Below are 55,680 nucleotides of genomic sequence, written 5' to 3'. Positions count from 1 at the left end.
AGATGGCCCCCTTCATTTTCGGTCATCGCAACAAGATTCACATCATCAACCTCGAAAAGACGCTGCCGATGTACAACGACGCACTGAAGTATGTGCGTCAGCTGGCAGCCAATCGCGGCACGATCCTGTTCGTCGGCACGAAGCGTCAATCGCGTGACACGATCGCCGAAGAGGCACAACGCGCTGGCATGCCGTTCGTCAACGCACGCTGGCTCGGCGGCATGCTGACCAACTTCAAGACGCTGAAGGTTTCGATCAAGCGCCTGAAAGACATGGAAGCAGCGCTGGAAGCCGGTGAAACGGAACGCATGAGCAAGAAGGAAGCGCTTCTGTTCGAACGTGAAATCGCCAAGCTGCAAAAGTCGATTGGCGGCGTGAAGGACATGGGCGGCATTCCGGACGCAATTTTCGTGGTCGACGTCGGTTACCACAAGATTGCTGTCACCGAAGCCAACAAGCTCGGCGTGCCGGTCATCGCCGTGGTCGACACGAACCACTCGCCGGAAGGCATCGACTACGTGATCCCGGGTAACGACGACGCCAGCAAGGCGGTCGCCCTGTACACGCAAGGCGTGGCCGACGCGATCCTCGAAGGCCGTGCGAACGCGGTCAACGAAGTGGTGCAGGCTGCACGTGGCGGTGAAGGCGACGAGTTCGTCGAGGTCAACGCGGAAGCGTAAAGCTGCCCCGTGTCCGGCAAAAAAGGGGGCTTTCTACAGGCCCCCTTTTTTTAAGTCGTGACACCCGGCGCGGGCGCGAGAAAAATTCGCGCGGCGCGGAAACGAATTCTTGCCGCCGGCATCGAAGTGCGGGCGGTGTGTGAAAGACAGACTTTAGGAGCGAATGATGGCGGCAATTACCGCAAGCATGGTTGCAGAACTGCGCGCAAAGACCGATGCGCCGATGATGGAATGCAAGAAGGCGCTGACGGAAGCCGACGGCGACATGGAGCGCGCTGAAGAACTGCTGCGCGTGAAGCTCGGCAACAAGGCCAGCAAGGCTGCGTCGCGCGTTACGGCTGAAGGCGTGATCTCGTCGTTCATCGGCGGCAACGTCGGCGCAATCGTCGAACTGAACTGCGAAACCGACTTCGTCTCGAAGAACGACGACTTCCTGGCTTTCTCCAAGCAGATCGCCGAACTGGTCGCCCAGCAAAACCCGGCTGACGTCGCCGCGCTGGCCGCACTGCCGCTGGACGGCTCGACGGTCGACGCAGTGCGTCTGGCACTGGTCGGCAAGATCGGCGAAAACCTGTCGATCCGCCGTTTCGTGCGTTTCGACACCGCCAACAAGCTGGCGGCGTACCTGCACGGCACGCGCATCGGCGTGCTGGTCGAATACACCGGCGCGGACGAGCAGGTCGGCAAGGACGTGGCCATGCACATCGCGGCCATGAAGCCGGTTTCGCTGTCGTCGGACGACGTCCCGGCAGACCTGATCGCCAAGGAACGCAGCATTGCCGAACAGAAGGCCGCCGAATCGGGCAAGCCGGCTGAAATCGTCGCCAAGATGGTCGAAGGCAGCGTGCAGAAGTATCTGAAGGAAGTCTCGCTGCTGAACCAGACGTTCGTTAAGAACGACAAGCAGACCATCGAGCAGATGCTGAAGGCAGCAGGCTCGAGCGTGCAGAAGTTCGCGCTGTTCGTGGTCGGCGAAGGCATCGAGAAGAAGCAGGACGACTTCGCAGCAGAAGTGGCCGCGCAAGTGGCTGCTGCAAAGCAGCAATAAGCATTGCCTTGCTTTACCGCAATACCGTTGGACCCGCGGCGGGGCAAGATCCTGCCGCGGTCGGCGGCGCCGCAAGGCTGCCTGCGGGTTGACCCTCGCCGCGCAGCCGCCTCTGGCGAACCTTGGGGTTCGTCAATTTGGCGACGCTTGCCCGAATCAGCATTTCACCCCTACAGTTAGCTCCTTGTTGTTGCCCTGTTCTGCGCGATCTGGATATCCCTATGCCCACAGCCTATAAACGCGTCCTCCTCAAACTCTCCGGTGAAGCTCTGATGGGCGATGATGCCTTTGGCATTAATCGCGCGACGATCGAAAGAATGGTGGCGGACGTGGCCGAGGTCGTGCGCCTCGGCACGCAACTGGCCGTTGTGATCGGTGGCGGCAATATTTTCCGTGGCGTGGCGGGCGGTGCGGCGGGCATGGACCGCGCCACAGCCGATTACATGGGGATGCTCGCCACCATGATGAACGCGCTGGCGCTGCAGGACGCGATGCGCCACGCCGGCATCGAGGCGCGCGTGCAGTCGGCGCTGCGCATGGACCAGGTGGTCGAGCCGTATATCCGCCCCCGCGCGATCCGCCAGCTCGAAGAAGGCAAGGTCGTGATTTTCGCGGCGGGCACCGGCAATCCGTTCTTCACGACGGATACGGCGGCCGCGCTGCGCGGTTCGGAAGTCGGCGCGGAAGTCGTGCTGAAGGCCACCAAGGTGGACGGCGTGTATTCCGCCGACCCCAAGAAAGACCCCACGGCCACCCGTTACACGACCATTAGCTTCGACGAAGCCATCGGCCGCAATCTGCAGGTCATGGACGCGACGGCGTTCGCGCTGTGCCGCGACCAGAAACTGCCGATCCGCGTGTTCTCGATTGTCAAACCGGGTGCGCTAAAGCGCATTGTGCAAGGCGAGGACGAGGGTACGCTCGTCCACGTGTAAACTCTCGTTCACATAACGTGGGCTTTAACGCGGGCCCGGGCCGCCGCTGAACGCGCGCAGGCCGGCTCGCACCGTTTTGAAGGTTCGGAGGTTTAAAAATGTCTGTGGCTGATATCAGGAAGGGCGTCGAGCAGAAGATGCAGCGCTCCATCGACGCGTTCAAGAACGATCTGTCGAAGATCCGCACGGGCCGTGCGCACACGGGCCTGCTCGATCACATCCAGGTCGATTATTACGGCTCGCCGGTGCCGATCTCGCAGGTTGCGAACCTGACGCTGATCGATGCCCGTACCATCGGCGTGCAGCCGTGGGAAAAGAAGATGGTGCCGGTCGTCGAAAAGGCGATTCGCGACTCCGATCTCGGCCTGAACCCGGCCACCCAGGGCGACGTGATCCGCGTGCCGATGCCCGCGCTGACCGAAGAGCGCCGCCGCGAGCTGACCAAGGTTGCCCGCAGCGAAGCCGAAACGGCCAAGATCGCGGTGCGCAATCTGCGTCGCGATGCGAACGAGCAACTGAAGAAGCTCGTGAAAGACAAAGAAATCTCCGAAGACGACGAGCGTCGTGCCGGCGACGACGTCCAGAAGCTGACGGACAAGTTCGTGTCGGAAATCGACAAGCTCGTGACGACCAAAGAAGCCGAGATCATGACGGTCTGAGGCCGCCAGGCTCAGCATCTTCAGGTCTTTACTTCTTTTTTTGCAGTCACTGTCCCAACGGCCATGACCTATACCAGCTCAACCGTTCGCGTACCTGATGTCGCGGCGGTGCCGCGACATATCGCGATCATCATGGACGGCAACGGCCGTTGGGCAACGCAGCGCCGCCTGCCGCGCGTGGCAGGCCATACACGCGGCGTCGACGCGGTGCGTGCCGCCGTCGAAGCGTGCGCGCGTTCCGGCGTCGAATATCTGACGCTGTTTGCCTTCAGCTCCGAAAACTGGCGCCGTCCGAACGACGAAGTGTCGTTCCTCATGCGCCTGTTCGTGACGGCGCTTGAGCGTGAAGTCGGCAAGCTGCACGCCAATGGCATTCGCCTGCGCGTGGTCGGCGACCTGGCGATGTTCGACAAGCGCATCCAGGACCTGATCCGCCGCGCCGAGACCAAAACCGCCCGCAATACCCGTCTCACCCTGACCATCGCCGCCAACTACGGCGGCCGCTGGGACATCATGCAGGCGACCCGCAAGCTGGCCGAGCAGTCGGCGCTGGCGGGCGAAGCCGTCGAGATCAGCGAGGAATCGTTCGCCGAGCATCTCGCCATGGCCTACGCGCCGGAACCCGATCTGTTCATCCGTACCGGCGGCGAGCAGCGCATCAGCAATTTCCTGCTCTGGCAACTCGCCTACACCGAGTTCTACTTCACCGACACCTTCTGGCCGGATTTCGACGCCGAGGCGCTGCGCCACGCGATCGATTCCTATGCGGAGCGCGAACGCCGCTTCGGCCGCACCAGCGCTCAACTCGAGCCGCAATCGCAAAACGTCGATTCGCTTCCATGCTAAAAACCCGTGTTATCACGGCGATCGTCCTGCTGGCGGTGTTTTTGCCGGTCACGCTGTTCGCGCCGGTGGGCGCGTTCGGCGCGCTGATCGCGTTCGTGCTCGTGTTCGCCGCCTGGGAATGGGCGCGTTTGCTGAAGGCGGGCGGCGTCGGTCCGGTGATCTACGCGCTGGTCGCGGCGGCGGCGCTGGTGGCAAGCACCCGGCTTGGCACGGAAGTCAATCCGCCGCGTTCGCTGCTGCAGGCCGCGGCGGTGTTCTGGGTGCTGGCTGGCCCCTATGTGCTGTTGCGCAAGCCGACACTCGCGCAGGGCGCCTGGCGCCCGTTCCTGTTTCTGGCCGGGATTGTGGTGTTCGTCGCCTGCTGGCATGCACTTGTCGCCGCGCGTGCGAAGGGCGTGCCATTTGTTCTGTCCCTGATGCTGGTGGTCTGGCTGGCCGATATCGGCGCATACTTTGCCGGGAAAGCGTTCGGCAAACACAAGCTGGCGCCGTCCATCAGCCCCGGTAAGACGTGGGAAGGCGCGGTGGGCGGCTGGCTGGCTGTCCTGATCGTGGCTTCAGCGGCTATAGTGCTGCATGCGTTCGAGCCGACACTGTTTTCCGCGTTGCTGGAGCGCCTTGGCGCGGTCCGCACGCTGGTCGTCCTGACGATTCTGGTGGTGTTCAGCGTCGTCGGCGATCTGTTCGAATCGATGTTAAAACGACAGGCCGGCGTGAAGGATTCGAGCGGCCTGCTACCAGGGCATGGTGGCGTCCTCGATCGCATCGATGCATTATTGCCGGTGCTGCCGCTCGCCATGCTGCTGCTCGGCTAGAGAAAGAGATATGCAAAAACGTCTGACACTGCTCGGTTCCACGGGCTCGATTGGAGACAGCACGCTCGACGTCGTCGCGCGTCATCCCGAGCGTTTTGCGGTCTACGCGCTGAGCGCGCATCGCAACGGCGACAAGCTCGTCGAACAATGCCTGCGCTTTCAACCCGAAGTGGCCGTGGTCGGCGACGCCGCAACCGCGGCGCAGGTCGCCGCGAAGCTGCGCGAAGCCGGCTGCAGGACCGAGGTGACCTACGGTCCGCAGGCGCTCGTCGATATTTCGAAGAGCGACGGTTGCGATACGGTGGTGGCGGCCATCGTCGGCGCCGCGGGTCTTGCTCCGAGTCTGGCGGCAGCGCGTGCCGGCAAGCGCATCCTGCTCGCCAACAAGGAAGCGCTGGTGATGTCCGGCGCGATCTTCATGGACGCGGTGCGCGATCACGGCGCCGTACTGCTGCCGGTCGACAGCGAACACAACGCGATTTTCCAGTGTCTGCCGCGCGAAGCGGCGCTGCATGGCGGCGTGTCGAAGATCATCCTGACCGCCTCGGGCGGCCCGTTCCGCACGCGCGAACCGGCGAGTCTCGTCAATGTGACGCCGGACGAAGCCTGCAAGCATCCGAACTGGGTGATGGGCCGCAAAATCTCGGTAGATTCCGCCACGATGATGAACAAGGGCCTCGAAGTCATCGAGGCGCACTGGCTGTTCGCGCTGCCGGGCGAGCGCATTGAGGTGCTGATCCATCCGCAGAGCGTGATCCACTCGATGGTGTCGTATGCCGACGGCTCGGTGCTCGCGCAGCTCGGCAATCCCGACATGCGCACGCCGATCGCGCATGCACTCGCATTTCCTGATCGCGTCGATTCCGGCGTGGCGCAGCTCGACCTCGTGCAGGTCGCATCGCTGTCGTTCGAGAAGCCGGACTATGCGCGCTTTCCGTGTCTCGCGCTGGCCATGAAGGCGCTCGCCGAGGGCGGCATCGCCAGCGCGGCGCTGAACGCCGCCAACGAGATCGCCGTCGACGCCTTCCTCGCCCGCAAGATCGGCTTCATGGCGATTGCCCAGGTGGTCGACGCCGTGCTGAACGCGTTGCCCAACCGCAGCGCGCATGCCCTCGAAGACGTCATCGAAGCCGACGCGGCCGCACGCCGCGCGGCTGCCGACTTTATCCAGCGTCTGCCGCAAGACGCCGTTCGCGCGGAAGGTGCCGTGCAGTGAGGCGAATATGAACCTGCTGATCGAAGTGCTCGCCTTCGCCGTTGCAATCGGCGTGCTCGTGGTGGTCCACGAGTATGGCCACTACAGTGTCGCGCGCTGGTGCGGCGTGAAAGTGCTGCGCTTTTCGATCGGGTTCGGTAAGCCGCTGGTGCAGTGGGTCAGTCCGAAGACCGGCACCGAATGGACGATTGCCGCGTTGCCGCTGGGCGGCTACGTGAAGATGCTCGACGAGCGTGAAGCGGACGTGCAGATTCCTGCCGGGCAGTTGCCGCACGCGTTCAACCGCCAGCATGTCGCCAAGCGTTTTGCGATTGTCGCAGCGGGGCCGGTGGCCAATTTCATCCTGGCCATCGTGCTGTTCGCCGCCGTGTTTGCCACCGGCGTGAGCGAACCCGCTGCGATCGTCGCCGCGCCCGCGGCGAATACGCCGGCGGCGCTGGCCGGTTTCGACGGCGGCGAGACGGTGGTCGCCGTGCGTAATTCGGACGGCGGTCGCGGCGAGCCGGTCCGTTCATGGTCCGACTTGCGCTGGAAACTGCTCGGCGCCGCGTTCGATCATCACCGCGTGATCCTGAGCGCCAAAGACAGCCACGGCACCTCCGATTTCCCGCTGGATCTGCGCGACGTCGCCGAGAAGGACGTCGACGACGATTTCATGTCGCATCTGGGCTTCGAGCCGGGCGGCGGCAAGCTGATCGTCGCGGGCGTGCAGGCCGGCAGCGCGGCGCAACACGCGGGCCTCGCAGCGGGCGACCGGCTGGTGTCGATCGACGGCAAGCCGGCCGATAACGCCACCGCGTTCATCGCCTACGTGAAGACGCACGCAGGCAAGCCCATGACGCTGCAGGTCGAGCGTGGCGGCGACGCCCAGCAGGCCGGCAAGAGCGAAGAGATTCATGTGGTCCCGCTCGCGCAGCGCGACGACGCGACCGGCGAGTCGATTGGCCGGATCGGCGCGGAACTGGCCACCCAGGTGCCGTCCATCCAGGTTCGCTATGGGCCGATCGAGAGCCTGCAACTGGGCGCGCACCGCACGTGGGATCTGGCGGCGTACTCGGTACGCATGTTTGGCCGCATGCTGACCGGCGAGGCGTCGCTGAAAAATCTGTCAGGCCCGGTGACGATTGCCGACTACGCGGGTAAGAGCGCCAGACTTGGCCCTTCGGCGTTTCTGTCATTCCTGGCCTTGGTGAGTATCAGCCTGGGGGTACTTAACCTACTGCCTATTCCGGTATTGGACGGAGGGCATCTGTTATATTATTTGGTTGAAGCTGCAACCGGCAAAGCGGTTTCAGACCGCCTGCAGCTCGTTCTCCAGAGAGCCGGGCTCGCCTGTATCGTCGCCTTGTCGGCGATCGCGCTGTTCAACGATCTGGCTCGTCTGATCCATTTTTAAAATGTCTGGCGGCGCTCACGGAAGGGGCCGTCCGGCAGGTTTGGCCTGAGATTGAGGACGGTCCTGGTTGATCAATTGCTCCGGTCGGCACCCGGTCGATAACGGCAATCTGACCGTCGCCGCCGGCGCTGACCTGAAATTCGGCGTTCCATTCCCGGAAGTCGATACGGTATATTTCGGCGCGGGTCTCGTGCGGCGCGGCGTTGCTGCTGCCACGGCCGGGGCGGTCAACCCTGGACGATCCGCAGGAATTGCCATGCAGGCGGCAGCGGGATGCGGCTGATGCGGCACAGCGGCAATCAGCACCAGAAATTCCAGTTCCAGCTTGGAACGGCATTCTGATTGGAGGGTCCGGGCTTATCCCGGACCTCTTTACAGTATCGAGAGGATGACTTTGCGAACCGGTATGTTTTCGAAACGTTTGGTGGGCGCGCTTGCGCTGGCGATGACTTTGGGCGTTGGAGTAGCGCACGGGCAGGAAGCCAGAATTGCGGCCGTCAACTCGGATCGTATCCTGCGCGAATCGTCTGCCGCGAAGGCTGCCCAGACCAAGCTGGAGGCCGAGTTCGCAAAGCGCGACAAGGATCTGCAGGACATGGCGCAGAAGCTGAAGTCAATGTCCGACGCGCTGGACAAGAACGGCCCGTCGATGTCCGCCGCGGACCGCGCCGAGAAGCAGCGCGATCTGTCGCAACTGGACACCGATTTCCAGCGCAAGCAGCGCGAATTCCGCGAAGACCTGAACCAGCGCCGCAATGAAGAACTGGCCGCCGTCCTCGACCGCGCCAACAAGGTGATCAAGCAGATCGCCGAGCAGCAGCACTACGACCTGATCGTTCAGGAAGCGGTGTATGTCAGTCCGCGTATCGACATTACCGACCAGGTGCTCAAGGCGCTGGCGGCGGCGCCCACGAACGGCACCTCGGGCGCGTCGTCCACGAATAACGGCAACTGAACAGCAGGAGCAGTACACGCATGGCTTTCACGCTCGAGGACATCGTCCGGCGTTTCGGCGGTGAAGTAGTTGGAGACCGGTCGCAGCGCGTGGGCAGTCTGGCGCCGCTCGACCAGGCTGGCCCGAACCAGCTGGCGTTCCTCGCCAATCCGAAGTATCTGTCCCAGGTCGAGACCACCGGCGCCGGCGCCGTGCTGATCAGCGCCGACGATCTCGCGAAGCTCGGCGAGCAGGGCGGCCGTAATTTCATCGTCACGCCCAATCCCTACGCTTACTTCGCGCGCGTCGCGCAGGCTTTCATCGATCTGGCCGCGCCCAAGGCCGCGCCGGGCGTGCATCCCAGCGCAACGATCGATCCTTCGGCGCAGATCGCGCCGAGCGCGGTAATCGGTCCGCACGTCACGGTGGAAGCGGGCGCCGTGATCGGCGAGCAGGTTCGGCTGGATGCGAACGTGGTGGTCGGTCGTGGCACGCGCATCGGCGCGGGCTCGCATCTCTATCCGAACGTCAGCGTCTACCACGGCTGCAAGATCGGCGAGCGCGTCATCGTGCACGCCGGCGCGGTGATCGGCTCGGATGGCTTCGGCTTTGCGCCGGACTTTACCGGCGAAGGCGAGGCCCGCACCGGCAGTTGGGTGAAGATTCCCCAGGTGGGCGGCGTGTCGATTGGCCCGGATGTCGAAATCGGCGCCAATACGACCATCGACCGCGGCGCGATGGCCGATACCGTCATCGAAGAATGCGTGAAGATCGACAACCTGGTGCAGATCGGCCATAACTGCCGGATCGGCGCCTACACGGTCATCGCCGGTTGCGCGGGCATCGCCGGCAGCACGAATATTGGCCGGCATTGCATGATTGGCGGCGCGGTCGGCATTGCCGGACACGTTACACTGGCTGACTATGTGATCGTCACGGCGAAGTCGGGCGTCTCGAAGTCGCTGTCGAAGCCCGGCATGTACACGAGCGCGTTCCCGGCGGTCGAGCACGCCGACTGGAACCGCAGCGCGGCCTTGCTGCGCAACATCGACAAGCTGCGCGACCGTATCAGGGCGCTGGAGAAAGCCGCGGCAGCCGGCGCGCCGGGCCACGCGGCGTGAGCGCCGCTCAGGCAGCCGCCGGCGGTCTGGCGGCTGCTGCGCACGAGGGCTCGTGCGCTAGAGTTCGCACATTGAAGCGCGTGCATCAACCCAGGCAGCGATTCAAGCAACAAGCCACGCAGCAAACCATGTAGGCAGTACCGGTTGCAGTCACCGGAGCATGGACTGCCGTGGCGCCTCAAGCGGTGGCAGCAGGCACGCATCCACCGAACCGTATCCGCAGTCATCATCGCGCGTCAATGCGTGAGCAGAAACACCATGAGCACCGAAAAAATCAATCTCGACATTCATAAGATTCTCAAGCTGCTTCCGCATCGCTACCCGATCCTGCTGGTCGACCGGGTGCTCGAACTCGAGCCGCACAAGAGCATCAAAGCGCTGAAGAACGTGTCGATCAACGAGCCGTACTTCATGGGCCACTTCCCGAGCCGTCCGGTGATGCCGGGCGTGCTGATCCTCGAAGCGCTGGCGCAAACCGCCGCGCTTCTGACGTTCTCGGAAGAGCCGCATGATCCGGGCAACACGCTGTACCTGTTCGTCGGCATCGACAATGCGCGCTTCAAGCGCGTGGTGGAGCCGGGCGATCAGCTCATTCTGAACGCAACGTTCGAGCGGCATATGCGCGGCATCTGGAAGTTCAAGGCGCGCGCCGAGGTGGACGGTGCGGTGGCGGCGGAAGCCGACCTGATGTGCGCGGTTCGCCACACGGACACCGACGGCCAGTAATGGACTGCCAGCAGGGACGGCATCCATATAACGCAACGCAATCAGAAGCGAGGGCGCATGAGCAGGATTCATCCCACTGCAATCGTCGAGCCGGGCGCGCAGCTCGACGAAACGGTTGAAATCGGACCGTATGCCATTGTTGGCCCGCATGTCACGATTGGCGCGGGCACGACCATCGGTTCGCACAGCGTGATCGAAGGTCATACGACGATTGGCGAAGACAACCGCATCGGCCACTATGCATCGGTCGGCGGTCGGCCGCAGGACATGAAGTACAAGGACGAGCCCACGCGGCTTGTGATCGGCAATCGCAACACGATTCGCGAATTCACCACGATCCACACCGGCACGGTTCAGGACGCGGGCGTCACCACGCTCGGCGACGACAACTGGATCATGGCCTACGTGCACCTCGGACACGACTGCCACGTGGGCAACAACGTCATTCTGGCGAGCAACGCGCAGATGGCCGGCCACGTGACGATCGGCGATTACGCCATTGTCGGCGGCATGTCGGGCGTACACCAGTTCGTGCGCATCGGCGCGCATTCGATGCTGGGGGGCGCCTCGGCGCTCGTGCAGGACATCCCGCCGTTCGTCATCGCGGCCGGCAACAAGGCGGAGCCGCACGGCATCAACGTCGAAGGCCTGCGGCGCCGCGGTTTTTCGCCGGACGCCATCTCGGCGCTGCGCGCCGCGTACCGCCTGCTGTACAAGAACGGCCTGTCGCTCGAAGAAGCCAAGGCGCAACTGGCCGAGCTGGCTTGTGCCGGCGGCGACGGCGATGCACCGGTGAAGGCGCTGGTCGACTTCGTGGTCGCGTCGCAACGCGGCATCATCCGCTAAGCGATGGTCCTGCAACCCAATCCGCTCCGCGTCGCGATGGTGGCCGGCGAGCCGTCCGGCGACCTGCTGGCCGCGTCGCTGCTCGACGGCCTCACGAGCCGTCTGCCGGCCGGCACGCAGTACTACGGTATCGGCGGCCCGCGCATGGCCGCGACGGGCTTCGACCCTCACTGGCCGATGGAAAAGCTGTCGGTGCGCGGTTATGTCGAAGCGCTACGGCACATTCCCGGCATTCTCAGCATCCGCAACGAGCTGAAACGGCAGTTGCTGGCCGAGCCGCCGTCGGTATTCGTCGGTGTCGACGCGCCCGATTTCAACTTCGGCCTCGAGCACGGCCTGCGCGAGGCGGGTATTCCAACCGTCCACTTCGTGTGTCCGTCCATCTGGGCATGGCGTGGGGGCCGGATCAAGAAGATCGCCAAGGCGGTCGACCACATGCTGTGCGTGTTTCCGTTCGAAACCGCGCTGCTGGAAAAGGCCGGCGTCACAGCGACCTACGTGGGCCATCCGCTCGCCGACGAAATTCCGCTGGTGCCTGACACACAGGCCGCGCGTCGCACGCTCGGCCTGCCGGAAAGCGGACCGGTGATCGCCGTGCTGCCAGGCAGCCGGCGCTCCGAAATCAATCTGATCGGCCCCACGTTTTTCGCGGCCATGGAGTTGATGCAGCACCGCGAGCCGGGTGTGCGGTTCGTGATGCCGGTGGCCACGCCCGCTTTGCGCGAACTGCTGCAACCGTTGATCGACGCGAGCCCTGGCCTCGCGCTCACGCTGGTCGAAGGCCAGGCGCAGGTAGCGATGACCGCCGCCGACGCGATCCTCGTCAAAAGCGGCACGGTGACGCTCGAAGCCGCGTTGCTGAAAAAGCCGATGGTGATTTCCTACAAGGTACCCTGGCTGACCGGTCAGATCATGCGTCGTCAGGGCTATCTGCCCTACGTGGGGCTGCCGAATATCCTGGCGGGGCGCTTCGTGGTGCCGGAAATCCTGCAGCACTTCGCGACGCCCGAGGCGCTCGCCGATGCCACCTTGAAACAGTTGCGCGACGAAGCCAACCGGCGCACGCTGACGGAAATTTTCACGGAGATGCATCACGTGCTGAAGCAGAACACAGCCCAGCGTGCCGCGGAAGTGGTGGCGAACGTGGTCGAAACGCGCAAGGTGCGTCGATGACGGCTGCGCGCGCGCCCCGGCGCAAAGCCGCGTTGCTGGCCCAGCAACCGGGCTTGAACTTCAACGCGGCGGACGAGATCGTCTGCGGCGTCGACGAAGCGGGGCGCGGACCGCTGGCCGGTCCAGTGGTGGCCGCGGCGGTGATTTTCGATCCGTCGAAACCGATGATTCGCGGTCTCGACGACTCGAAGGCGCTCACCGCCAAAAAGCGTGACGAACTGTACGACAAGATCGTCGAGCGGGCTTTGGCGTACTGCGTCGCCTCGGCCTCGGTCGAAGAAATCGACACACTCAATATTTTGCACGCGACCATGCTGGCGATGAAGCGCGCCGTCGAAGGGCTCGCAGTGACGCCGACGCTGGTGAAGATCGACGGCAATCGGTGCCCGGTGCTGAGCATCCGCAGCGAGGCGATTATCGGCGGCGACGCGCTGGTCAAATCCATTTCGGCGGCGTCGATTCTCGCCAAGGTCACGCGCGACCGGATGCTGCTGCAGCTTCATCAAAACTTCCCGGTGTACGGCTTCGACGCGCACTCCGGCTACGGCACGCCGCAGCATCTGGCGGCACTGCGCGAACACGGCCCGTGCGAGCATCATCGGCGCTCGTTTGCGCCGGTTCGGGAAGCGCATCTGCGCATCGCCGGCATCAAGGTGGACGTGAGCCTGCCGGGCGCGGCTCCGCTGGTCGCCGCTGAAGTCATGGACGCCGCGTGGGACGAGCCGTTCAGCGGCACTTCGTTTTCCTCGTGATCCGTTGAGCCGCCGCCACGCCGACATGCCCGCGCGGCTGCTCCATTGCGCGCCTTTTTCACTTTCTCACTGTCTTCACCGCCTGTGAAAGCCATCACCTCGCGGGACAATCCGCTCTACAAACGCCTCAAGGCATTGGCCGGCTCGACGCATCAACAGCGTCGCAGCGGCCACGCGCTGCTCGAAGGTTTTCATCTGGCGAGTGCTTATCTGGAGGTGGCCGGGCAGCCGGAAACCTGTCTGATTACCGAGGGCGCGCTGCGTCATGAGGAAGCGCAGGCCATCGTCTCGCGGATCGACGAACATCGGCTCGTGACGCTGCCGGACGCGCTGTTCGGTCAGTTATCGAACGTGGTCAACGGGGTGGGGATTCTGCTGCTGGTCGAGAAGCTCGCGCCCGCGTTGCCGGAACGGGTGATGCAGACCTGTGTCGTGCTGGATGGCGTGCAGGACGCGGGCAATGTCGGCTCGATTCTGCGCAGTGCCGCTGCCGCAGGTATCCAGCAGGTGTTTTGCGCGCCGGGCACGGCTTACGCGTGGTCGTCGAAAGTATTGCGCTCGGGCATGGGCGCGCATTTTCTGCTGCAGATCCACGAAGACGTCGAACCGCATACGCTGATTGAACGTCTCGCCGTGCCGGTGGTGATTACGGACTCGCACGGCGCCGAGGCGATCTACGACTGCGACCTGTCCGGGCCGCTCGCGTGGGTGATGGGCAATGAAGGCGCGGGCGTGTCGCAGCCGTGGCGCGATGCGGTCACGTTGCGGGTGACGATTCCGCAGCCGGGCGGGATGGAATCGTTGAATGTGGCGGCGGCTGCCGCTGTGTGCCTGTTCGAGCAGTGCCGCCAGCAGCGCGGCGGCGGCGCGCGTTAATTTCGCGCCGCGCTACGCCACACCACGCCGGGCCGGGTCGGGCGTCACCCGCCAAGCCCGGCGTTGATACCGGCGTGAATACCCGCGTTGACACCTGCGTCAATTCGTCAATTCAGTACCCCGGACGATCCAGCTTGATCTCCTGCAGGATCGTCGTCGCAATCTCTTCGATCGACTTGTGCGTCGACGAGAGCCACTTGATCCCTTCGCGCCGCATCATCCCTTCCGCTTCGTTGATCTCGTAACGGCAGTTCTCCGGCGCCGCGTACTTGCTGCCCGGCCGGCGCTCGTTGCGGATCTCCGAGAGCCGCTGCGGATCGATCGACAGCCCGAACATCTTGCCGCGATGTTCGAGCAGCGGCGTCGGCAGCTTGCCGCGTTCGAAATCTTCCGGAATCAGCGGATAGTTGGCCGCCTTCACGCCGTATTGCATCGCCAGATAGAGGCTCGTCGGCGTCTTGCCGCTGCGCGACACGCCCACCAGAATCACGTCCGCGTCGGCCAGATTGCGGTTCGATTGACCGTCGTCATGGGCGAGCGAGAAATTAATCGCCTCGATACGGTTCTTGTACTCCTCGGTGTCCGCGTTCTGGTGGCCGCGGCCCATCGCGTGGCTCGATTTCAGTTCCAGTTCCTGTTCGAGCGGCTCGACGAAAGTCTGGAACATGTCCAGCACCAGCGCGTTGGAGCCCTTGACGATCTTGTTCGACGCACTGTCGACCAGCGTCGTGAAGACGATCGGCCGGCGGCCGTCCTGCACGAGCGCTTCGTTGATCTTTTCGAGCGTCGCGTAGGCCTTTTCGGTGGAATCGACAAAAGGCACCCGCACCAGGCGGAATTTCTGGTCGAACTGGGAGAGGATCGAATGCGCGAAGGTTTCGGCAGTGATCCCGGTACCGTCGGAGACGATGAATACGGTGGGCGGCATCAGTGGGGCAGGGAACGTGTGTGGAAAATGTCACTCGAATCTAACAGCGTCGCAGCGATGCCCACTGTACGGTGGCTAACCGGAATGTGCGTGCAAAGCATCCGGAAGCCACCGCGCAATCTTCAGAGGCGTCGGCGCGGCGCGCCGGGCGCCGCTTGCGCGCCCCGACTCCCTCGGCCTCGCAATGAGCCCGACGGCAGGTCCGGGGCGCGGTTCGAGGCGCAATTCTCGACCGACTGTCACATTTCGAGAGTCGGCACGGTAGAATAGCGGCAACCTGTTGGATAAGCAATTGCAGGCAATCCGTGCCTAACTCGCGGTTATCGCCCGGTCATCGCCCTGCTTTTAGCCGGTAACTTGCGGCGAATGTGAGCAATTTCGTCAAACCGTCGGCTACCTCGCGCTTTGCGTGCGCTTCGTGACCCGGTGGCAAGCAGCCGTCGCCGCGTGGTGTTAAGCGATTGCTTATCTAACAGGTTGTGCAAGACGCGAGTTCGTTTGATCAAACGGTTCTTATGACCGCTCGCGTCCAAGCCCACTTGCACAGTCGTGTATTTTTTCCACACTTAGGGGCTTGTATGACTAACGCAGTTAACGTCGCAAAGGATCAGGCGTATGTAGTTCCGTTCGAGCAGTTGCGGATGACCGATGTGGAGATTGTGGGCGGCAAGAACGCGTCCCTGGGCGAGATGATCAGTCAACTCGCCCAGGCAGGCGTTCGCGTTCCGACCGGCTTCGCCACCACGGCACTGGCATTTCGCGACTTTCTCCATCACAACAATCTCACCGAACGTATCGCCAAACGTCTCGAGACGCTCGACGTCGACGACGTGAAGGCGCTCGCCGAAGCGGGCAAGGAAATCCGTCAATGGATTGTCGACGCACCGCTGCAGCCGAAGCTCGAAGCTGACATTCGCGCCGGTTTCGAGACGCTTCAGAACAGCTCGCCTGAAGAGCTTTCGTTCGCCGTCCGTTCGTCCGCCACGGCGGAAGATTTGCCGGATGCGTCGTTCGCGGGCCAGCAGGAAAGCTACCTGAACGTGGTCGGCATCGACGAGGTGCTCGATCGCATGAAGCACGTGTTCGCCTCGCTGTACAACGACCGCGCCATTTCCTATCGCGTCCACAAGGGCTTTACCCACGCCGAAGTCGCGCTTTCGGCGGGCGTGCAGCGCATGGTGCGCTCGGACGTCGGCGCGGCCGGCGTGATGTTCACACTCGACACGGAGTCCGGCTTCAAGGACGCGGTGTTCATCACCTCGAGCTATGGCCTCGGTGAAACCGTCGTGCAGGGCGCCGTGAATCCGGACGAGTTCTACGTCTTCAAGACCACCCTCGCGCAAGGCAAGTATCCGATCATCCGCCGCTCGATCGGCTCGAAGCTCATCAAGATGGAGTTCACCAAGGCGGGCGAGGCCGGCCGCGTGAAGACCGTCGACGTGCCGCACGAGCAGCGCAACCGCTTTTCGATCACCGACAACGACGTGATCGAACTGGCAAAGTACGCCGTGATCATCGAGAAGCACTACCAGCGTCCGATGGACATCGAGTGGGGCAAGGACGGCCGCGACGGCAAGATCTTCATCCTGCAGGCGCGCCCGGAAACCGTGAAGAGCCAGGCAAGCGGCAAGGCCGAGCAGCGCTTCAAGCTGAAGGGCCAGTCGCAGGTGATCGTCACGGGTCGCGCCATCGGCCAGAAGATCGGCGCGGGTCCGGTGCGTGTCATCCAGGATCCGTCGGAAATGGACCGCGTGCAGCCGGGCGACGTGCTGGTCGCCGATATGACCGACCCGAACTGGGAGCCGGTGATGAAGCGCGCCTCGGCTATCGTGACCAACCGCGGCGGCCGTACCTGCCACGCGGCCATCATCGCGCGTGAGCTGGGCGTGCCGGCGGTGGTGGGCTGCGGCGACGCGACCGACCTGCTGAAGGACGGCGCGCTCGTGACGGTTTCGTGCGCGGAAGGCGATGAAGGCAAGATCTACGACGGTCTGCTCGAAACCGAGATCACTGAAGTCCAGCGCGGCGAACTGCCGCCGATTCCGGTGAAGATCATGATGAACGTCGGCAACCCGCAACTCGCGTTCGACTTCTCGCAACTGCCGAATGCTGGCGTAGGTTTGGCGCGGCTCGAATTCATCATCAACAACAACATCGGCGTGCACCCGAAGGCGATTCTCGAGTACCCGAACGTCGATCAGGATCTGAAGAAGGCGGTCGAAAGCGTCGCACGCGGCCATGCCTCGCCGCGCGCGTTCTATGTCGACAAGCTGACCGAAGGCATCGCGACGATTGCGGCGGCGTTTTATCCGAAGCCCGTCATCGTGCGTCTGTCGGACTTCAAGTCGAACGAGTACAAGAAGCTGATCGGCGGTTCGCGCTATGAGCCGGACGAAGAAAACCCGATGCTGGGTTTCCGCGGCGCCTCGCGTTACATCGCAGAAGATTTCGCCGAAGCGTTCCAGATGGAATGTATCGCGCTGAAGAAGGTGCGCGAAGAAATGGGCCTCGACAACGTCGAGATCATGGTGCCGTTCGTGCGCACGCTCAAGCAGGCCGAGCGCGTGGTTGGGCTGCTCGAGAAGTTCGGCCTGAAGCGCGGCGAGAAGGGCCTGCGCCTGATCATGATGTGCGAAGTGCCGTCGAACGCGATCCTCGCCGAAGAATTCCTGCAGTTCTTCGACGGCTTCTCGATCGGATCGAACGACCTGACGCAGTTGACGCTCGGCCTCGACCGCGACTCCGGCATGGAACTGCTCGCGGTGGATTTCGACGAGCGCGATCCGGCGGTCAAGTTCATGCTGAAGCGCGCGATTGAAACCTGTCTGCGGCTGAACAAGTATGTCGGCATCTGCGGCCAGGGCCCGTCGGATCATCCGGATTTCGCGCAATGGCTGACGGACGAGGGCATTGCGTCGATCTCGCTGAACCCGGACACGATCATCGAAACGTGGCAGGCGCTGGCCAAGTCGTCAACGAAGCAAGCTGCAAAGTAAGCAACGCGCATAGCCGTTGCGTGCGGTTCGTCAAAGCGGACCGCATCGCCCGGTAAAGTGCGTCTGCTTCGTGCTATAAACACCCCGGTAGATCCGGGGTGTTTTGCTTTGTCAGCCAGAGTTCGTGCGTAGTGCCTACTCGGACCCCATGCAAAGCTCCTGCTCCGGTTCCTTGTAACGCAGTGGAGGTCGACGTGGCGCCAGGTGGATTGTTCTGGTGGATCGGGGCGGGCGTGCTTATCGTGCTGGAACTGATGAGCGGCACCTTCTATCTGTTGATGATCGCGCTGGGTTTCGTGGCCGGCGGTATCGCGCGTATTGCCGGCACCAATCCCGACGTGCAGTTTGCGCTAGCGGCGCTCGTCGCGTTGGCCGCAGTGCTGCTGTTGCGCCGTTCGCGCTTCGGCCGCCGAACGACCCGCAAAGCGGCGGCAAGCAATCCCGACGTGAATCTCGATATCGGTCAGACGCTCGCCGTGAGCGCATGGCGCGATCGGCGTGCGCGCGTGAACTATCGCGGCGCGGCGTGGGACGTCGAACTGGCGCCCGGTGAGCCGGAAGATGCGCGCGTCTACGAGATCAGCGCACTCGACGGCAGCCGCCTGATCGTGGTGGCGGGCAAGCATTCGCACCCGGCACCATAACGATTCAAACCGGAGTCAAACCACAGATGGGAACAAGTATGGATTCGACTATTGTCGCGGTAGTGCTGCTGGTTATCGTATTCATGATCGCGGCCAAGACCATCAAGATCGTGCCTCAGCAGCATGCGTGGGTGCTCGAGCGGCTCGGCCGCTATCACGCCACGCTCACGCCGGGCCTGAGCATCGTGGTGCCGTTCGTGGACCGCATCGCGTATAAACACGTGCTCAAGGAAATTCCACTCGAAGTGCCGAGCCAGGTTTGCATCACGCGCGACAACACCCAGTTGCAGGTGGATGGCGTGCTGTATTTCCAGGTCACCGATCCGATGAAGGCGTCGTATGGATCGAGCAACTTCGTGTTTGCGATTACGCAGTTGTCGCAGACCACGCTGCGTTCGGTAATCGGCAAGCTCGAACTCGACAAGACCTTCGAGGAGCGCGACTTCATCAATCACAGCATCGTGTCGTCGCTCGATGAAGCGGCGTCGAACTGGGGCGTGAAGGTACTGCGCTACGAGATCAAGGATCTGACGCCGCCGAAGGAAATTCTCCACGCCATGCAGGCGCAGATCACCGCCGAGCGCGAGAAGCGGGCGCTGATCGCGGCCTCGGAAGGGCGCAAGCAGGAGCAGATCAATATTGCCTCGGGCGGGCGTGAGGCTTCGATCCAGAAGTCCGAGGGCGAGCGCCAGGCGGCGATCAATCAGGCGCAGGGCCAGGCCGCGGCCATTCTGGCGGTGGCCGAAGCCAATTCGCAGGCGATCCAGAAGATCGCCGCGGCCATTCAGACCACCGGCGGCATGGAAGCGGTGAACCTGAAGGTGGCCGAACAGTACGTGAACGCCTTCGCCAACGTGGCGAAGCAGGGCACGACGCTGATCGTTCCCGGCGATCTGTCGAATATGAGTTCGATGATCGCCTCGGCGCTGACCATCGTGAACAAGGGGAAGGGGACGACTGACCTGCGGTAGAAGGCTCAGGGGACTCGCCCTGACGGAGCGATACGGGCGCGGATGGCGGCGGCCGCGCCCGGCCTCAGGCCGGGTTGCGCATCAGGCGCGCCTTTTCACGTTCCCAGTCGCGTTTCTTCTCGGTCTCGCGCTTGTCGTGCTGCTTTTTGCCCTTCGCCAGACCGATCTCGCATTTGACGCGGCCGCCCTTGTAATGAAAGTTTAGCGGCACGAGCGTATAACCACGTTGCTCGACCTTGCCGATCAGCTTGCTGATTTCCTCGCTATGCAGGAGCAGCTTGCGGGTACGCACCGGGTCGGGCGTGATGTGGGTGGATGCCTCGGGTAACGGGCTGATGTGCGTGCCGATCAGAAACAGTTCGTTATTCTTGATAACGACGTAGCCTTCCTTGATCTGCCCGCGGCCGGCGCGCAACGCCTTGACCTCCCATCCTTCGAGCACGAGCCCTGCTTCGTAGCGTTCTTCGACCGAGTAGTCGTAGAAGGCTTTTCTGTTGTCTATGATGCTCATGAATGGAAAGTGCCCAACTCGTTTAAAATCACGATTTTAGCAAAGCGGGGCAAGGAAAGCCCGCGGCGCTTGTCCACCCTTGCCACGTGCTGTCCAATTTATGGCAGATGTCCAGAAAACCGTGTTGATTCGCCATTCGGCGGAACAGATGTTCGACCTCGTAACCGACGTCGCCGATTACCCCAACTTCCTTCCCTGGTGTGGCGGGGTCGAGATCCGTCGCCAGGACGAGAACGGCATGGAGGCGAAGATCGACATCAACTTCAAGGGTATCAAACAGCACTTCGCCACCCGCAACAGCATGAAGCGCCCCGAGCGCATCGACATGGAGTTCGCGGACGGTCCGTTTCGCAAGTTCACCGGCTTCTGGCGCTTTACGGCGTTGCGCGAGGACGCTTGCAAGATCGAATTCGCGCTGCACTACGAATTCACCAACATCATCCTCGAGAAGATCATCGGGCCGGTGTTCAGCCATATTGCCAACACCTTCGTCGAATCGTTCGTGAAGCGCGCCGACCAGCGCTACGGTAAGGCATGAGCGCGTTGCTGTCGATCGAAGTCTGCTACGCGCTGCCCGATGAGCAGGTGCTAATCCCCGTCGAACTGCCTCAGGGCGCCACGCTGCGGCAGGCGCTGGACGCCAGCGGCATTCTGAAGCGCTATCCGCAGATCGACCTGGACAGGCAGAAGGTGGGCGTGTTCGGCAAGCTCAAGCCGCTCGATACGGTGCTGACCGACCATGACCGGGTGGAAATCTACCGCCCGCTGATTGTCGATCCGAAGGCGGCGCGCCAGCGGCGTGTCGAAAAAACCCGCAAGGCCGGCTCGATCGAAGGGCGGAAGTGGACTAACCGGGATTCGCGGTAAGGCGCGGTGTCGTGCCTCGCGCCTCGTGCCTGTCCTGACCCGGAGCGCGTCGCGCCCGTTCGCCGCTCAATGCGCCGACACCTGCGCCTTCTCCTCAATCGAGACGGTGTCCGCGCCGTCGTCATCCCCATGTTGCCGCACCGACCAGCTCACGCCCGCCACCAGCAGGGCGATCGCGGCCATTTCGAGCGGCCGCGGTAGCCGCTGGTCGTAAATAAACGCGTAAAGCAGGGCGAACAGCGTTTCAAACACAATCATCTGACCCGAGAGGGTCAACGGCAGACGCTTCGACGCGGCATTCCACAGACCATTGCCGAGCCACGACGCGCCGATCGCCAATCCCAGATTGAGCAGCCAGAAGCTGTGCCAGCGCGCGCCGGTGGGCGACGTCTGCAAGGGGCCGGCGGGCAGCAGGGCGATTACGAGCCACAGGATCGCGCCGAGCGCGCCGGTCACCACGCCCCACAGCACGGACCATTCGTTGCCGCTGTAGTGCGTCTGGCGTTGCAGATAACGGGCGTTTTCGACGGCAAACCACGTCCAGGAGACCAGCGCGCCCACCGCGCAGGCGAGCCCAGCGAGTTTCACGGCGATGCCGGTTGAAGCGCCAGAGGCATCCGAGGCGTGCCCGGCCACCGTGAACACATCCACATTGATGCAGACGATGCCTGCCAGCACCAGGGCGAGCGGCCAGGCGAGGCGGGCGAGCGGCACGGCGCCATGGTCGCGCCGGCCGAGCAGCGTGACCGTGACGGGCAGCACGCCGACGATCAGCGAGGTGGGCGCCACCCCGACCAGATGGACGGCGCTGGCGAGCAGGATGTAGTAGAGCAGGTTACCCGCCAGCGCCAGCTTGACGAGCGCCGTCAGATCTTCACGCGTGAGCCGTCTCGCAAGCGAGCGCGCCATCGGCAGGGCGGCCAGCAGCGAGACGAGGCCGTACATCATGTAGCGGCCCGCGCTTAGCAGCAGAGGGGAGAAATCGGCCAGCAGCCGCGGCACCAGAAACACGATGCCCCACAATGCCCCGGCCATCACGCCATACGCCACCCCTCGCTGCATCGACTACTCCGGCAAAAACTGAACAGATGTGCAGATTACCCGTGCAGACGGGAGGTGTCTTGTTCGATCCTGCACTGGTCTGGCGAAACGAAACCGGTTCGAACCCGACCCGAACGGCGAAGCGAAATTCCGCCTGCGAAAGACCCTGGAAAATCACCGGAAATTCGCTAACCTGCTGTTCGTGCAGTGAAAACCGGGGAGGTATCGCGTATAATTCGCTTTTGCGCCTATAGGATTTGCCATGCGTCTGATCCAAACAGCACTCACGTTCGATGACGTGCTCCTCGTCCCGGCTTTCTCCGACGTTCTGCCGCGCGACACCAGCCTCAAGACCAGGCTGACCCGCAACATTTCCCTGAACATGCCGCTCGTGTCCGCCGCCATGGATACGGTCACCGAAGCGCGACTCGCCATTGCGATGGCGCAGATGGGGGGCGTCGGCATCATCCACAAGAACCTCACGCCGGCCGAGCAGGCGCGTGAAGTGGCCAAGGTGAAGCGTTTCGAGTCGGGCGTGGTGCGCGATCCGATCACCGTGCCGCCGCAAATGAAGGTGCGCGACGTGATTGCGCTGTCGCAGCAGCATGGCATTTCGGGTTTCCCGGTGGTGGAGGGTGCACAACTGATCGGCATCGTCACCAACCGTGACCTGCGTTTCGAAGAGCGTCTGGACGAACCGGTGCGCAACATCATGACGCCGCGCGAGCGTCTCGTCACCGTCAAGGAAGGCACACCGCTGGCGCAGGCCAAGGCGCTGATGCACAGCCACCGTCTGGAACGCGTGCTGGTCATCAACGACGCGTTCGAACTGCGCGGCCTGATGACGGTAAAAGACATCACCAAGCAGACCGAACACCCGGACGCCTGTAAGGACGAACACGGCAAGCTGCGCGCGGGCGCGGCGGTCGGGGTGGGCGAGGACAACGAAGAGCGCGTGGAATTGCTGGTGCAGGCGGGCGTCGACGTGATCGTCGTGGATACCGCGCACGGCCACAGCAAGGGCGTGCTCGAGCGCGTGCGCTGGGTCAAGAAGAACTTCCCGCAGGTGGAAGTGATCGGCGGCAACATTGCTACGGCGGCGGCCGCCAAGGCGCTGGTCGAATACGGCGCGGACGGCGTGAAGGTCGGTATCGGCCCGGGCTCGATCTGCACCACGCGGATCGTCGCAGGTGTCGGCGTGCCGCAGGTTACGGCCATCGCCAATGTGTCGGAAGCACTGAAGGGTACGGGCGTGCCGGTCGTCGGCGACGGTGGCGTGCGGTTCTCGGGCGACGTCAGCAAGGCGCTGGCCGCCGGTGCGAGCGCCGTGATGATGGGCAGCATGTTCGCCGGCACCGAAGAAGCGCCGGGCGACGTGTTCCTGTACCAGGGCCGCCAGTACAAGTCGTACCGCGGCATGGGTTCGGTCGGCGCGATGAAGGACGGCGCGGCAGACCGCTACTTCCAGGACAACTCCGCGAATATCGACAAGCTGGTGCCGGAAGGCATCGAAGGCCGCGTCGCCTACAAGGGTTCGGTCACGGCCATCCTGTTCCAGCTGATCGGCGGCGTGCGCGCCAGCATGGGCTACTGCGGTTGCCGCACCATCGCCGAGATGAACGACAAGGCTGAGTTCGTGCAGATCACCGGCGCAGGGCTGCGCGAGTCACACGTGCATGACGTGCAGATCACCAAGGAAGCGCCTAACTACCACGTGGACTAATCGCCCATGAAGCCATTGCTGCGCGCTGTACTCATTATCGATGCGTTGCTGTTGCTGGCGTTCGGCCTGCTGTTCCTGCTGACGCCCTGGACCTCGCTGTACAACGCGCTGCAACTGGTGCAGACGCAGCCCACGCTGGTGGGCCAGGGGCTCGGCATCGCGCTGATCGGCCTCGCGTGGCTGGCTTTTCACGCCTCGATCGACGGCGCGCTGACCTCGACGGTCGCCAAGGTCATCGGGCATGTGAACTGGCTGACGGGCCTGCTGATGCTGGTCTGGCTGATCGGTATGCATCGGCCGGAGCTGACCGGCTTCGGTCAGCTCGTGGCGGTATTGGCGGGCGTGGTGCTGGTCGTGATCGGGCTGGGTGGGGTGCGGCTGTCGGGCGCCGTGCGGCGTCGCGAACGCCTGCGTCTGGCCGAACTCGCTGCCGCCGAGCGCGCCGAAAGGCAAGCGGCGAAAGACGCGGCGCGAGGGCGCGATGCGGTGGGTTACCGCGCCGAGCCGGTGGTAGAGCCGGCGGTGGTGAGGCCTGCCGTGGTTGATCCCGCCGTGCCGCCGGTCGTGCGCCCAGCCAGTCCCATTAGTCCGGCCACCGGTCATCCGGTCGAGCCGGACTTCGCCGCGGCCCACCGGCCGGGAACCCTCTCGGCGAGCGACGCCGAAGCGCGTAGCTCGGCGGCGGATGCGCCCGGCGCGCCTCGGCCGCCGTTTCATGGCTGAACGGCTGACGCGGGAGTCCCGCCAGGCCGCCAACTGCCGAAGCCTCCGGATTGCGTCTGCGCGCGATCTTCACGCGCGTGTGACGGTATGCCCGCGCGATGTCGGATCCCGGCGTCGTTCCGATACATGGCCTCGTGGCCAGGGCCGTTTTGAATTCAACGCCGCGCCTCGTGCGCGGCTTTCCTTATCCGTTCACTTTTAATGCCGTCCGCTGCCATGCATGACAAGATCCTGATCCTCGACTTCGGTTCGCAAGTCACCCAACTGATTGCACGTCGCGTCCGCGAGGCGAACGTGTACTCGGAAATCCATCCCTACGACGTCGACGCGTCGTTCATTCGCGACTTTGCGCCGAAGGGCGTGATCCTCTCCGGCGGCCCGAGCTCGGTCACGGAAACCGATACGCCGCGCGTGCCGCAAGCAGTGTTCGAACTCGGCGTGCCGGTGCTGGGCATCTGCTACGGCATGCAGGCGATGGCCGAGCAACTGGGCGGCAAGGTCGAAAACGGTCACGTGCGCGAATTCGGTTACGCCGAAGTGCGCGCGCGCAACCATACGAGCCTGCTCGAAGGCATCAGCGACTTCACCACGCCGGAAGGTCACGGCATGCTGAAGGTGTGGATGAGCCACGGCGACAAGGTGCTGGAAATGCCGGCGGGCTTTCAGTTGATGGCATCCACGGAGTCGTGTCCGGTTGCGGCCATGGCCGATGAAGCGCGCCATTTCTACGGCCTGCAATGGCACCCGGAAGTCACCCACACGGTGCAAGGGCGCGCCATGCTCGAGCGCTTCGTGCTGAAGATTTGCGGCGCGCGGCCTGACTGGGAGATGGGCCATTACGTCGATGAAGCCGTCGCGAAGATCCGCGAGCAGGTGGGCAGCGAGCATGTCATCCTGGGTCTGTCGGGCGGCGTGGATTCGTCGGTGGCGGCGGCGCTGTTGCATCGTGCGATTGGCGACCAGCTGACCTGCGTCTTCGTTGACCACGGCCTGCTGCGTCTGAACGAAGCCGAGCAGGTGATGGCGACGTTTGCAGACCACCTCGGCGTGAAGGTGATTCATGTCGACGCCAGCGAAGTGTTCCTCTCGAAACTGGCCGGCGTGACGGATCCGGAAGCGAAGCGCAAGATCATCGGCGCGGAATTCGTCGAAGTATTCCAGACCGAAGCCGGCAAGCTGACGGACGCGAAGTGGCTGGCGCAAGGCACGATTTATCCGGACGTGATCGAATCGGCGGGCAAGGGCAAGAAGGCCACGCAGACCATCAAGAGCCACCACAACGTGGGCGGGCTGCCGGAGACGCTCAATCTGAAGCTGCTTGAACCGCTGCGCGAACTGTTCAAGGACGAAGTCCGCGAACTGGGCGTGAAGCTCGGCTTGCCGCCGGCGATGGTGTATCGCCATCCGTTCCCGGGCCCCGGTCTGGGCGTGCGAATTCTTGGCGAAGTGAAGCGCGAGTTTGCGGATCTGCTGCGCCGCGCGGACGCGATTTTCATTGAGACGCTGCGCACGACGATCGACAAGGAAACCGGCAAGTCCTGGTACGACCTGACGAGCCAGGCGTTCGCGGTGTTTCTGCCAGTGAAGAGCGTGGGCGTGATGGGCGACGGGCGCACGTATGAGTACGTGGTGGCGCTGCGTGCGGTGCAGACTCAGGACTTCATGACCGCGCATTGGGCGCACCTGCCGCATGAATTGCTTGGGCATGTGTCGAACCGCATCATCAATGAAGTGCGGGGGATTAACCGGGTGGTTTATGACATTTCGGGGAAGCCGCCGGCGACGATTGAGTGGGAGTGATTTAAGGTCTTTCGGGGACTATCGTCCGCTATCGAAAAACAGACGTAACGTATTGATTTAGAAAGAAATACGTCACGACAGCTATCGGTGGCTATCGCCGGCCAGCGGAACAGGTTGGCGGTAGAAGTGGCGGTAGGAACCGGAGGCTCGATTAAGACCCTCCCGTTTACTATCCAGACCAAACCGGTCTTTGACGGTAAATGTCTCCTCGGGAAAGCTTGTTCTACGCGGCTTTCCCGGCATCAGCAGGTCTCCTGACCCCTGACGGTAAAACGCCGTCACAAACAGGAGGAAAACCTCGATGCTTACCGACACTGCACTGCGCAATTTCAAGCCTAAGTCCAAGATTTATAAGGCTTTTGACCGAGATGGGATGTACGTGACGGTATCGCCCGTCGGTACCGTCACCTTCCGCTACGATTACCGTCTCAATGGCCGCCGCGAAACGCTGACCATCGGCCGCTACGGAGCCGCCGGCATTTCGCTGGCACTCGCCCGCGAAAAGCTGATCGACGCCAAGAAAGCGGTCGCCCTGGGCAAGTCCCCCGCGCTGGAAAAGCAACGCGAGAAGCGCCGGCTGACCGCCGCCAAGACCTTCGGGGAAATGACCGAGAAATGGCTCGCGGGTGCGCGCATGGCCGACAGCACGAAGGCGATGCGTAAGAGCATTGTCGATCGAGACATCTTGCCGGCCTTCGAGAACCGTCAACTCAACGAAATCACCGCAGATGACTTGCGTGCCTTGTGCAACAAGGTAAAGGCACGCGGTGCCCCTGCCACAGCGGTACACGTCCGCGATATCGTGAAGCAGGTTTATACCTTTGCCATCCTGCACGGGGAGAAGATCGACAACCCGGCGGAAGGTGTGGGTGCCGCCTCCATTGCGACCTTCGTGCCGAAGGATCGCGCCTTGTCGCCTCTGGAGATTCGACTGATGGCGCGGCAGATGGAATCGGTGGCAACCTATCCGACCATCCGGCTCGCATTGCGCATGATTCTGCTGACGTTGGTGCGCAAGAGCGAGCTGATCCAAGCTACTTGGGACGAGGTCGATTTCGAGACTGCGACCTGGACGATCCCAAAGCAGCGGATGAAAGGGCGCAACCCCCACGTGGTCTACCTTTCGCGCCAGGCACTCGACATCTTCGTGGCACTCCACACCTGCGCCGCTGGCTCCAAGTTCGTGCTGCCCTCGCGCTACGACTCCGACCGCTGCATGTCGAACGCGACCTTGAACCGGGTGACGCAGATTGTGGCGGAACGGGCCAAGGCCGCCGGTCTGCCGTTGGAGCCTTTCACCGTTCACGACCTACGCCGTACTGGCTCGACGCTGTTGAACGAAATCGGCTTTAACCGCGACTGGATCGAGAAGTGTCTCGCGCACGAAGACGGGCGTTCATCGCGTTCGATCTATAACAAGGCCGAGTATGCCGAGCAGCGCCGGCACATGCTGCAGGAGTGGGCGAATATGGTTGATGCTTGGGTTGAAGGCGGTGCCTATACGGCCACGCAGTTCCCGGTGTCGCTGTCGGTGCCTACACTGCGGGCGCTTGTTTGACGGGGCGTCGCTTGCGTTGGCGGACGTCTGGTGAAGGGGCGCGTTTCAGCGCGTCTGCATTTGAGGCCTGGCGGCGCGCCGCCAGCCAAGCTTCTACCTCCGCAAGATCCCACACCACACAGCGCGGCGTCAGATTGAAGCGCCTCGGAAATTCGCCACGGCGCTCCATGTCGTAGATCGTCGTATCAGCGAGCGGGACCAACTGGCGCAGTTCGGGTCGGCGGATGGTGCGCCGGAAGGGGAGAGGGTGCGCAACGACAAGTTGGTGGCGTTCTTCGTATCCGTCGACGCCGCGAGGCGGTTCGGCCGACGCGCTGCGAACGTTGAGGCGGTCAAGTTGGCCTGAATCTTGGTTATCCATCTTTTGCTCCCTCACGGGGCGATGCTTGATCAGTCATCGTTCGGAATTGGTCACGTCGAGCAATGGTGGCTATTACCAGCCCTGTAGACAACTCGCTAGAGCGTGCTGGGGCAAGGTGCTGCCAAGTCGCCCGTCAGTCAGCTTGACAAGTGTCAGAAGTTTTTGCATAATTCTACCAAATAGGAGCGTTTCGTCATGCAAACCATTGCCAAACAAGTGCTGGAATACGCAGCCGGGTTGCCGGAAGGCACTCCTTTGGTTGCGAAAGAGCTTCTGCATTTGGGCGGCAGGGCTGCCGTCGATCAAGTGCTCTCTCGCCTAGTGAAGCGCGGTGCCTTGTTGCGGGCTGGGCGAGGAATTTACGTTTTGCCCGTGGAGAGCCGTTTCGGGACACATGCGCCGTCCACCAACAAGCTGGTCGAGGGACTGGCTGGTCAGCGTGGGGAAACAATCGTGCCCCATGGGGCGGCTGCGGCCAATGCGCTTGGCCTTACCACCCAAGTGCCAATGAAGGCAATCTATCTGACATCCGGGCGCAATCGGCGTCTGAAGGTCGGTGCGCAAACGGTCGAATTCCGACACGCGCCAATCTGGCAACTGATCTTTCCTGGCCGTCCAGCTGGAGAAGTAGTGCGGGCGCTCGCTTGGCTGGGGCCTGAGAAGGCTGGCGAAGCATTGCGCAAGCTTCGGTCCAAACTGCAACCGTCCGAACTCGAAGAAGTCGCATCGGCGCGTGCGCGCCTGCCGACCTGGATGGCGCAAGAAGTTAGCGCTTTGCTGGCGCATGGCTGAGTTTTTCGAACTCTCTACTGTTGAGCGCTTAGATGCGCTCAATGCGGCTGCTAGCAGTTCCGGCCGTCTGCCTCATCTACTTGAAAAAGACATCTGGGTCGTTTGGTCGTTGCGACATTTGTTCGATGGCCCCCACGCCGGTCATCTGGTCTTCAAGGGGGGCACATCGCTGTCCAAGGCTTATGGTGTCATTCGCCGGTTTTCGGAGGATGTCGATCTGACCTACGATATCCGCGCGATCGCAGGCGATCTAGTCGGAGACGCTGACGCGCCGCTGCCAGCCAGCAAGAGCCAAGAAAAGAAGTGGAGCAAAGAGATCCGGGCACGCTTGGCAGAATGGGTTGCCAGCGAGATCGTGCCGAGGCTCAAGCAGGATCTTGAGCAGCAGTCTCTACCCGCATCGGTACGCGCCGAAGATGACAAGGTTTTTATCGACTACGTTCCGTTGACCGCAGGTACGGGCTACGTCGCCCCAGCCGTCATGCTGGAATTTGGTGCCCGCTCTACCGGCGAGCCCAGCGAACCACGCCTTATCCAGTGCGATGCGGCTGCATATCTGCCGATGCTTGTATTCCCGACGGCCACGCCGCAAGTGATGCGCGCTGAGCGCACCTTTTGGGAGAAGGCCACGGCGATCCATGTCTTCTGTGCCCAGGGTACTTTCCGTGGGGGTGAACGTTTCTCCCGTCATTGGCATGACGTGGCTCGGTTGGATGCGGCCGGTTTCGTGGATGCGGCTATCGCAGATGCGGCGCTCGGTACAGCAGTTGCCGATCATAAGAGCATGTTCTTCGCCGAGAAATCCCCGAAGGGCGAACTGATCGACTACCACGCGGCAGTTTCTGGCGGCCTGCAACTTGTACCTGACGACGGTGCGCTGGTCACGCTGGCTTCCGACTATCAACACATGGTCGATGACGGCTTGTTTCTCGATGATGCTGAGCCTTTTGAGGCTTTGCTGCAGCGATGCCGGGTTATCCAGCAAAAGGCAAATGCACCATCATCTCCGGAAGAGAGTTCTTCCGGTTTACCTGTGTAGGCCCCGTCATGACAAGCCTGAACTGAAGGAGTTTCTATGTCTCAAGCGGCATTCAATATTTTCGATGCATTGTCCGCTTGGGGCAAGACCTTGCCGAACTGGCAGCACTGCCTATTGACTAAATTAGTCGGTGCGGTCGAGCTTCCTGATGCTGCTTTGGATGAGGTGTATACCGAGTACCTGATTGATCAGGAGCTGGCGGTGTCGGAATCGCCACGTGCAACGTGGGACATTGTCTTACCGCAACTCCAGGGTGGTGCGCAGGCGATCGCCAGCGTCATGACCTCAATGACCGGGTTGTCCGGCATCAACGCACTCGCCGCTGGCGAGACGCTGACCTTCGGGCCTAAGCTCACAGTAATCTACGGCCCCAATGGCGCGGGTAAGTCGGGCTACGCACGTGTGCTTAAGGCTGCATGTTTTACCCGCTCCAAGCAGACCGGCATCCTGGGTGACGTGAAGCTTGCGAAGCACAAGCAGCCTAAGCCGAACGCTACGTTCACTTTCGACGACGGCTCCAGTACGATTTTCGTCTACAAAGAGCCCTGCCAGCGGTTACGCGACAACTTCGCGGTCTTTGACTCGACCTGTGTTCGTGTCCATCTGGATGACCGCAATGCGTTCCAGGTGATGCCCTACCTGTTCGATGTCTTCCCGCGCATGGTGGATGTCTTCGGCAAACTGCAGCGCAAGCTTCGCGATGACATCACTCAGCGGTCGCCGGTCACGGATAAGTACGTGATTCAAGGCGGCACCTCCGAGGTTGCCACTCTGTTGGCGACGCTGACGGCGCGCACGGACCTTGTTCGGCTGAAGGCCCTTGCGGTATTCGGCGCGGCGGAAGCCTCCCGCCTTGAGGCAGTTGTACAGCAGCTTGCAACGCTCAGGACTACTGACCCCAAAGAGATCATTCGGAAGAACGAACAGCGGATCGTCGATCTGAATGCGCTGAAGGCATCCCTTACAACCCTGTTCGCAGACGTTTCGTCCGAGTTGGTGGAGGGCATTGCTAGAGCCGTCGGGCAGGTTCAGACACTGTCCGAAAGGGCTGCGGCCTTATCCTCCGCGCAGTTGGGCGAGGAGCCTGTTCAACCGATCGGCACGGCTGCATGGCGTGAGCTGTTGTCGGCGGCCATCACCTTCAATACGGAAGCCTACCCGGGGGAGCCGTTCCCTTCGAAGGTGGATGGCTCCCGTTGTGTGCTCTGCCATCAAGTGCTGGACGAGGACAGCGCCGCTCGCCTCGCACGGTTCTATCAAGTCGCCAGCAGCGATGTCGAAGCGCAGTTGACCCAGGCAAAGGCGGCGTTGGCTGCTTATGGCGTGACGCTGGGCGAGGTGAGCCTTGTCTTCTTTTCTGAGGGGAGCGTCGCACGCCGCACGCTAGAAGAGTTGGACATTGAATTGACATCGGCTATCACCAACCATGTAGAGGGCTATCGTGGCGCCATAGAAGCTTTGATCCACATTGTCATGGTGACGTCCGGGTCAGCCTTAAGTGTTTGGGGCCATGACCCGATTTCCACTCGCGTCGCAGCTCTGGTCGAACGTTTGGAGCAGGACAATGATGCGCTGCGCCTGAAGGATCCAAAGGTCCTGATCGATTCGCTGTCGCTGGAAGAGCAATTGTTGCTTGACCGCAGGGGACTGGTTGGCCAATACGACGCCATTGCTGCGGCCGTCGCGAATCTTCAGTGGGTAGGTAAGGCAAACGTGTGTCTTGGCGCATTCGCCGCGACGCAGCGCGGCGTGACAAGCAAACAGAAGGCGCTGGCGACAGAGTTGGTGGCACAGGGGTTCATCGCGCGCTTCACCGCCAACTGCGATGCCCTGCAGCTCAAACTGCCAGTGCAATTCCGCTTTGCCGGCGACGCAGGAACGACAGACCGCAAGATCGAGATTGCCAACGCTATCGTCACCGGCATCGATCCTTCCCAGGTGTTGAGCGAAGGCGAGCAGACCGCTGCCGCGCTGGCGGACTTCCTCACTGAAGTTGAACTCAATGGATCGTGCCTGGGTGTCGTGTTCGACGATCCGGTGACCTCGATGGACCACATGCGCAAGGAGGCAATCGCGCAGCGACTGGCCGACGAGGCCACGCGGCGGCAGGTGATCGTTTTTACTCACGACATCATGTTCACAAACTACTTGGCTACGGCTGCGGTGGGGAAGGGAGTTGATTTCGCTGGACGCACGGTCTGGCGAGGTGAGGCTGAAGAGCCGGGTGTCATCGATACTTTGGCCTTTCCTCACGAGCACTACGAGGGCGCTGCGCACGACCGCGCAAAAAAATACCTCGATGCGGCGCGGCTCCTCGACGGCGACAAGCAGCGCGATGGATTGGAAAAAGCTTGTGGCAGCCTGCGTACCGCCTATGAGGATTTCATCCAGAAGAAACTATTCGGCAATGTCGTGCGCCGATGGCGCGAGAACATTACCTTCACGCTTGACCAGGTGTATTTTGATGAGCGCATCGCGGCCCAAGTCCATGCGCGCATGGTGATGCTGTCACGCTATATCGATGCTCATTCGCACTCGCCGGACTTCCACGAGGTTCCGCTCACACTCGACGTGGTGACCAGCGAACTGGCCCAGTTTGACGGTATCAAGTCGGGCTACAGCAAGGCTCGCAAAGAATGGGAGAAGGCCAAGCCCAAGGCTGCGACGGTCTTCAGTTGATCGATATAAATGATGAAAGAGGAGGCGTTATGTGGATCTTTGGCTACGGGTCGCTGATGACGGATGGGTGGGAAGGCCGTTACGGTTGCGCGCAGCGCGTCGTCGCGGAACTCCATGGTTACCGGCGCGCTTTTAGTAAAGCTTCTGTCGTGAACTGGGGGACGCGCGCATGTCCGTGCCCAACGCTCAATCTTGAGTCCCGCGAAGATGCCCTGTGCATTGGCGTTGCGTTCAAGTTCCCGGAGACGAGAAGGAGCGAAGTCGAGACCTATCTTGCGAAACGGGAAGGTAAGAGCTTCATGCTCTCCAGCTTGGAAATTATTGTGAAGGAAGAGGGCCCCATACAAGCGTTGGTGCCCCTGTACACCGGCAAGAACATCCTTCCATCAGTAACGACGCGAGAACTTGTTGCGTCTATTCGACAGGCCCGCGGCACAAGCGGTGCGTGCTCTGACTACGTTGTCGATGTCCATGAGCAACTAGCCAAACTCGGCATCGACGATCCGGCAGTGACACAACTGCAAGAGCACTTGCTCGCACTCGGCTGTGGAAACAGAACATGATGATGACAACAGCGGTGATTCGCAAACTGACAATCCAGCGCTTTCGGGGACTGGAGTCATTCGACTGGCACCCTCAGCCCGGAATGAACGTCGTTCTCGGAGGCGGAGATGTTGGGAAAACCACAGTGCTGGAAGCAATCGCGCTGTTGCTCAGCCCATCCAATGCGACCGTGGTGTCTGAATCCGATTACTGGCAGCGTGATAGCACACAGGAATTCGTGATCGAGGCAGTCATGACATTGCAGGAGGCTACGGGTATCGGTTCGCAGCACAACTTTTCCTGGCCATGGGCCTGGAACGGGCAAGACGCGGTGGCGCCATCGGCATCGGAAGAGGATGACTTGCCCGCCCCCGACGATCCCGTGTATCGCGTGCGTGTTCGAGGAACCACCGAACTGGAGCTGGTTTGGGAGATCGTTCAACCGCACGATGATGCTGATCACTTTTCGGTAGCGGTACGGCGCAAGATCGGCTTGGTACGCCTGAGTGCCGATGAGCGCAATGATCGTGACTTGCGCCTCGTCTACGGTTCGGCGCTCGACCGTTTGCTTGCGGACAGCGCCTTGCGGGCGCGCATTGGTAAGCATGTGTCCGATCTGGACCTGCACGATTCGTTGAATCAGCAGGGCAAGGAGGCTATAAAAATACTCGACGAACGCATGATTGAGGCAGCGCTTCCGCGCGACCTCAAGCTCGGACTGACGACCAGTCAGGGGCTTTCGATAGGAGCATTGATCGGATTGCTTGCTACTAAGAACGGGGTTAGCCTGCCTCTGACCAGTTGGGGCGCCGGTACTCGCCGGATGACGGCATTGGAAATTGCCTCATCTACGGAGAAGGAGGCCAGTGTCACGATCATTGATGAAATCGAGCGCGGGCTGGAGCCGTATCGGCTGCGCAAACTCATCAACATCTTGCGAGAGCGGCATAGTCAGACGTTCTTGACGACCCACAGTCCGGTGGCTATCGCCTGTGCTGATCAGGCCCATTTGTGGTACTTGGACAGCAAGGGCGACATCGGTGCGTTGCCTCACGAAAAGATCGGGCCACAACAGCGTCGCGATCCCGAGACATTTCTGGCACGAGTGGCGGTGATTGCCGAAGGGCCAACGGAGGTTGGATTTCTCCGATTCCTGCTTGAAAAAGCCTTCGGTACGGAGCCGCTCGATTACGGTGTCCGCGTCTGCGACGGACAGGGCAACCCCGCGACCTTGGATCTGCTGGAGACACTCGCATCCGCCGGCCTGCTCTTCGCAGGCTTTGCGGATGACGAAGGAGCCGCACCTGGACGCTGGAAGGCGCTCAAGGACAAGTTGGGGGACCGGTTGCATCAATGGCCGAAGGGCTGCACCGAACAGCACGTGATAGGCGCTATCCCCGACGACAGGCTACAGGACTTGCTCAAGCTTGGTGCTGGTGAGATGGACGGCGACCGCCTTCGTACATTGGCGGATCGGCTCGGTCTCCAAGACAAGCAAGCTGCAGCCATGGGGGAGGCGCTGACGGCCACAGGAAAGACTTGGCGTCAACTCATCATCGACGCGGCGACCGGAAACAAGGCGGGCGCGCCGGAGGGTTCAGAGAAAAGCTGGAAGAGCCATTCGCGAAACTGGTTTAAGTCGGAAATCGGAGGACGCGAGTTAGCCGAAAAAATGATCGCGCTCGGCGCCTGGGAGACGATCCACCCTCAACTGCTGCCGCTGATTAACGCGATCCTGACCGCAGCGGGCCGGCCCGCGCTTACAAAGCTAAACCTATGAGTGACGAGGCGGTCGCCAAACTCCTTCGATCAAACGAGCCTCTCGTCATCATTGAAGCGTCCGCTGGTTGCGGAAAGACCTATCAGGGGGCCACTTACGCAAGGGACGTTGTCAGTTCCATTGGTTCCGGCCGTTTGTTGATCCTGACTCATACGCACGCTGCCTGTGCTGTGTTCGCGGAACGTACCAAGGGCGCGAGTTCCAGAGTCGAGATCAAGACTATCGATGCGTTGATTGCACAGATTGCCACCGCTTATCACAAGCCTCTCGGCTTACCGCGGGACCTTTCGTCGTGGGCATGGCATGACAACGGCAAAGGCTTTGACATCATGGCAACGAAGGTAGCAGCGTTCCTTTGCCTGCGACCGATGGTTGCCCATGCATTGGCGCAGCGGTATCCCGTCATCATCTGTGATGAGCATCAGGACTCAAGCGTCGACCAGCACAGCGTTGTGATGTCCTTGCGCGACGGTGGTGCCGTGCTGCGCATATTCGGCGATCCGTTGCAACGCATCTACGGTGCCAAGACGGACAAAGCTGCTCGAATTGACCGCGAGCGCTGGGAAGCGCTCAAGGATGGCGCAGCATGCGACAAGCTGGAGACCCCTCATCGTTGGAGGGGTGGATGTCCAGCACTGGGCGAATGGATACTTTCGGCGAGAGCATGCCTGGAGAGCGGGCAACCGATCGACCTCACCGGAATATTGCCGACGTCACTACGAATACTGACCGGCAACAACACGGCACAGACTCGCACGAGTTATCAGCTGTCGAAATCCCATCGGCCGCCGATCGACAAGCTGGTTCGCAATGCCGACCAACTTATGATTTTGGCTTCACAGAATGACTTGGTCGCCGCACTGCGGGCCTTCTGGGGGCGCGCGATCCCAATTTGGGAAGGACATACACGCGAAGCGCTGGCCACCTTGGTTAGCGTGCTTCGTGTAGAGAAGGGGAATGTGGAGGAACTTACCGAAGGACTTATTACCTTTGTTGGCAGCGTGGCGGTCGGCTTCAGCAAGAGCAGTCACGGCGACCGCCTTCTTGAAGAGGTACGAAACGGGGCGGCGCGTCCAACGACAGGTAAACCGGCCAACATTCAGGCTGTCGCGCAGCGCTTGTTGGCTGACCCTTCACATAGTGGTGTGGCGGCTGCGCTGGATCTGATTCGTGTGCTCATCGACGGTAAGGCGGCCGGTTTCGATGCCGTGAAAATCGATCTTCGTACCGAATTTAAGGACGCGATCCGGATCGGCCAGTTTGTCGGTGCAGACGAGGCCTTCACAGAAATCGCTCGCAAACGCACGTATGCGCGCCCCTCTCCGCCAAAGCGCGTTCTCAGCAGCATTCATAAGGCCAAAGGCCTTGAATGCGATAACGTGTTGCTGATGGCGTGCGATAAAACTCAGTTCACAACGACCTCCTATGCAAAATGCAAAATGTACGTGGCACTGAGCCGGGCGAAAAATTCCCTAACTCTGGTCATACCAGATAACAACCCAAGCCCCCTCTTTAAACTCGCATGAGCGCGAAGCGTCAGGGAAGAAGTCCGAAAGATTATTTGCCGCCGCGCTAGTGCAGCAGCAAATAGCAACTAAATATTAGGAGACGAAATTGGTTGATTTCAAGAAGCGACTGGCAGGGAAAAAAGCGGAGCGCCCGACCGATCCGGTCAAACTCTATGACACTCTGGATCGTGCGCATGACAAGGGGCCGTTGCGCCCGGCTCAGTTGGCCGTGCTGCAGAACTGGTTTGCCAGCCATCGCGATGACCGGGACGTGATCGTCAAGCTGCACACTGGTCAAGGAAAGACGTTGATCGGACTGTTGATGCTGCAGGCACAGCTAAACAGCGGGAAAGGGCCTGCGCTCTATTTATGTCCAGACAATTTCTTGATCGCTCAGACGATCGAGCAGGCCAAACAGTTCGGCATTGCTACCTGCCAGGCTGATCCTGAATTGCCAGATGACTTTGTGAATGGCGACAAGATTCTGGTCACCTCGGTGCAAAAACTATTCAACGGATTGACGAAATTCGGGTTGAACCGAAAATCAATACCGGTCGGCACGCTGCTGATGGACGATGCACATGCTTGCGCTGATACGATCCGCGAGGCATGCCGGATTCGCATACCCAAAGAGGATCCAGCGTACGAAGCCATAAAGGCACTGTTTGCCGACGATCTGGAGCAACAAGGCCTGGGCACATTCGCAGACATCAACAATGATAAACGTGATGCGCTGCTTCCAGTACCTTACTGGGCGTGGATCGAACGGGAAGCCGAAGTTGCCAAAATTCTTTCCGCCGGCACCGAACGCAAATCGATCAAATTCGCATGGCCGCTTCTAAAGAACATTCTCGGGCATTGCCAGTGCGTGGTATCTGGCGTGGCGATTGAAATCGAGCCCCACATCCCACCGCTGACCGCCTTCGGCAGCTATGCGGATGCGTCACATCGCATCTTCATGTCGGCGACGGTAACTGATGATGCCTTCCTCATCAAGGGCTTGCAACTCAAGCCCGAGACAATCATTCACCCGCTAACCTATTCAAAAGAAGGCTGGTCAGGCGAGAAGATGGTGCTGCTCCCCTCGCTAATCCACGAGGAGTTAGACCGCGAGCGCATTGTCAAAGGCTATGCTGTACCGAAGCCAAAACGTCGGCATGGTGTTGTTGCACTTGCGACCGCATTCGCAAGGGTAAAAGACTGGGAGTCCTACGGCGCAGTTGTAGCCGATAAAGAATCGGTGGGCGAGGTCATCAACGACCTGCGCAAGGGCGAGTATGAAAAGGCGGTAGTCCTGGTCAATCGCTATGACGGCATCGATCTACCCGACGACACCTGCCGTATGTTGATCTTCGATGGCAAACCATATTCCGAGAGCCTGATCGACCTTTACGAGGAAGCATGTCGTCCGGACAGTGTGGCCACATTGATGCGTACCGTGCGCACAGTGGAGCAAGGAATGGGGCGCAGCGTACGCGGCGAAAAGGACTATTCGGTCGTCATTATCGTCGGCTCTGACCTCACACGACTGGTTCGAGATCGGGAATCCCGCAAGTTCCTCTCGTCGCAAATGTCACGGCAAATTGAGATTGGCCTTGAGATCGCAGAAATGGCAAAGCAGGATATCGAGGCAGGCGAAACGCCTGCCAATGCCTTCAATGGCCTGGTTCGCCAGTGCCTTCAGCGTGACGAGGATTGGAAAGCGTTCTACGTCGAGCAGATGGCTAAGGTCAAGCCATCGGGGGCCAATGAGCGTGTTCTTCGCGCATATGCTGCAGAACTTGCGGCTGAGCAGGCATACCGCGATGGAGACTACGCCACTGCAGCGGAGTCCCTTCAAAAGCTGTTGGACAAGAAGCTGGTTGATGGGCAGGACAAAGGTTGGTATTTGCAGGAGATGGCGCGCTATCAGTACCGTGCTAACCGTCCTGAATCCCAGCGTCTCCAGATCGCCGCGCACAAAGATAACCGGCTGCTGTTAAAACCGTCCGACGGTGTGACTGTTGCTAAGTTGACTGTGGTCAGCCAAGGGCGGATCGAACGGATCACCGCTTGGGTCAGAAAATTCGAGAGCTATGAACAACTCGATATCGCGCTGTCTGACATCTTGGGGCGTTTGGTGTTTGGCACTAAGGCAGACAAGTTCGAACAGGCACTGGATGAGATTAGCCGGGCCATCGGGTTTGCCGGGGAGCGGCCGGATAAGGAATGGAAGGAGGGACCGGACAACTTGTGGGCGTTGGACGACACCCAGTACATTCTCTGGGAATGTAAAAATGAAGTTGACGTCGGTCGCTCCGAAATCAACAAGCGCGAGGCCGAGCAGATGAATCGCTCAAGCGCCTGGTTCGACAAACACTACGCAGGCATGAAGGTCAAACGCATCATCGTTCACCCGGCCAGCACGGTAGCCAGCGCAGCATCATTCACTCATGAGGTGGAGGCAATGCGGGAAGCTGAACTTAGGCGATTTATTAAGCAGTTGCGAGAGTTCTTCAAATCTTTCGAGGCATTCAACTTCAAAGATCTCTCGGCGACCCAGATTCAGAAGCTCGTGGACGCGCACGGCTTGTCGGTGTCGTCGCTGCTGACCCAATCGACGAAAAAGCTGAGAGATATTAAATAGCCGAGTTGTATGGACTAAGCCGCCGGCCGCAGTAGCTCCAGACAACCAGATTTAGAGAGCGGCCTACATCGCTTATTTGAACACGCTGCGAAACACATGCTCATGAGCGAATGGCATGCTGCTCAATGGCATACTTGATCTCAGCCGCCGAGTAAGGTGGAGAGCGCCGATGGGCGAGCTGATGGCAGCTTGCGCAAAGCGGTATCAGGTCGCGTACGGGATCCACTCGGTATTCTCCTCCGATAGCAGCCAGCGGTGTCACGTGGTGAACATGAATGAGTTCGGCGCCAATTGCGCCGTACTTATCTTCGTAGCTCATTCCGCACGCCTGACAGTTCAGACCGTAGTGTTCGATGCAGAGACGGCGAGCCGAAGCATTGCGTTCATGCACTGTCAGCTCTACCGCTAAGAACGCGCCTTCAAGGAACGTTGAATCGGCTGCTGATGCGCTCTTTTCATGGGAAACGTCGGCTGACGGAGCAAGTCCACCGAGCGAAAACTTCCCGGCGACGCCGGCGACACGAAAGTTCCATGCTCCCCACTCGCCAATCGATAGGCTCGATTCCGGTGGATTCTTGTGAAGGCGCGATGCCAAATCGCCCGTTGCGGGATCTCGCCACATTTCTTGCATATCGGTGTTGCGCTCATGAAGATACCAAGCCGGCCATTCACCTAGTTGGCCCATCCATGATTGCCCTCTTGCATAATTTCTGAACGCAAGCTCCAGGCATTGCGCTGGTGTCGGCACTGCAATAGAAATTTGAAACGGCGGCGCAATCTGATCTGCAGGGGGAGTGAGATAGATGTAGTTTTTTGTTTTCTTAACAAGAGTCCACCCCCTTCTCGGAAGAATGACACTTAACGTCATCGGAGCGCCGAACCGATATGTCGTTGGGCCATATTTCTTTGGTGCCTTGCCGCTGGTCTGTATCTCGATGACTTGAATCGGCCAGCCTGCTGGTGTATGGCTTCTCGCGGCTGGTTCATCCAGCTCGAACATTTTCTGATCTTTCCGTTCCATCGGATTTTCTCCTTGCTTCTGCATAAGTACATAAAGATACTCGCGTCCCGGCATATTGGCATCCCGGCGTGCCGCCGTCGGGCTCGCGGGCGTTGCCCCGCGCCTCGTACCGAGTCGCGGCCATGCGGCTTTGATCCCTGATGCCTCCGGCCGTCTCTCCGCTCCTGGCCTGCGCGCGACGCTTGCCCTCCAGGGGATCGGCTGGGCAGCCCATCCCCGCCGAGCCTTGCTTGGCGCCCCTCGAATGCAGCCGAACAGGTTGCACCTGATCGGCCAACAGTCAACCAGCTAGGCGTGCTGCTGGCACGCAGGGGCGCTTGCCGCGCGGCGTTGGTTTCAGTGCATCTCCTGGCCCATCGGCCGCTGTTCGTCTTTCCCCAAGTTCATCGCTTTTTCCCGCGACCGTAGCCCGCGGTGCCCGGCCGTCAAGGCGCGCAGGGCCGAGTCCTCGCTGCGCTGCGGGCCGCACCAACCCTGCGCTTCTTCCTTGACAGCCAGTCCCTCGCTGGCCCGGTTTTTCGCGGGCGATGAACTCAGGAAAGACGGCGGCAAACAGGGACCGGCCCAGGTCTCTGCGCCGAACCAACCGAAGCCACAACGGGCTCCGAATCTTGGAATCCGGTCAGCTTTGAAACCACAGCAGCAACTCTTGGAGAAAGACCATGCAACTCGCATCCCGTTTCGCTTCCCGTTCCCCGTCGCTGCGCAGCGATTCCCCGCTGTCCGACGACCAAATCCGCCGCGTGGCCCCGTCCATCTTCGCGGACGCCCCACACGAAAGCCGCTCCGAACGGTACGCCTACATCCCCACCGCCGCCGTGCTGGCGGAACTGCGCAAGGAAGGGTTTGAACCCTTCATGGCAGCGCAAACCCGCGTGCGGCACGACGACCGCCGCGACTACACCAAACACATGCTGCGCCTACGCCACGCCAGCCAGATCAACGGCGCGGAAGCCAATGAAATCGTGCTGTTGAACTCGCATGACGGCACGAGCAGCTATCAGATGCTGGCCGGGATGTTCCGGTTCGTGTGCAGCAATGGCCTTGTCTGCGGCGACACGGTGGCGGACGTGCGCGTGCCCCACAAAGGCGACGTGGCCGGACACGTCATCGAAGGCGCTTACGAAGTGTTGAGCGGTTTCGACCGGGTGAAGGAATCCCGCGATGCCATGCACGCCATCACCTTGAACGATGGCGAATCCGAAGTGTTCGCCCGTGCCGCGCTGGCCCTCAAGTACGACGACCCCGATAAGCCCGCGCCCATCACGGAATCGCAAATCCTGATGCCGCGTCGCTTCGACGACCGTCGCCCGGACTTGTGGAGCGTGTTCAACTGCACGCAAGAAAACCTGATCCAAGGCGGCTTGCGCGGGCGCAGCGCCAACGGACGCCGCCAGCAGACCCGTCCGGTGCAAGGCATCGACCAAAACATTCGTCTCAACCGCGCGCTTTGGCTGCTGGCCGATGGCATGCGCCAGTTGAAGGCCTGAATCCCCACGCGGCAGGGGCAGGCAGCAGCCCTTGCCGCTTCTTTCGCTGCTGCATCCCTAACCGCAAGGAGTTATCACCATGAACGCCGTTACTCAAACCGAAACCCGCGCCATCGAAGCCGCCGCACCGCTGGAAGTGGTCGACCCGAGCAAGAACCTGATTTTGGTTCCGCTCTCGCAGTTGCTGCCGCGCCGCTCCAAGCGCAACGCACGCACGACCCCGCGCCTGTCCATCCCTGAACTGGCCGCGAGCATCGCCCGCATCGGCCTGCTGCAAAACCTCGTCGTCATCCTCGCGGCCGATGGCGAGCAGTACGAAGTGGTGGCCGGTTATCGCCGTCTTACCGCCTTGAAGCTGCTGGCGAAGAGGAAGCAGATCGCCGCCGATTACGAGGTGCCGTGCCTGCTGGTGCCCGATGCCTCGGCGCGCACCGTGAGCCTTGCCGAAAACCTGCTGCGCGAGCAGATGCAGCCCGCCGACCAGTTCGAGGCATTCGCCGCGCTGGTCAAGGAAGGCCGTCCGATTGAGGACATTGCCGCAGACTTCGGCGTGTCTCCGCTGGTGGTGCAACGCCGCTTGAAGCTGGCGAACGTCTCGCCGCGCCTGATGGCCGACTATCGGGCTGGTGGCGTGACGCTGGAACAGTTGATGGCCCTGACCATCACCGACGACCACGCCGCTCAGCAAACCGCGTTCTACTCCGCGCCGGAGTGGCAGCGCAGCGCATCCGCACTGCGCGAGCGTCTGACGGAACGCGAAATCGATGCATCGCACCCGCTGGTGCATTTCATCGGAATGGATGCCTACACGGCGGCGGGTGGCGGCGTCCGCCGCGACCTGTTCGCCGACGACGATAGCGGCACCTATCTGACCGACGCCGCGCTGCTGGAAACGCTGGTGCGCGGCAAGTTGGACGAACTGGCCGAAGGCATCCGCACCGAAGGCTGGGCGTGGGTGGAAGCCGTGCCGCACTTGAGCCATGCCGAACGGCAGGCGTTCCAGAATGCCCCGCGCCAGCTCAGAGAGCCGACTGCCCGCGAAGCCCGTCGCATCGCCTCGCTGCAAAACCGCCTGGACAAGATCGACGCCGAACTGGAAGACGCCTACGACGTCGAGGACGGTGGCAAGGCGGAATCGCTGGAATCGCGCCGCGAACAGGTGGCCGGAGAACTGCAGGCCGTGGAGGATGCCTTGCAGGGTTACGCCCCGGACGTGCGCGCTGTCGCCGGTGCAATCGTTACCATCGACCGCAGCGGCGAGGCCGTGATTCATCGCGGCCTGTTGCGTGAGGCAGAGGCGAAGGCACTGCGCACGCTGGAACGGTTGCGGCAAGGCTTCGCCGGAACCGAAGGCGCGGACGACAACGAGGGCGAGGACGCCGAGCCGGTGACGACCGCCGCCAGCCTGTCCGACCGACTGGCGCAACGGTTGAGCGCGCACCGCACTGCCGCGCTGCAAATCGAAGTGGCCCGGCATCCGCAGGTGGCGCTGGCTGCGCTGGTGCATGGCATGGTGCAGACCGTCTTGCTGGAAAACCACTACGGCCACGACCTGCCGCTTGGCGTGCGCCTGACCGTGCAAGAGCGGCTGGAAGGCATGGCCCCAGACTGGCCGGAATCGCCTGCCGCCGTGGCGCTGCGCGAGTTGCAGCAGATCGCGGGCAAGGCATTGCCACAGGACAGCGCCGAACTGTTCGCCGTGCTGCTGGCGACGCCGCAAGACGAGCTGGTGCGGCTGCTGGCCGTGTGCGTTGCATCCATCGTAGACGTGGTGACGCCCCGCGCCACAGAGCGCCAGCCCGGCGGGGAACTGGCGCAGGCCGTGGGGCTGGACATGGCGGCATGGTGGAAGCCGACCACCGAGGGTTATTTCCGCCACGTCTCCAAGGTCGTGATTCTGGAAGCCGTGGGCGAGTTCGCCCCGGCCCACGTCACCCGACTGGCGAAGTTGAAGAAAGTCGACATTGCCAGCGAGGCCGAACGGCTGGCCGATGGCACCGGCTGGATGCCCGCCATCTTCCGTCCCGAAGGTCCGCAGCAGATCGCGCAGGACGGAGCGGCCGAAGCCGAAGCGCCGAAGGATGCCGCCACCGTGGCGGATGAGCAACCGCAGGTCGAGGCACTGGCCGCGTAACCCTGCACCGCCGATAAGCGTCCCGGTTCCGACCGGGGCGCTTCATTCCGAGGATTTCCCATGAGCCGCAACACCACGAGCCGCCCCCGTATGGCGGCGGTCTATGCCCCCGGCACGCTACGCGCTCGCCGCTGGCATGGCGATGGCGACGTGCGCGGCTACCGTCCGCCTAGTGGCTGGATGGCCCGCGCCGACCTGACCGACCTACATCCCATCACAGGCCGCGCCTTGCCGCGCGCCGTGTGGTGGATTATCGAAACGAAGGAATAACAACGTCCAAAGCAAAATCGCCACGTCGCCGCCTTCGACCAGGCGGCGACGTGGCGAGCGCACAAGTGCCTTGCGCGCGGTACGGCGATCGATGCCCGCCGATGCGGGCAAGGTTTCGATGACGCCCCGCCACCATGAGCGGGGCATGTGGGGCTACGCCCCGGCTTGCTGCGGCAGGTTGTGCAAAAGCGTGCTGTCCTCGACGCTGGCGATACATCGCCTGTACGTCACGAAGGACGGTTCACCGACACGCGCCCGGCCTTGCTCATGGAACTTCCACGCCACGCCTCAAGCTGGGTGCCGCAAGCTGCGGCAGGGGCGCTCCCGCCTTGTCGCTGGGGTGTTGGCCTTGCCGCATCAGGGCACAAGCCGGTGAAACCATCACGCGGGGATGTCGAGTCGGCCATGTCTCCTTTTGGGAGCGGTCGGCCTGTACGTCCTTGGTCTGTTGTGAATCCTGGCGAGGGCACGGCTGCGCCTTGGGCTTCATGGCCGCAACCTTGCAGCGCAAACAATTTCCCCGCCGCTGCGCGGCTTCCTCGCGAGACAAATTGTTTGCGCTTCCAGGTCTTCCACGGTGTTGCGACCGCTGCGCGGTGCGGCCCGCCCATCCCCCGCCGACCGGATCACAACAAGGACGCACTGGCGCGATCTTGTTCAACCCGAAAGGAAAATCACCATGGCTAACATCGGCACCTTCACCGCAGACAAAGACGGCTACACCGGCACGCTCCGCACCCTGACGCTCAACGTCAAGGTCAAGCTGGTTCCCAACGACAAGGGCAACAACGAGAACGCCCCCGACTTCCGCCTGCAGGCGGCAAGCCACGACATCGGCGCGGCGTGGAAGAAGACCAGCGAAGCCGGGCGGGATTACCTGTCCGTGACCGTGGACGATCCTTCGTTCTCGGCAACGGTCTATGCCCGCCTGATCGAAGGCGAGGGCGGCACGCACGACCTGATCTGGTCGCGCAGCAAGCCCCAAGCGGCCTGACGGCCGCCACCAGTGCCCCGCCCATTGCGGCGGGGCGCAGTGCGGCTAGTGGCAGCACCGCGCGCCTACGGCGCGTCGCGCTTCTTCAAGATTGCCTCCAGCTCTTGGCGCATCTGCGCCAGAAGCTGATCGGCCTTGTGCGGGCTGTCGCCGGCGTAGGCCAGCGTCAGCAGAGTGAGGGGATGCACTTCCATGACCTCGCACAGCTCGGTCAATTTGTGCAGGGTCGGGCTTTTCAGGTCGCGTTCCAGTGAACTCATATAGGTGCGGCTCGACACGTCAGAAAACGCTTCCTGGCTCAAGCCACGCGCTTTTCTGACCGTCCGTATTGCCGTTGCCAATGAGTTTTTAGCCGCCACCAATGGTTTTCCCTATAAAACCAAGATGACAACCTATTGCGCCCTATAGGGCTACAATCTATAGTGTTCAATTGGTGTTTTGTTTTCCGTATTTGTGCCTTTAAGGAAATCCGCATCTGAGGATTTCGCCAGAACCGGGGAGCCGCATTCGTGCTTTTCCTGACATCCACAATTCCACGTCTACGTTTCTGTGCACGTACGGATTTGAGAGCTTGTGCATTCGTGCTTGCGCACGAAGTCACATACCCGGCTTGGCGGTTCCGTGCTTCTCCGGAAAAGCGTGTTCGTGCATTTGCGGATACGTGGGACTTCCGCCCATGACCCAGCCGCTCACCACCGCCGACGAACGCGTACGGCTGCTCGCGAACGGCGCGGCGCGCGCCGCCGGCCAGAGCATCGACCCGCTGCCGGTGTTGCGACTGTTCACGCCGGATGCGCATGCGACCTGGCTGCTGGCGGCGCTCGACCCAACCGACGGCGATACCGCGTGGGGGCTGATCGACCTCGGCATTGGCTTGCCGGCACTGGGGACGGCCAAGCTGTCCGACCTAGCGGGCATCGTGGGACCGCAGCAGCGACCCGTCCTGCGTGACCTGTATTTCCGCGCCTCGCGGCCGTTATCGGAATACGCCCGCCTGGCGCAGCGCGATGGTTCGATCCCCGACTGACGGACAACCTGCTCCCGGCGGCGGGCATCGAGACACAGGCCGTTGCAGCGCATTGTGTCTTTCTCAATCTGACTCAAGACGGCTGGGGTCTGAATCGGTACTCTTGCACCAAGAGGGTGCAGCATGACCCAGAAAGACATGATGTGTGGCGTGGGCTGCGGCACGGTGTCAGTGCCGCGCCCCATTTCCGGGATGCGCGGTCGTCGCACTCGGACAAACCCGTAAGATTTCGGAGCCAATCGGTCTTGACCACTGCCAGGTTAGCCCTTCTTGATGACGGTTTTCGGATAACGCAGTAGCTCCTGTCTTCGACGCCCGTAGCGACGTTCCTGTCCGACAGGAGGTTGCGTTATGGCTGATCGAAGCGCCGAGTCCTGGTATCCAACTGCCGCGTATCTCTACGTGCTGCACCTCGACGGCCTCGCGCTGGCTTGGGAGTACCTGCGCCGCCATCCCGACTATCGGCGCGACTGGCTACGCCGTCGCAACAGGCCGGATGCGGCGCACGCCTGGGGGCTGCGCCTGCTGGAAGACCCGACGCTGGATGCGCGCGACGCGCATCCAGCTTGGTTCCCCGACCATGACGCCGTGCTCCAGCTCTACCCGGATGCCGACCCGCCACCCGATGCCGACGCCTTCGAGTTCTGGCGCATCCCGGGCCACAAGCATCTGATCCACGATGGCAAGCGCTTGGTGCTGGTGGCACGATGGCCTGGCTGCTGTGTGCGGCTCGCACTGGCACCGGGCCTGGCCGATGGCATGGCCTATCTCTATGCCGTCCGCGCGTGTGCTGCGCCCTGCGGGCGCTACCACACGATGGCGGCCGAACTGGACAAGCTGGCCGTGGTCGCCGAGACCGTGCCTGCGGCAGCGGCCCGCTCCCGGCCCACGCCTGCCGCGCTGCTGGAGTTGCACACGCTCCAGGCACTTGACGCGACCCTGGCGGGCGCATCCTTGCGCGAAACAGCCGCTGGGCTGTTCGGCGCTGAAGCCGTGGCCGGCGGCTGGTACGCCGACGGTGGCCTGCGTTCGCGCGTGCGCCGCTTGGTGCAGCGCGGCCGATTGCTGATGCGCGGCGGCTATCGCCGTCTGGCACAGCTCGAATGACCTGGGGAGGGTCGCTTTGCCTTCACTGCAAAACGACCCTCTGCGCTCCGCACCTCTTTCTTGAGACTGCCTCCATCCGGTCGCGTTGTGTGGCCGGGCGTTCCTGACCGATGGAGGTTCTCACCATGCGACCCGCTCCCTTGCAACCTGCCGCCGCTCCCACGCCGGCGCAGCCACAACGCTATCTCACTAATGATGAGGCCGCCGACTACCTGCGCCTCTCGCCGCGCACGCTGGAGAAACAGCGTGTGATCGGCAACGGGCCGAAATTCCGCAAGTTCGGCCGGCGCGTCATGTACGCGGTGGCCGACCTTGATGCCTGGGCCGACCAGCGCAGCTATGAAACCACGTCCGACCCGGAATACGCCGAGCACCACTCGGCCGATAGCCGTGCGCGCTGATCGGTGGCTCGCCGGTGGCCATTGCCCTGTCCAACCCATCGCGGGAGCGGGAACAGCTCGATCTGTTCCGCGCCTTGCCGGGCGACATAGCGCCGCGCGACAGCCAGGACCTGATGGCCTTTCCGTTCTTCTCGCTTGCGAAATCGCGGCGCACAGCGCCCATCGACTTTCGCAGCGGCAACGTCACGATACGCGTGGAAGGGACACTGGAGCATGGCATCGCCACCATCTGGGATGCGGACATCCTAATCTGGGCCGCTTCGCAAATCGTGGAAGCGCGCGATGCGGGCATTCGCCCATCGCGCCTGATGCAAGCAACGCCCTACGAGATCCTGCGCTTCATCGGTCGTGGAACGTCGCTGCGCGACTACCAGCGTCTCAAGGCTGCACTGGATCGCTTGCAGTCGACCACGGTGGCCACTTCCATTCGCGAAACGACTGGGCGGCGGCTGCACCGCTTTTCTTGGATCAACGAGTGGAAAGAGTTGGCCGACGCCCGCGGCACGCCGCTGGGCATCGAGCTGATCCTGCCGGACTGGTTTTACGCGGGCGTGCTCGACGCGGCGCTGGTGCTCACCATCGACCCTGCGTACTTCCGACTCACAGGCGGCATCGAACGCTGGCTGTACCGGCTGGTGCGCAAGCATGGCGGCCGACAGGAAGCTGGCTGGCAGTTCGACTTCCGACACCTGTATCGCAAGTCTGGCAGCAGCACGCGGTTTTCGGACTTCGCCTACGACTTACGCGCTTTGGTGGCGCGGCAATCGCTGCCGGGCTACGTCCTGGGCATCGAACGAATGCCGGGCGATCGGACGGAGCTATTGACCTTCCGGCCTGTGCCGTTCACGGCACGGGGATAACTGCGGGACAACCTGTGGACGGGCTCGTGCTATCAGGAGTAGCGGGTATCGTGCTATCGGGAGTACGCCTATCGTGCTATCAGGAGTACGAATCGCCCGAAAAGCCAATAACGGCGCGGGTTTCGACGCCCCTTAACTTACCTAACTTAAATTCTCTAACTTTTAGTAGAAGCGCCCCGTTTCGGTGGACAACTGCCGAAAGGCAAAAAACACAGCAACCCCGAAAGCAAAAACAACCCCGGTTTTTAGGGCAAAAACAGGCTGGCTTTCCTGATCGGAGGGCCGCGCCATGATCGTTGCCTTGCTCAATCAGAAAGGTGGCGTGGGCAAGACCACGCTCGCCACGCACATCGCGGGCGAACTGGCGCTACGAGGGCAAGCGGTCATCCTGCTGGATGCCGATCCGCAGGGTTCATCGCTGGACTGGACACAGCGCAGAAGTCAGCAAGGTCTGCCCAGGCTGTTCAGCGCCGTGGGTCTGGCACGTGAGACTCTGCACCAGGAGGCCCCAGAACTCGCCAGGCGGGCCGATCACGTCATCATCGACGGGCCGCCTCGTATCGCCGCCTTGGCGCGCTCTGCGCTGCTGGCGGCCGAGCGCGTGCTGATCCCGGTGCAGCCCAGTCCCTACGACCTGTGGGCCAGCGCCGAGATGGTGGCGTTGATACGCGAAGCGCAAGTGTTCCGACCCGCGCTGCGCGCGGCCTTCGTCATCAACCGGCGCGTCAGTACCACCATCATCGGCCGGGAGGCGCGGCAGTCGCTGGCCGAACAACCGCTGCCAGCACTGCGCTCGGAAGTGCATCAACGCATCGTCTTCGCCGATAGCGTGGCTGCCGGCCGGCTCGCACGCGAGACGGCGCCTGAGAGCGCCGCCGCGCGCGAGATCGCCGCACTCACCGACGAACTGCTGCGGTGGCCAACATGACGAATACGCGCGGCAAACGCATCGGCATCGGCGCTCGTCCGCAGGCGAATCTGCACGCTGAAGCGTGGATTCGCCAGGGCGACGCCGATGCTTTGCAAAAGGGCGACCTCTACACCGCGCGCCTGACCCTCGACATCACGCCTGCCATGCGGGCGCGCATCAAGGTGTCTGCCTTCACGCGTGGCGTGACGGTGGCCGAACTGCTGCGCGCACTGCTGGAACGCGAGTTTCCGGAGAACTCCCAATGAACGTACAACCTTCGGCGGTCACGGCCGCCACGACCAACACAAATCCGTTTTCGCTCGCGATGCTCGCCAGACGGGCCGGCACCGTGCCGTTGACCCGCGTGTCGCTCGCCTACGTCGAACGGCGCATCGACCTCTATCTGCGCTTCGGAGAACCGTCACGCATCGTCCGGCTTGACCACTGGCGCCGTGTCGCGGTGTTCTTGTCGGGGGCCGTGTTTTGCCGCATCCGGTGGCAGGCCAATGACTACGGCACGATCCGTTGGGAACTCATGGTGATGCAGGCTTGCACGTCGCTGGATGCGGCGCAGCGCATCCCCGGCGTGCTGCCCGGCGCGCGGTTGCTGCTGCACGCCGAAGGCGAACCTGCCGTCCGCGCTGTGTTTGCGCAGCTCGACGCCATCGAGACACTGAGCATTGCGCCAGCCGACGTGTCACCCGCGTACTGGCGCACGCTCGGCAACCGGCTCGCTGCGCGCTTGCCACTACCCGAATACACCGCCGAGCGACATGCGGCTTGGCTGGCCGGGAGGACATTGCCATGACGACGCTTTCCACATCCAGCATCGCACCGCACCCTCGTTCGCGCCTGCGCGCTCGCATCGCGCTGACGGGCTTCGCCGCTGCCGGCCTTGCTGCGCTGGCCTGGGCCGCATTCGTGTCGCCGCTGCCGCGCCTGACCTACAACCCGTCCGACAGTGTGGCGGTCGGCTGGTATCGCATCGAACCGTTCAGCCATCGGGCCGCCTCGCTGCCACGTCCGTTGTCCGTGGACAGCATCGTCCTTGTCCCACTGCCGACCGAAGCCGCCGCACTCGCTGCGCAGCGCGGCTATCTACCGACGCGCGTTCCGTTGCTCAAGCGAGTGGGCGCCGTATCACCGCAGGAGGTATGCATCGCTGGCGGTATCGTTCGCATCGACGGCGTGCCTGCGGCCGCCGTGCTGCCGACCGACCGGCAGGGCCGCCGGCTGCCATCTTGGCAGCAGTGCCGCCGTCTTGCATCTGGCGAACTGTTCCTGTTAAGCGTGACCAATCCGGCGTCGTTCGACAGCCGCTACTTTGGGCCGATTGCGGCTTCTACGGTGGTCGGTCTTGCGCATCCAGTCTGGCTGGAGACACGCCCATGATGGCCGTCGATTCGCTGCACGTTCCCGTGCATCTCATCGTGCCATCGGGTATGTCGTTCCGCTGGTCGTCACAGCGTCGTCGCGCGTGCAGTGCGTGCGCATTCGCGCCGCACTTCGCGCAACATCCGGCGCCACCTTTCCATGTGCAGGCGCTTTGCCTCGAACGTGCCCGGCCTATGGCCGTGGCCGCGTTCGCCGGCGGGCTGGCTGCGGGCGGCGCAGCACCGTCGGGACGCCGAGGCCCGGAGCGAAAGCGAAGGACGAAGGCGGAAGGCAAGATAAAAGGTCGCGGCACATGGCCGCTTGAAAACCTTGTCTGCACATGGGGGAAGCGCGGCACGCGCTATGGGGCAGCAGCGTGCCGCGAAGGTGCGCAACGCTGCATCAGCGTTGACGAAGGCGCGTGCTTCGCCCGCTGGACTGCGCCGGTCTTGGATGGAGCCGCACCATGAGCCAGCGCAAGGATCAGAATGACAGCGACCGTTTCCGTGTCCGTCCCGGTGCGCCGAAACAGCGCGGCGACGCCTTCATCAACAAGGTGCTGCGGCAGACGAACAAGGCCGGCGCGAAGCTCGGCAAGGCGGCGGACAAAGTCGGTCAGCGCCCTGGTTCCCGGCTGGGGCGCGGCCACGTCGCGGCTCGCTTCGCTGGTCGGGGATTGGGGCCGAACGCGCGGCGCGTGACGATCAAGGCAAGGCTAGTGAATCTGAAACAGGCCGGGCCGCGCTCGACCGCCGCGCACCTGCGTTACATCGAGCGTGAGGGCGTCGATCGTCAGGGCGGCCCAGGTCATGCCTACGGCCCGACGACCGATGACGCTGATCTCGAAACGTTCAAGGAGCGCGGTGTCGACGACCGCCACCAGTTCCGATTCATCGTCTCCCCGGAGGACGCCGAACAGCTCGACGACCTGCGCACCTACACCCGGCACCTGATGGCGCGCATGGAGGCCGACCTCGGCACGCGGTTGGAGTGGGTCGCGGTCGATCACTGGAACACCGACAACCCGCACACCCACGTCGTCTTGCGCGGCAAGGACGCTACCGGCAAAGACCTCATCATTTCCCGCGACTACATCGCCGAGGGGATGCGCCGGCGGGCATCGGAACTGGCAACGGAATGGCTGGGGCCGCGCACCGAACTGGAGATGCGGCACGCCATGTTGCGCGAAGTCGATCAAGAACGATGGACGGGCCTCGATCGCACCTTGCAGCGCGAGGCCGGCGACGATCACCTGGTGCATGTCGAACGCTTCGCCGAGCCCCGGCTGCAACGTCTGCGGCAAGTGCTGATCGGGCGCCTGCAACGCTTGCAGTGCATGGGGCTGGCGTTCGAGTCGCAGCCCGGCGCGTGGGCCGTCCACGCCGACGCCGAACCGGCTCTGCGGGCGATGGGCGAGCGTGGCGACATCATCCGCACGATGCAGCGCGTCATGAGCGGCAAGCAGCGCGAACTGGCCGTGTTCCAGCCCGGCGAGGATGGCCGCGCCGTCATCGGCCGCGTCGTCGGCAAGGGGCTGGCCGACGAGCTGTACGACAAGGGCTATCTGATCGTCGATGGCACGGACGGCAAGGCGCATTACGTCGCGCTGCCGCCGCGGTCGGACTTGGAGCAGTACCCGACCGGTGCCGTGGTGGAAGTCAAAGGCACGGCCGACGTGCGCGCCGCCGACCGCAATATCACCGCGCTGGCCGTCGACGGCGTGTACCGCATTGATCATCACTTGGCCGTTGCCCAAGGCCACGCCACGCTCGACCGCGACCCGCGCGGGGTGGTGGCCGCGCATGTGCGTCGGCTCGAAGCACTGCGCCGCGTCGGCATCGTGGAGCGCGAAGCCGAAGGCGTCTGGCGTGTCCCGGGCGACCTGGCCGAACGAGGCCGCCAGTACGACGTGCAGCGGCTCGGTGGCGGCGTGGCGGTGGAACTGAAATCGCACCTGCCCATCGAGCGGCAGGCCCGCGTGATCGGGACTACTTGGCTCGACCAGCAGTTGATCGGTGGTAGCCGTGGGATGGGTGACTTGGGCTTTGGTGCCGAGGTCAAGGATGCGCTACGCGAGCGTGCCGACTTCCTGGCCGAACAGGGCTTGGCCGAGCATCGTGGGCAGCGCATCGTCCTCGCTCGAAACCTGATGGCGAAGCTGCGCGGGCGCGAGCTAACACAGACCGGGAAGGACATTGCCGCCGAAACTGGCCTGGAGCATCGGCCAGTGGCCGACGGGCAGCGTGTGGCCGGCATCTATCGGCGCAGCGTCATGCTCGCCAGCGGGCGATACGCCATGCTTGATGACGAGATAGGCTTCTCGCTGGTGCCGTGGAAGCCGGTGATCGAACAACGGCTAGGTCAGCAACTTGCCGCCACAGTATGCGGCGGTCGCGTGTCGTGGGAGATTGGTCGCTCCAGAGGGCAATCAGTCGGCTAACCCTGACAAGCTCCGATCGGATAGCAGCGATTCACGACTACCGCGGTTTTGCGTGGTCACGATTAGCGGAGGCCTCCCGTCCCATGACTCACGCTCCTGCCCCGCCACAAAGACTTGAAATCCACCGACGACAAAACGCGATGCAATCGCCGCGCCAAGCTCCCGTCGCGAGCCAACGCCGACGACCAAAGCAGCTTCTTTTCATGCACATTCCTGGTCGGCCGGACGAACAGTCGTGGCTGAGCTGCACGCCTCGTTGCGCCGATGCCATAAGCATGCTCCTTGCGTTGCCGCTTAGGCGGAGGCGGTGGCCAAAGACGCTCTGATGGCGGCAACCAGCTCGACCGTGGTCAGGACTTTATGCGCGTAGGTCGGCCCATCAATGTCCAGCGCGGCGTGCAGGGCTTCGTGCGAACGGGCAGAGGTGGCATCGCGTACCAGCGTTACATGAAAGCCCAGTTCCATGCCGATGCGCGCCGTGGATTCCAAGCAAGTGTTGGCGAGCAGGCCGATGCAGATGATCTTTTCCTTGCCGTAGCGCTTGAGCTTGTGTTCGAGGTCGGTGTTGGGGAAGCCGCTGGATGCCCAGTGCTCGGTCGCGACGACATCGCCATGCTGGACCTTGAAGTCGTCGTGAAAGGTGCCTCCCCAGGTGTCCTTGGCGAAGGCTTGGCGTTTTGCCGCTCCCAGTTGATAGGGCGACGGGTACTTCCAGTCCGCGTAATCGCCCGGCTCCCACCGGTGGTGCGGCACGTGATAGACGGTGATGCCAGCCTCGCGCGCTATCTTGACTATGGTACGCAGGTTCTCGTGCATGTTGTTCTCCTTGGCGATGTCCTTGACCCAGGAGAACAGCTTGCCGCCCTCGGCAAGAAAGTCGTTGTACAGGTCCACACACAAGAGCGCGGTGATCTTCGGGTCGTAAGTCGTTGTCATGGTCTTCTCTAGGGCCACCGAGGTTGAAAAATAGAGGTCAAGCAAAATCTATAATAGCAGGCAAAAGGAGTATGAGCTTTAATAGATTTTATATATAATCTATTTTGCGCTATGCTTCAACCCACAACGATCTCTTAGTGACATCAACTTCCGGAGTAATCGTGGCATGACCAAACCCGATCTCGTGTTTCTTGATGACCTTGCCGTCGGCGCGGAATATCGAAGCGCCGAGCATGTGCTGGACGTGCAGCAGATCATCGACTTCGCCCGCCAGTTCGATCCCCAGCCGTTCCACATGGATGAAAACGCGGCCAAGAGCACCCTGTTCCAGGGGCTCGTGGCAAGCGGCTGGCACACGGCAGCCATCACCATGAAGCTGCTGGTCGGCAGCCTGCCGCTGAGCAATGGGATCGTCGGGGCAGGTGGCGAAGCGCAATGGCCTCGCGCCACGCGGCCCGGCGACAGACTGCACGTGATGAGCAAGATCCTCGACATCGCGCCGTCCCGATCCAAGCAGGATCGGGGCATGGTCACGGTTGAATGCCTGACTCTGAACCAGGACGACGAGGTCTGCCAGCGCTTGGTGACGAAGCTTGTCGTCTTTCGTAGGCCGCAGGCATAGACGGGACGGGTATCGCGGGAACGGGCCGAGCGCAACCACGAGCTTGTGGCTGAGGCTTCTACAAGCACTTCGCATCCAAGGAGGATGCTGATCCATGAAGCATTCCAGCTTGCGTTTGGGCAGGCATCATACTCGTGGCAGGAAGCCAGAAAGCGCCACGGTGGCAAGACGGGCGATAGGCTTGACGCGGTGGTGCGCCACTATTTCATGCCGCGTGCGCAGGAGCGCAGTTGCCCGACGCGGGCATTCGCTTCTCAAGGAGTTATTTGCCTGAGCAGGCGGCCGCCGATGATGTCTATCCCAAGGGCATTTAGACGCTGTTTGCTCAATTTCGAAAAGAAGCGATGCAGCAAGCGTCCATTTGCAAAGGGGCGAATGTACTGTCTGAAGCAGATGTCATGGCGCTGTTTTCGGCCTTGCTCGGGACTGGTCAGATAATTCAGACGTTAGGTCAGACCGCATGGATGCATGACATACAGTCAGCTGTTCTGGCGTAAGCGGCTCGGCTGGGCCGTGTCCTCACGCGCGCGCGAGCAAGGCATGATGGTGATGGCGTGTTGGAGTCCGTGTAGATCAAGGGAGATCGTGTCCACGATCGGCGATCGTGGACACGATCTATCCAGATCTACCCGATTGAGAGTGTGGCGGGGTGAGGGGTTTTAGTTTGTCAGCCACATTCCAAGGCAGCAATTCGTCGATGCGAGAGATCTTGTGATCAGCGATGTGGGTCAGGACGTATTCCAGGTAGGCACGCGGGTTGATTCCGTTGAGCTTGCACGTCCCGATCAAGCTATACATCGCGGCGGCCCGCTCGCCTCCGCTGTCGGAGCCGACGAACAGATAATTTTTGCGTCCGAGCGCGACACAGCGCAAGGCGTTTTCGGCAAGCACATTGCTTATCTCGGCCCGACCGTCTTCACAGTAGAACGTGAGGGCTGCCCAGTGGTTCAGCGAGTAGTTGATCGCCTTGGCGAGCGCGGA

The 55,680-nt window shown here is 62.1% G+C and carries 56 protein-coding genes (1 of these 56 only partly in view); 47 read left to right on the top strand and 9 right to left on the bottom strand.

Annotated features, from left to right (window positions below):
* The 16 genes from rpsB to FQ755_RS32350 form a co-directional block, all read left to right on the top strand.
* A protein-coding gene (gene rpsB, locus FQ755_RS32425) for a 30S ribosomal protein S2 (RefSeq protein ID WP_144160988.1) crosses the window boundary here: on the top strand, nt 1-680 show its 3' portion. 73 nt of this gene lie to the left of the window's left edge; the window shows 680 of its 753 coding nt (coding positions 74-753); its start codon lies off the left edge, out of view; it ends in the stop codon at nt 678-680.
* Nucleotides 681-846: 166 nt separating this feature from the next.
* Nucleotides 847-1,728, top strand: a complete 882-nt coding sequence (tsf, locus tag FQ755_RS32420) for a translation elongation factor Ts (protein ID WP_144161464.1) — start codon at nt 847-849, stop codon at nt 1,726-1,728.
* Nucleotides 1,729-1,949: 221 nt separating this feature from the next.
* Nucleotides 1,950-2,663, top strand: coding sequence for a UMP kinase (gene pyrH / locus FQ755_RS32415; protein WP_074264280.1), 714 nt, complete (start codon nt 1,950-1,952; stop codon nt 2,661-2,663).
* Between the two features lie 98 nt (nt 2,664-2,761).
* A complete protein-coding gene (frr, locus tag FQ755_RS32410; protein WP_144160984.1) occupies nt 2,762-3,322 on the top strand; it encodes a ribosome recycling factor in 561 nt (186 codons plus the stop codon).
* Between the two features lie 63 nt (nt 3,323-3,385).
* Complete coding sequence (uppS, locus tag FQ755_RS32405) at nt 3,386-4,168, top strand: polyprenyl diphosphate synthase (RefSeq protein ID WP_144160981.1); 783 nt, start codon at nt 3,386-3,388, stop codon at nt 4,166-4,168.
* Entirely contained in the window at nt 4,162-4,983 is an 822-nt protein-coding gene (locus FQ755_RS32400) for a phosphatidate cytidylyltransferase (protein WP_144160978.1), read from the top strand. The genes uppS and FQ755_RS32400 overlap by 7 nt, the downstream gene beginning before the upstream one ends.
* A gap of 10 nt (nt 4,984-4,993) precedes the next feature.
* The gene (locus FQ755_RS32395; protein WP_144160975.1) at nt 4,994-6,199 is read left to right on the top strand and encodes a 1-deoxy-D-xylulose-5-phosphate reductoisomerase; all 1,206 of its coding nucleotides are present in this window, start codon (nt 4,994-4,996) and stop codon (nt 6,197-6,199) included.
* A gap of 7 nt (nt 6,200-6,206) precedes the next feature.
* Nucleotides 6,207-7,595 carry an RIP metalloprotease RseP gene (rseP, locus tag FQ755_RS32390; protein ID WP_144160972.1) on the top strand — a complete coding sequence of 463 codons (1,389 nt, stop codon included), beginning with the start codon at nt 6,207-6,209 and terminating at the stop codon, nt 7,593-7,595.
* A gap of 67 nt (nt 7,596-7,662) precedes the next feature.
* A complete protein-coding gene (locus FQ755_RS32385; RefSeq protein ID WP_144160969.1) occupies nt 7,663-7,878 on the top strand; it encodes a hypothetical protein in 216 nt (71 codons plus the stop codon).
* Between the two features lie 105 nt (nt 7,879-7,983).
* Nucleotides 7,984-8,550, top strand: a complete 567-nt coding sequence (locus FQ755_RS32380; protein ID WP_409937794.1) for an OmpH family outer membrane protein — start codon at nt 7,984-7,986, stop codon at nt 8,548-8,550.
* 20 nt (nt 8,551-8,570) lie between these two features.
* Nucleotides 8,571-9,650 (top strand): UDP-3-O-(3-hydroxymyristoyl)glucosamine N-acyltransferase, encoded by a 1,080-nt coding sequence (gene lpxD, locus FQ755_RS32375; RefSeq protein ID WP_144160966.1) that lies wholly within the window; start codon nt 8,571-8,573, stop codon nt 9,648-9,650.
* A gap of 258 nt (nt 9,651-9,908) precedes the next feature.
* A complete protein-coding gene (gene fabZ / locus FQ755_RS32370) occupies nt 9,909-10,376 on the top strand; it encodes a 3-hydroxyacyl-ACP dehydratase FabZ (RefSeq protein ID WP_074299615.1) in 468 nt (155 codons plus the stop codon).
* Nucleotides 10,377-10,433: 57 nt separating this feature from the next.
* Entirely contained in the window at nt 10,434-11,222 is a 789-nt protein-coding gene (lpxA, locus tag FQ755_RS32365; RefSeq protein WP_144160963.1) for an acyl-ACP--UDP-N-acetylglucosamine O-acyltransferase, read from the top strand.
* A gap of 3 nt (nt 11,223-11,225) precedes the next feature.
* Nucleotides 11,226-12,395 carry a lipid-A-disaccharide synthase gene (gene lpxB, locus FQ755_RS32360; protein ID WP_144160960.1) on the top strand — a complete coding sequence of 390 codons (1,170 nt, stop codon included), beginning with the start codon at nt 11,226-11,228 and terminating at the stop codon, nt 12,393-12,395.
* Nucleotides 12,392-13,147 (top strand): ribonuclease HII, encoded by a 756-nt coding sequence (gene rnhB, locus FQ755_RS32355; protein WP_144160957.1) that lies wholly within the window; start codon nt 12,392-12,394, stop codon nt 13,145-13,147. Before lpxB ends, rnhB begins: the two co-directional genes overlap by 4 nt.
* 84 nt (nt 13,148-13,231) lie before the next feature.
* On the top strand, nt 13,232-14,023 hold the full coding sequence (locus FQ755_RS32350; RefSeq protein WP_144160954.1) for a TrmH family RNA methyltransferase: 792 nt from the start codon (nt 13,232-13,234) through the stop codon (nt 14,021-14,023).
* A gap of 112 nt (nt 14,024-14,135) precedes the next feature.
* On the opposite strand, the gene FQ755_RS32345 is transcribed toward FQ755_RS32350, so the two are convergent.
* The gene (locus FQ755_RS32345) at nt 14,136-14,951 is read right to left on the bottom strand and encodes a pyruvate, water dikinase regulatory protein (RefSeq protein ID WP_144160951.1); all 816 of its coding nucleotides are present in this window, start codon (nt 14,949-14,951) and stop codon (nt 14,136-14,138) included.
* A gap of 578 nt (nt 14,952-15,529) precedes the next feature.
* Here FQ755_RS32345 and ppsA point away from each other — a divergent pair.
* The 3 genes from ppsA to FQ755_RS32330 all read left to right on the top strand — a co-directional run bounded on the left by ppsA (nt 15,530) and on the right by FQ755_RS32330 (nt 19,562).
* A complete protein-coding gene (gene ppsA, locus FQ755_RS32340) occupies nt 15,530-17,947 on the top strand; it encodes a phosphoenolpyruvate synthase (RefSeq protein ID WP_144160948.1) in 2,418 nt (805 codons plus the stop codon).
* Between the two features lie 194 nt (nt 17,948-18,141).
* Nucleotides 18,142-18,591, top strand: coding sequence for an NfeD family protein (locus tag FQ755_RS32335; protein ID WP_144160945.1), 450 nt, complete (start codon nt 18,142-18,144; stop codon nt 18,589-18,591).
* 38 nt (nt 18,592-18,629) lie between these two features.
* Entirely contained in the window at nt 18,630-19,562 is a 933-nt protein-coding gene (locus FQ755_RS32330; RefSeq protein ID WP_144160942.1) for an SPFH domain-containing protein, read from the top strand.
* Between the two features lie 64 nt (nt 19,563-19,626).
* Here the strand turns inward: FQ755_RS32330 and smpB are convergent, their stop codons facing one another.
* Nucleotides 19,627-20,073, bottom strand: coding sequence for an SsrA-binding protein SmpB (gene smpB, locus FQ755_RS32325; protein ID WP_074299595.1), 447 nt, complete (start codon nt 20,071-20,073; stop codon nt 19,627-19,629).
* A gap of 100 nt (nt 20,074-20,173) precedes the next feature.
* Between smpB and FQ755_RS32320 the strand changes: the two genes are divergently transcribed.
* Both FQ755_RS32320 and FQ755_RS32315 read left to right on the top strand, forming a co-directional pair.
* Nucleotides 20,174-20,611 (top strand): type II toxin-antitoxin system RatA family toxin, encoded by a 438-nt coding sequence (locus FQ755_RS32320; RefSeq protein WP_144160937.1) that lies wholly within the window; start codon nt 20,174-20,176, stop codon nt 20,609-20,611.
* Nucleotides 20,608-20,940, top strand: coding sequence for an RnfH family protein (locus FQ755_RS32315; protein ID WP_144160934.1), 333 nt, complete (start codon nt 20,608-20,610; stop codon nt 20,938-20,940). The genes FQ755_RS32320 and FQ755_RS32315 overlap by 4 nt, the downstream gene beginning before the upstream one ends.
* Before the next feature lie 66 nt (nt 20,941-21,006).
* Here FQ755_RS32315 and FQ755_RS32310 read toward each other — a convergent pair whose 3' ends face one another.
* Nucleotides 21,007-22,002: a DMT family transporter gene (locus tag FQ755_RS32310; protein ID WP_144160931.1), complete on the bottom strand. Its 996-nt coding sequence runs from the start codon at nt 22,000-22,002 to the stop codon at nt 21,007-21,009.
* A gap of 241 nt (nt 22,003-22,243) precedes the next feature.
* On the opposite strand from FQ755_RS32310, the gene guaB reads away from it, so the two are divergent.
* From guaB to FQ755_RS32285, 4 genes are all read left to right on the top strand, one after another.
* Nucleotides 22,244-23,704, top strand: a complete 1,461-nt coding sequence (gene guaB, locus FQ755_RS32305) for an IMP dehydrogenase (RefSeq protein WP_144160928.1) — start codon at nt 22,244-22,246, stop codon at nt 23,702-23,704.
* 6 nt (nt 23,705-23,710) lie between these two features.
* A complete protein-coding gene (locus FQ755_RS32300) occupies nt 23,711-24,427 on the top strand; it encodes a hypothetical protein (RefSeq protein WP_144160925.1) in 717 nt (238 codons plus the stop codon).
* A 216-nt stretch (nt 24,428-24,643) separates the two neighbouring features.
* On the top strand, nt 24,644-26,227 hold the full coding sequence (guaA, locus tag FQ755_RS32295; protein WP_144160922.1) for a glutamine-hydrolyzing GMP synthase: 1,584 nt from the start codon (nt 24,644-24,646) through the stop codon (nt 26,225-26,227).
* A 301-nt stretch (nt 26,228-26,528) separates the two neighbouring features.
* Nucleotides 26,529-27,785, top strand: coding sequence for a tyrosine-type recombinase/integrase (locus FQ755_RS32285; protein ID WP_144160916.1), 1,257 nt, complete (start codon nt 26,529-26,531; stop codon nt 27,783-27,785).
* On the opposite strand, the gene FQ755_RS32280 is transcribed toward FQ755_RS32285, so the two are convergent.
* Complete coding sequence (locus FQ755_RS32280; RefSeq protein ID WP_144160913.1) at nt 27,763-28,146, bottom strand: helix-turn-helix transcriptional regulator; 384 nt, start codon at nt 28,144-28,146, stop codon at nt 27,763-27,765. The genes FQ755_RS32285 and FQ755_RS32280 overlap by 23 nt on opposite strands.
* Before the next feature lie 195 nt (nt 28,147-28,341).
* Between FQ755_RS32280 and FQ755_RS32275 the strand changes: the two genes are divergently transcribed.
* The 7 genes from FQ755_RS32275 to FQ755_RS32245 all read left to right on the top strand — a co-directional run bounded on the left by FQ755_RS32275 (nt 28,342) and on the right by FQ755_RS32245 (nt 39,113).
* Nucleotides 28,342-28,938 (top strand): DUF6088 family protein, encoded by a 597-nt coding sequence (locus tag FQ755_RS32275; RefSeq protein ID WP_144160910.1) that lies wholly within the window; start codon nt 28,342-28,344, stop codon nt 28,936-28,938.
* Nucleotides 28,931-29,977: a nucleotidyl transferase AbiEii/AbiGii toxin family protein gene (locus tag FQ755_RS32270; RefSeq protein WP_144160907.1), complete on the top strand. Its 1,047-nt coding sequence runs from the start codon at nt 28,931-28,933 to the stop codon at nt 29,975-29,977. The genes FQ755_RS32275 and FQ755_RS32270 overlap by 8 nt, the downstream gene beginning before the upstream one ends.
* A 36-nt stretch (nt 29,978-30,013) precedes the next feature.
* On the top strand, nt 30,014-32,656 hold the full coding sequence (locus tag FQ755_RS32265) for an ATP-binding protein (protein ID WP_144160904.1): 2,643 nt from the start codon (nt 30,014-30,016) through the stop codon (nt 32,654-32,656).
* 29 nt (nt 32,657-32,685) lie between these two features.
* A complete protein-coding gene (locus tag FQ755_RS32260) occupies nt 32,686-33,219 on the top strand; it encodes a gamma-glutamylcyclotransferase (RefSeq protein ID WP_186308722.1) in 534 nt (177 codons plus the stop codon).
* Nucleotides 33,216-34,979 carry an ATP-dependent nuclease gene (locus FQ755_RS32255; protein WP_144160898.1) on the top strand — a complete coding sequence of 588 codons (1,764 nt, stop codon included), beginning with the start codon at nt 33,216-33,218 and terminating at the stop codon, nt 34,977-34,979. Before FQ755_RS32260 ends, FQ755_RS32255 begins: the two co-directional genes overlap by 4 nt.
* Complete coding sequence (locus FQ755_RS32250) at nt 34,976-36,505, top strand: UvrD-helicase domain-containing protein (protein ID WP_144160895.1); 1,530 nt, start codon at nt 34,976-34,978, stop codon at nt 36,503-36,505. The genes FQ755_RS32255 and FQ755_RS32250 overlap by 4 nt, the downstream gene beginning before the upstream one ends.
* An 88-nt stretch (nt 36,506-36,593) precedes the next feature.
* A complete protein-coding gene (locus FQ755_RS32245; RefSeq protein ID WP_144160892.1) occupies nt 36,594-39,113 on the top strand; it encodes a DEAD/DEAH box helicase family protein in 2,520 nt (839 codons plus the stop codon).
* Nucleotides 39,114-39,213: 100 nt separating this feature from the next.
* Here FQ755_RS32245 and FQ755_RS38450 read toward each other — a convergent pair whose 3' ends face one another.
* Entirely contained in the window at nt 39,214-40,134 is a 921-nt protein-coding gene (locus FQ755_RS38450) for an HNH endonuclease (RefSeq protein WP_144160889.1), read from the bottom strand.
* Between the two features lie 662 nt (nt 40,135-40,796).
* Here FQ755_RS38450 and FQ755_RS32235 point away from each other — a divergent pair.
* The 4 genes from FQ755_RS32235 to FQ755_RS32215 all read left to right on the top strand — a co-directional run bounded on the left by FQ755_RS32235 (nt 40,797) and on the right by FQ755_RS32215 (nt 45,022).
* Complete coding sequence (locus tag FQ755_RS32235) at nt 40,797-41,624, top strand: DUF932 domain-containing protein (protein ID WP_144160886.1); 828 nt, start codon at nt 40,797-40,799, stop codon at nt 41,622-41,624.
* Between the two features lie 79 nt (nt 41,625-41,703).
* Complete coding sequence (locus tag FQ755_RS32230) at nt 41,704-43,758, top strand: ParB/RepB/Spo0J family partition protein (protein ID WP_144160883.1); 2,055 nt, start codon at nt 41,704-41,706, stop codon at nt 43,756-43,758.
* 60 nt (nt 43,759-43,818) lie between these two features.
* Nucleotides 43,819-44,028, top strand: coding sequence for a hypothetical protein (locus FQ755_RS32225; RefSeq protein WP_144160880.1), 210 nt, complete (start codon nt 43,819-43,821; stop codon nt 44,026-44,028).
* Nucleotides 44,029-44,707: 679 nt separating this feature from the next.
* Nucleotides 44,708-45,022: a DUF736 domain-containing protein gene (locus FQ755_RS32215; protein WP_144160874.1), complete on the top strand. Its 315-nt coding sequence runs from the start codon at nt 44,708-44,710 to the stop codon at nt 45,020-45,022.
* Nucleotides 45,023-45,087: 65 nt separating this feature from the next.
* Here FQ755_RS32215 and FQ755_RS32210 read toward each other — a convergent pair whose 3' ends face one another.
* Complete coding sequence (locus FQ755_RS32210) at nt 45,088-45,381, bottom strand: helix-turn-helix domain-containing protein (RefSeq protein WP_144160871.1); 294 nt, start codon at nt 45,379-45,381, stop codon at nt 45,088-45,090.
* Nucleotides 45,382-45,698: 317 nt separating this feature from the next.
* Here FQ755_RS32210 and FQ755_RS32205 point away from each other — a divergent pair, with 317 nt between their 5' ends.
* From FQ755_RS32205 to FQ755_RS32190, 4 genes are all read left to right on the top strand, one after another.
* A complete protein-coding gene (locus tag FQ755_RS32205) occupies nt 45,699-46,049 on the top strand; it encodes a DUF2958 domain-containing protein (protein ID WP_144160868.1) in 351 nt (116 codons plus the stop codon).
* A gap of 351 nt (nt 46,050-46,400) precedes the next feature.
* Nucleotides 46,401-47,156 (top strand): DUF2285 domain-containing protein, encoded by a 756-nt coding sequence (locus FQ755_RS32200; RefSeq protein ID WP_144160865.1) that lies wholly within the window; start codon nt 46,401-46,403, stop codon nt 47,154-47,156.
* A gap of 125 nt (nt 47,157-47,281) precedes the next feature.
* A complete protein-coding gene (locus FQ755_RS32195; RefSeq protein WP_092699798.1) occupies nt 47,282-47,557 on the top strand; it encodes a helix-turn-helix transcriptional regulator in 276 nt (91 codons plus the stop codon).
* A gap of 14 nt (nt 47,558-47,571) precedes the next feature.
* The gene (locus FQ755_RS32190; protein ID WP_144160862.1) at nt 47,572-48,417 is read left to right on the top strand and encodes a replication initiator protein A; all 846 of its coding nucleotides are present in this window, start codon (nt 47,572-47,574) and stop codon (nt 48,415-48,417) included.
* 162 nt (nt 48,418-48,579) lie between these two features.
* Here the strand turns inward: FQ755_RS32190 and FQ755_RS38445 are convergent, their stop codons facing one another.
* On the bottom strand, nt 48,580-48,708 hold the full coding sequence (locus FQ755_RS38445) for a hypothetical protein (RefSeq protein ID WP_260858982.1): 129 nt from the start codon (nt 48,706-48,708) through the stop codon (nt 48,580-48,582).
* On the opposite strand from FQ755_RS38445, the gene parA reads away from it, so the two are divergent.
* Genes parA through FQ755_RS32155 form a run of 6 tightly spaced genes read left to right on the top strand, consistent with a single transcriptional unit; the run spans nt 48,707 to nt 53,141 of the window.
* Complete coding sequence (gene parA, locus FQ755_RS32180) at nt 48,707-49,345, top strand: ParA family partition ATPase (protein WP_144160860.1); 639 nt, start codon at nt 48,707-48,709, stop codon at nt 49,343-49,345. The genes FQ755_RS38445 and parA overlap by 2 nt on opposite strands.
* On the top strand, nt 49,342-49,593 hold the full coding sequence (locus FQ755_RS32175) for a chromosome partitioning protein ParB (RefSeq protein ID WP_144160857.1): 252 nt from the start codon (nt 49,342-49,344) through the stop codon (nt 49,591-49,593). Before parA ends, FQ755_RS32175 begins: the two co-directional genes overlap by 4 nt.
* Entirely contained in the window at nt 49,590-50,135 is a 546-nt protein-coding gene (locus FQ755_RS32170; RefSeq protein ID WP_144160853.1) for a DUF2840 domain-containing protein, read from the top strand. The genes FQ755_RS32175 and FQ755_RS32170 overlap by 4 nt, the downstream gene beginning before the upstream one ends.
* Entirely contained in the window at nt 50,132-50,719 is a 588-nt protein-coding gene (locus tag FQ755_RS32165; RefSeq protein WP_144160850.1) for a S26 family signal peptidase, read from the top strand. The genes FQ755_RS32170 and FQ755_RS32165 overlap by 4 nt, the downstream gene beginning before the upstream one ends.
* Nucleotides 50,716-51,171, top strand: a complete 456-nt coding sequence (locus FQ755_RS32160; RefSeq protein WP_144160846.1) for a hypothetical protein — start codon at nt 50,716-50,718, stop codon at nt 51,169-51,171. The genes FQ755_RS32165 and FQ755_RS32160 overlap by 4 nt, the downstream gene beginning before the upstream one ends.
* Nucleotides 51,168-53,141: a relaxase/mobilization nuclease domain-containing protein gene (locus FQ755_RS32155; protein WP_144160843.1), complete on the top strand. Its 1,974-nt coding sequence runs from the start codon at nt 51,168-51,170 to the stop codon at nt 53,139-53,141. The genes FQ755_RS32160 and FQ755_RS32155 overlap by 4 nt, the downstream gene beginning before the upstream one ends.
* A gap of 294 nt (nt 53,142-53,435) precedes the next feature.
* Here FQ755_RS32155 and FQ755_RS32150 read toward each other — a convergent pair whose 3' ends face one another.
* Nucleotides 53,436-54,077: a cysteine hydrolase family protein gene (locus FQ755_RS32150; RefSeq protein ID WP_144160840.1), complete on the bottom strand. Its 642-nt coding sequence runs from the start codon at nt 54,075-54,077 to the stop codon at nt 53,436-53,438.
* 166 nt (nt 54,078-54,243) lie between these two features.
* Here FQ755_RS32150 and FQ755_RS32145 point away from each other — a divergent pair, with 166 nt between their 5' ends.
* Entirely contained in the window at nt 54,244-54,699 is a 456-nt protein-coding gene (locus tag FQ755_RS32145; protein WP_144160837.1) for a MaoC family dehydratase, read from the top strand.
* Between the two features lie 615 nt (nt 54,700-55,314).
* Here FQ755_RS32145 and FQ755_RS32140 read toward each other — a convergent pair.
* The coding region (locus FQ755_RS32140) for a transposase domain-containing protein (protein WP_144160834.1) at nt 55,315-55,680 on the bottom strand (366 nt) is incomplete at its 5' end.

This window comes from Paraburkholderia sp. BCC1885, assembly GCF_900996235.1.
Lineage (GTDB): Bacteria > Pseudomonadota > Gammaproteobacteria > Burkholderiales > Burkholderiaceae > Paraburkholderia.
This window is presented reverse-complemented; position numbering and strand designations above follow the sequence as displayed.

What these genes read in the sequence shown, in the direction of transcription:
- FQ755_RS32380 (WP_409937794.1), top strand. Translation starts at nt 7,984, where the DNA reads ATGACTTTGCGAACCGGTATGTTTTCGAAACGTTTGGTGGGCGCGCTT.
- FQ755_RS32205 (WP_144160868.1), top strand. Translation starts at nt 45,699, where the DNA reads ATGACCCAGCCGCTCACCACCGCCGACGAACGCGTACGGCTGCTCGCG.
- FQ755_RS32195 (WP_092699798.1), top strand. Translation starts at nt 47,282, where the DNA reads ATGCGACCCGCTCCCTTGCAACCTGCCGCCGCTCCCACGCCGGCGCAG.
- tsf (WP_144161464.1), top strand. Translation starts at nt 847, where the DNA reads ATGGCGGCAATTACCGCAAGCATGGTTGCAGAACTGCGCGCAAAGACC.
- guaB (WP_144160928.1), top strand. Translation starts at nt 22,244, where the DNA reads ATGCGTCTGATCCAAACAGCACTCACGTTCGATGACGTGCTCCTCGTC.
- uppS (WP_144160981.1), top strand. Translation starts at nt 3,386, where the DNA reads ATGACCTATACCAGCTCAACCGTTCGCGTACCTGATGTCGCGGCGGTG.
- rseP (WP_144160972.1), top strand. Translation starts at nt 6,207, where the DNA reads ATGAACCTGCTGATCGAAGTGCTCGCCTTCGCCGTTGCAATCGGCGTG.
- FQ755_RS32155 (WP_144160843.1), top strand. Translation starts at nt 51,168, where the DNA reads ATGAGCCAGCGCAAGGATCAGAATGACAGCGACCGTTTCCGTGTCCGT.
- FQ755_RS32330 (WP_144160942.1), top strand. Translation starts at nt 18,630, where the DNA reads ATGGATTCGACTATTGTCGCGGTAGTGCTGCTGGTTATCGTATTCATG.
- FQ755_RS32280 (WP_144160913.1), bottom strand. Translation starts at nt 28,146, where the DNA reads ATGGATAACCAAGATTCAGGCCAACTTGACCGCCTCAACGTTCGCAGC.
- FQ755_RS32315 (WP_144160934.1), top strand. Translation starts at nt 20,608, where the DNA reads ATGAGCGCGTTGCTGTCGATCGAAGTCTGCTACGCGCTGCCCGATGAG.
- lpxD (WP_144160966.1), top strand. Translation starts at nt 8,571, where the DNA reads ATGGCTTTCACGCTCGAGGACATCGTCCGGCGTTTCGGCGGTGAAGTA.
- fabZ (WP_074299615.1), top strand. Translation starts at nt 9,909, where the DNA reads ATGAGCACCGAAAAAATCAATCTCGACATTCATAAGATTCTCAAGCTG.
- FQ755_RS32200 (WP_144160865.1), top strand. Translation starts at nt 46,401, where the DNA reads ATGGCTGATCGAAGCGCCGAGTCCTGGTATCCAACTGCCGCGTATCTC.
- FQ755_RS32270 (WP_144160907.1), top strand. Translation starts at nt 28,931, where the DNA reads ATGGCTGAGTTTTTCGAACTCTCTACTGTTGAGCGCTTAGATGCGCTC.
- FQ755_RS32145 (WP_144160837.1), top strand. Translation starts at nt 54,244, where the DNA reads ATGACCAAACCCGATCTCGTGTTTCTTGATGACCTTGCCGTCGGCGCG.
- ppsA (WP_144160948.1), top strand. Translation starts at nt 15,530, where the DNA reads ATGACTAACGCAGTTAACGTCGCAAAGGATCAGGCGTATGTAGTTCCG.
- FQ755_RS32320 (WP_144160937.1), top strand. Translation starts at nt 20,174, where the DNA reads ATGGCAGATGTCCAGAAAACCGTGTTGATTCGCCATTCGGCGGAACAG.
- FQ755_RS32260 (WP_186308722.1), top strand. Translation starts at nt 32,686, where the DNA reads ATGTGGATCTTTGGCTACGGGTCGCTGATGACGGATGGGTGGGAAGGC.
- rnhB (WP_144160957.1), top strand. Translation starts at nt 12,392, where the DNA reads ATGACGGCTGCGCGCGCGCCCCGGCGCAAAGCCGCGTTGCTGGCCCAG.
- FQ755_RS38445 (WP_260858982.1), bottom strand. Translation starts at nt 48,708, where the DNA reads ATGGCGCGGCCCTCCGATCAGGAAAGCCAGCCTGTTTTTGCCCTAAAA.
- FQ755_RS32165 (WP_144160850.1), top strand. Translation starts at nt 50,132, where the DNA reads ATGACGACGCTTTCCACATCCAGCATCGCACCGCACCCTCGTTCGCGC.
- FQ755_RS32250 (WP_144160895.1), top strand. Translation starts at nt 34,976, where the DNA reads ATGAGTGACGAGGCGGTCGCCAAACTCCTTCGATCAAACGAGCCTCTC.
- parA (WP_144160860.1), top strand. Translation starts at nt 48,707, where the DNA reads ATGATCGTTGCCTTGCTCAATCAGAAAGGTGGCGTGGGCAAGACCACG.
- pyrH (WP_074264280.1), top strand. Translation starts at nt 1,950, where the DNA reads ATGCCCACAGCCTATAAACGCGTCCTCCTCAAACTCTCCGGTGAAGCT.
- FQ755_RS32310 (WP_144160931.1), bottom strand. Translation starts at nt 22,002, where the DNA reads ATGCAGCGAGGGGTGGCGTATGGCGTGATGGCCGGGGCATTGTGGGGC.
- FQ755_RS32255 (WP_144160898.1), top strand. Translation starts at nt 33,216, where the DNA reads ATGATGATGACAACAGCGGTGATTCGCAAACTGACAATCCAGCGCTTT.
- FQ755_RS32225 (WP_144160880.1), top strand. Translation starts at nt 43,819, where the DNA reads ATGAGCCGCAACACCACGAGCCGCCCCCGTATGGCGGCGGTCTATGCC.
- guaA (WP_144160922.1), top strand. Translation starts at nt 24,644, where the DNA reads ATGCATGACAAGATCCTGATCCTCGACTTCGGTTCGCAAGTCACCCAA.
- FQ755_RS32285 (WP_144160916.1), top strand. Translation starts at nt 26,529, where the DNA reads ATGCTTACCGACACTGCACTGCGCAATTTCAAGCCTAAGTCCAAGATT.
- FQ755_RS32215 (WP_144160874.1), top strand. Translation starts at nt 44,708, where the DNA reads ATGGCTAACATCGGCACCTTCACCGCAGACAAAGACGGCTACACCGGC.
- FQ755_RS32150 (WP_144160840.1), bottom strand. Translation starts at nt 54,077, where the DNA reads ATGACAACGACTTACGACCCGAAGATCACCGCGCTCTTGTGTGTGGAC.
- lpxA (WP_144160963.1), top strand. Translation starts at nt 10,434, where the DNA reads ATGAGCAGGATTCATCCCACTGCAATCGTCGAGCCGGGCGCGCAGCTC.
- FQ755_RS32160 (WP_144160846.1), top strand. Translation starts at nt 50,716, where the DNA reads ATGATGGCCGTCGATTCGCTGCACGTTCCCGTGCATCTCATCGTGCCA.
- frr (WP_144160984.1), top strand. Translation starts at nt 2,762, where the DNA reads ATGTCTGTGGCTGATATCAGGAAGGGCGTCGAGCAGAAGATGCAGCGC.
- FQ755_RS32275 (WP_144160910.1), top strand. Translation starts at nt 28,342, where the DNA reads ATGCAAACCATTGCCAAACAAGTGCTGGAATACGCAGCCGGGTTGCCG.
- FQ755_RS32400 (WP_144160978.1), top strand. Translation starts at nt 4,162, where the DNA reads ATGCTAAAAACCCGTGTTATCACGGCGATCGTCCTGCTGGCGGTGTTT.
- smpB (WP_074299595.1), bottom strand. Translation starts at nt 20,073, where the DNA reads ATGAGCATCATAGACAACAGAAAAGCCTTCTACGACTACTCGGTCGAA.
- FQ755_RS32170 (WP_144160853.1), top strand. Translation starts at nt 49,590, where the DNA reads ATGAACGTACAACCTTCGGCGGTCACGGCCGCCACGACCAACACAAAT.
- FQ755_RS32230 (WP_144160883.1), top strand. Translation starts at nt 41,704, where the DNA reads ATGAACGCCGTTACTCAAACCGAAACCCGCGCCATCGAAGCCGCCGCA.
- FQ755_RS32175 (WP_144160857.1), top strand. Translation starts at nt 49,342, where the DNA reads ATGACGAATACGCGCGGCAAACGCATCGGCATCGGCGCTCGTCCGCAG.
- FQ755_RS32265 (WP_144160904.1), top strand. Translation starts at nt 30,014, where the DNA reads ATGTCTCAAGCGGCATTCAATATTTTCGATGCATTGTCCGCTTGGGGC.
- FQ755_RS32395 (WP_144160975.1), top strand. Translation starts at nt 4,994, where the DNA reads ATGCAAAAACGTCTGACACTGCTCGGTTCCACGGGCTCGATTGGAGAC.
- lpxB (WP_144160960.1), top strand. Translation starts at nt 11,226, where the DNA reads ATGGTCCTGCAACCCAATCCGCTCCGCGTCGCGATGGTGGCCGGCGAG.
- FQ755_RS38450 (WP_144160889.1), bottom strand. Translation starts at nt 40,134, where the DNA reads ATGGAACGGAAAGATCAGAAAATGTTCGAGCTGGATGAACCAGCCGCG.
- FQ755_RS32300 (WP_144160925.1), top strand. Translation starts at nt 23,711, where the DNA reads ATGAAGCCATTGCTGCGCGCTGTACTCATTATCGATGCGTTGCTGTTG.
- FQ755_RS32235 (WP_144160886.1), top strand. Translation starts at nt 40,797, where the DNA reads ATGCAACTCGCATCCCGTTTCGCTTCCCGTTCCCCGTCGCTGCGCAGC.
- FQ755_RS32345 (WP_144160951.1), bottom strand. Translation starts at nt 14,951, where the DNA reads ATGCCGCCCACCGTATTCATCGTCTCCGACGGTACCGGGATCACTGCC.